At 69.3% G+C, this 55746-nt stretch carries 57 protein-coding genes; 28 read left to right on the top strand and 29 right to left on the bottom strand.

The window, feature by feature from the left end; all coding sequences use genetic code 11:
- The first annotated feature begins 26 nt into the window (after positions 1–26).
- The gene (locus tag ON38_RS14000; protein WP_039825230.1) at positions 27–803 is read left to right on the top strand and encodes a DUF4333 domain-containing protein; all 777 of its coding nucleotides are present in this window, start codon (positions 27–29) and stop codon (positions 801–803) included.
- A gap of 63 nt (positions 804–866) precedes the next feature.
- Here ON38_RS14000 and ON38_RS13995 read toward each other — a convergent pair whose 3' ends face one another.
- Positions 867–1835, bottom strand: a complete 969-nt coding sequence (locus ON38_RS13995) for a 5'-3' exonuclease (protein ID WP_039825212.1) — start codon at positions 1833–1835, stop codon at positions 867–869.
- Between the two features lie 71 nt (positions 1836–1906).
- On the opposite strand from ON38_RS13995, the gene ON38_RS13990 reads away from it, so the two are divergent.
- A complete protein-coding gene (locus ON38_RS13990; RefSeq protein ID WP_039825211.1) occupies positions 1907–3046 on the top strand; it encodes a M24 family metallopeptidase in 1140 nt (379 codons plus the stop codon).
- 11 nt (positions 3047–3057) lie between these two features.
- On the opposite strand, the gene ON38_RS13985 is transcribed toward ON38_RS13990, so the two are convergent.
- Positions 3058–3462: a pyridoxamine 5'-phosphate oxidase family protein gene (locus ON38_RS13985; RefSeq protein ID WP_039825210.1), complete on the bottom strand. Its 405-nt coding sequence runs from the start codon at positions 3460–3462 to the stop codon at positions 3058–3060.
- Between the two features lie 84 nt (positions 3463–3546).
- Between ON38_RS13985 and dprE2 the strand changes: the two genes are divergently transcribed.
- From dprE2 to ON38_RS13965, 4 genes are all read left to right on the top strand, one after another.
- Positions 3547–4311, top strand: coding sequence for a decaprenylphospho-beta-D-erythro-pentofuranosid-2-ulose 2-reductase (dprE2, locus tag ON38_RS13980; protein WP_039825209.1), 765 nt, complete (start codon positions 3547–3549; stop codon positions 4309–4311).
- Entirely contained in the window at positions 4308–5576 is a 1269-nt protein-coding gene (locus tag ON38_RS13975) for a bifunctional cobalt-precorrin-7 (C(5))-methyltransferase/cobalt-precorrin-6B (C(15))-methyltransferase (protein WP_039825208.1), read from the top strand. Before dprE2 ends, ON38_RS13975 begins: the two co-directional genes overlap by 4 nt.
- A 92-nt stretch (positions 5577–5668) precedes the next feature.
- The gene (locus ON38_RS13970) at positions 5669–6292 is read left to right on the top strand and encodes a DUF8020 domain-containing protein (protein WP_039825207.1); all 624 of its coding nucleotides are present in this window, start codon (positions 5669–5671) and stop codon (positions 6290–6292) included.
- The gene (locus ON38_RS13965) at positions 6289–7053 is read left to right on the top strand and encodes a cobalt-precorrin-6A reductase (protein WP_039825229.1); all 765 of its coding nucleotides are present in this window, start codon (positions 6289–6291) and stop codon (positions 7051–7053) included. The genes ON38_RS13970 and ON38_RS13965 overlap by 4 nt, the downstream gene beginning before the upstream one ends.
- A 210-nt stretch (positions 7054–7263) precedes the next feature.
- Here ON38_RS13965 and ON38_RS13960 read toward each other — a convergent pair whose 3' ends face one another.
- The 3 genes from ON38_RS13960 to ON38_RS13950 form a co-directional block, all read right to left on the bottom strand.
- Positions 7264–7716: a PadR family transcriptional regulator gene (locus ON38_RS13960; RefSeq protein ID WP_083872674.1), complete on the bottom strand. Its 453-nt coding sequence runs from the start codon at positions 7714–7716 to the stop codon at positions 7264–7266.
- 128 nt (positions 7717–7844) lie between these two features.
- Positions 7845–9416, bottom strand: a complete 1572-nt coding sequence (locus ON38_RS13955) for a precorrin-2 C(20)-methyltransferase (protein ID WP_039825206.1) — start codon at positions 9414–9416, stop codon at positions 7845–7847.
- Positions 9413–10048: a precorrin-8X methylmutase gene (locus tag ON38_RS13950; RefSeq protein ID WP_039825205.1), complete on the bottom strand. Its 636-nt coding sequence runs from the start codon at positions 10046–10048 to the stop codon at positions 9413–9415. Before ON38_RS13950 ends, ON38_RS13955 begins: the two co-directional genes overlap by 4 nt.
- A gap of 614 nt (positions 10049–10662) precedes the next feature.
- On the opposite strand from ON38_RS13950, the gene ON38_RS13945 reads away from it, so the two are divergent.
- Both ON38_RS13945 and ON38_RS13940 read left to right on the top strand, forming a co-directional pair.
- Positions 10663–12315, top strand: coding sequence for a TlrC/CarA/OleB/SrmB family ABC-F type ribosomal protection protein (locus ON38_RS13945; protein ID WP_039825204.1), 1653 nt, complete (start codon positions 10663–10665; stop codon positions 12313–12315).
- A gap of 176 nt (positions 12316–12491) precedes the next feature.
- Positions 12492–12737, top strand: a complete 246-nt coding sequence (locus ON38_RS13940; protein ID WP_039825203.1) for a hypothetical protein — start codon at positions 12492–12494, stop codon at positions 12735–12737.
- 117 nt (positions 12738–12854) lie between these two features.
- On the opposite strand, the gene ON38_RS13935 is transcribed toward ON38_RS13940, so the two are convergent.
- Positions 12855–13679 carry a helix-turn-helix domain-containing protein gene (locus ON38_RS13935; RefSeq protein ID WP_039825202.1) on the bottom strand — a complete coding sequence of 275 codons (825 nt, stop codon included), beginning with the start codon at positions 13677–13679 and terminating at the stop codon, positions 12855–12857.
- Positions 13680–13847: 168 nt separating this feature from the next.
- On the opposite strand from ON38_RS13935, the gene ON38_RS13930 reads away from it, so the two are divergent.
- On the top strand, positions 13848–14636 hold the full coding sequence (locus ON38_RS13930) for an alpha/beta fold hydrolase (protein ID WP_245564036.1): 789 nt from the start codon (positions 13848–13850) through the stop codon (positions 14634–14636).
- A gap of 158 nt (positions 14637–14794) precedes the next feature.
- Here ON38_RS13930 and ON38_RS37910 read toward each other — a convergent pair whose 3' ends face one another.
- Both ON38_RS37910 and ON38_RS34165 read right to left on the bottom strand, forming a co-directional pair.
- Complete coding sequence (locus tag ON38_RS37910; protein WP_281004614.1) at positions 14795–14920, bottom strand: hypothetical protein; 126 nt, start codon at positions 14918–14920, stop codon at positions 14795–14797.
- A gap of 123 nt (positions 14921–15043) precedes the next feature.
- Complete coding sequence (locus ON38_RS34165; protein WP_051164723.1) at positions 15044–15499, bottom strand: nucleotidyltransferase domain-containing protein; 456 nt, start codon at positions 15497–15499, stop codon at positions 15044–15046.
- A 409-nt stretch (positions 15500–15908) separates the two neighbouring features.
- On the opposite strand from ON38_RS34165, the gene ON38_RS13920 reads away from it, so the two are divergent.
- The 3 genes from ON38_RS13920 (at position 15909) to ON38_RS34160 (ending at position 17858) form a co-directional block, all read left to right on the top strand.
- A complete protein-coding gene (locus tag ON38_RS13920) occupies positions 15909–16631 on the top strand; it encodes an alpha/beta fold hydrolase (RefSeq protein ID WP_051164722.1) in 723 nt (240 codons plus the stop codon).
- A 55-nt stretch (positions 16632–16686) separates the two neighbouring features.
- On the top strand, positions 16687–17247 hold the full coding sequence (locus ON38_RS13915; RefSeq protein WP_051164721.1) for a TetR/AcrR family transcriptional regulator: 561 nt from the start codon (positions 16687–16689) through the stop codon (positions 17245–17247).
- Positions 17248–17534: 287 nt separating this feature from the next.
- Positions 17535–17858 carry a hypothetical protein gene (locus ON38_RS34160; protein WP_157181770.1) on the top strand — a complete coding sequence of 108 codons (324 nt, stop codon included), beginning with the start codon at positions 17535–17537 and terminating at the stop codon, positions 17856–17858.
- Between the two features lie 261 nt (positions 17859–18119).
- Here ON38_RS34160 and ON38_RS13905 read toward each other — a convergent pair whose 3' ends face one another.
- The 8 genes from ON38_RS13905 to ON38_RS13870 form a co-directional block, all read right to left on the bottom strand.
- A complete protein-coding gene (locus ON38_RS13905; RefSeq protein WP_039825225.1) occupies positions 18120–18767 on the bottom strand; it encodes an enoyl-CoA hydratase/isomerase family protein in 648 nt (215 codons plus the stop codon).
- A gap of 11 nt (positions 18768–18778) precedes the next feature.
- Positions 18779–19417, bottom strand: a complete 639-nt coding sequence (locus tag ON38_RS13900) for a TetR/AcrR family transcriptional regulator (RefSeq protein WP_039825199.1) — start codon at positions 19415–19417, stop codon at positions 18779–18781.
- An 834-nt stretch (positions 19418–20251) separates the two neighbouring features.
- Positions 20252–20557 carry a hypothetical protein gene (locus tag ON38_RS13895; RefSeq protein WP_157181769.1) on the bottom strand — a complete coding sequence of 102 codons (306 nt, stop codon included), beginning with the start codon at positions 20555–20557 and terminating at the stop codon, positions 20252–20254.
- Positions 20558–20715: 158 nt separating this feature from the next.
- Positions 20716–21825 carry a 4Fe-4S binding protein gene (locus ON38_RS13890; RefSeq protein ID WP_051164719.1) on the bottom strand — a complete coding sequence of 370 codons (1110 nt, stop codon included), beginning with the start codon at positions 21823–21825 and terminating at the stop codon, positions 20716–20718.
- 125 nt (positions 21826–21950) lie between these two features.
- Positions 21951–22913 carry an SDR family NAD(P)-dependent oxidoreductase gene (locus tag ON38_RS13885; RefSeq protein WP_039825197.1) on the bottom strand — a complete coding sequence of 321 codons (963 nt, stop codon included), beginning with the start codon at positions 22911–22913 and terminating at the stop codon, positions 21951–21953.
- A 4-nt stretch (positions 22914–22917) separates the two neighbouring features.
- Positions 22918–23289: a class I SAM-dependent methyltransferase gene (locus ON38_RS13880; protein ID WP_157181768.1), complete on the bottom strand. Its 372-nt coding sequence runs from the start codon at positions 23287–23289 to the stop codon at positions 22918–22920.
- A 175-nt stretch (positions 23290–23464) separates the two neighbouring features.
- On the bottom strand, positions 23465–24307 hold the full coding sequence (locus tag ON38_RS13875) for a MerR family transcriptional regulator (RefSeq protein ID WP_039825195.1): 843 nt from the start codon (positions 24305–24307) through the stop codon (positions 23465–23467).
- Positions 24308–24388: 81 nt separating this feature from the next.
- Positions 24389–24754, bottom strand: coding sequence for a hypothetical protein (locus tag ON38_RS13870; protein WP_157181767.1), 366 nt, complete (start codon positions 24752–24754; stop codon positions 24389–24391).
- 87 nt (positions 24755–24841) lie between these two features.
- Between ON38_RS13870 and ON38_RS13865 the strand changes: the two genes are divergently transcribed.
- Positions 24842–25456, top strand: coding sequence for a lipocalin family protein (locus ON38_RS13865; protein WP_039825193.1), 615 nt, complete (start codon positions 24842–24844; stop codon positions 25454–25456).
- Between the two features lie 76 nt (positions 25457–25532).
- On the opposite strand, the gene ON38_RS13860 is transcribed toward ON38_RS13865, so the two are convergent.
- Positions 25533–25688 (bottom strand): hypothetical protein, encoded by a 156-nt coding sequence (locus ON38_RS13860; RefSeq protein ID WP_157181766.1) that lies wholly within the window; start codon positions 25686–25688, stop codon positions 25533–25535.
- A gap of 88 nt (positions 25689–25776) precedes the next feature.
- On the opposite strand from ON38_RS13860, the gene ON38_RS13855 reads away from it, so the two are divergent.
- Entirely contained in the window at positions 25777–26202 is a 426-nt protein-coding gene (locus tag ON38_RS13855) for a nitroreductase family deazaflavin-dependent oxidoreductase (RefSeq protein WP_039825223.1), read from the top strand.
- 3 nt (positions 26203–26205) lie between these two features.
- Here the strand turns inward: ON38_RS13855 and ON38_RS13850 are convergent, their stop codons facing one another.
- Together ON38_RS13850 and ON38_RS13845 are read right to left on the bottom strand one after the other, a co-directional pair.
- Entirely contained in the window at positions 26206–27285 is a 1080-nt protein-coding gene (locus tag ON38_RS13850) for an NAD(P)H-dependent amine dehydrogenase family protein (protein WP_039825191.1), read from the bottom strand.
- A gap of 59 nt (positions 27286–27344) precedes the next feature.
- Complete coding sequence (locus tag ON38_RS13845; RefSeq protein WP_039825190.1) at positions 27345–28472, bottom strand: NDMA-dependent alcohol dehydrogenase; 1128 nt, start codon at positions 28470–28472, stop codon at positions 27345–27347.
- A gap of 224 nt (positions 28473–28696) precedes the next feature.
- Here ON38_RS13845 and ON38_RS13840 point away from each other — a divergent pair, with 224 nt between their 5' ends.
- Positions 28697–29548 carry an oxygenase MpaB family protein gene (locus ON38_RS13840; RefSeq protein ID WP_245564035.1) on the top strand — a complete coding sequence of 284 codons (852 nt, stop codon included), beginning with the start codon at positions 28697–28699 and terminating at the stop codon, positions 29546–29548.
- A gap of 347 nt (positions 29549–29895) precedes the next feature.
- Positions 29896–30069: a hypothetical protein gene (locus ON38_RS36045; RefSeq protein ID WP_157181765.1), complete on the top strand. Its 174-nt coding sequence runs from the start codon at positions 29896–29898 to the stop codon at positions 30067–30069.
- 45 nt (positions 30070–30114) lie between these two features.
- On the opposite strand, the gene cobG is transcribed toward ON38_RS36045, so the two are convergent.
- Positions 30115–31299 carry a precorrin-3B synthase gene (gene cobG, locus ON38_RS13835; RefSeq protein WP_039825189.1) on the bottom strand — a complete coding sequence of 395 codons (1185 nt, stop codon included), beginning with the start codon at positions 31297–31299 and terminating at the stop codon, positions 30115–30117.
- A gap of 37 nt (positions 31300–31336) precedes the next feature.
- Positions 31337–31738, bottom strand: a complete 402-nt coding sequence (locus ON38_RS13830; protein WP_039825188.1) for a PaaI family thioesterase — start codon at positions 31736–31738, stop codon at positions 31337–31339.
- A gap of 347 nt (positions 31739–32085) precedes the next feature.
- On the opposite strand from ON38_RS13830, the gene cobN reads away from it, so the two are divergent.
- Positions 32086–35718, top strand: a complete 3633-nt coding sequence (gene cobN / locus ON38_RS13825; protein ID WP_039825187.1) for a cobaltochelatase subunit CobN — start codon at positions 32086–32088, stop codon at positions 35716–35718.
- A gap of 7 nt (positions 35719–35725) precedes the next feature.
- On the opposite strand, the gene ON38_RS13820 is transcribed toward cobN, so the two are convergent.
- The 4 genes from ON38_RS13820 to ON38_RS13805 all read right to left on the bottom strand — a co-directional run bounded on the left by ON38_RS13820 (position 35726) and on the right by ON38_RS13805 (position 39126).
- Positions 35726–36217, bottom strand: a complete 492-nt coding sequence (locus ON38_RS13820) for a hypothetical protein (RefSeq protein ID WP_039825186.1) — start codon at positions 36215–36217, stop codon at positions 35726–35728.
- Positions 36218–36480: 263 nt separating this feature from the next.
- Positions 36481–37257 carry a nucleotidyltransferase domain-containing protein gene (locus ON38_RS13815; protein ID WP_218000779.1) on the bottom strand — a complete coding sequence of 259 codons (777 nt, stop codon included), beginning with the start codon at positions 37255–37257 and terminating at the stop codon, positions 36481–36483.
- Positions 37258–37427: 170 nt separating this feature from the next.
- A complete protein-coding gene (locus ON38_RS13810) occupies positions 37428–38195 on the bottom strand; it encodes an SDR family oxidoreductase (protein ID WP_039825184.1) in 768 nt (255 codons plus the stop codon).
- 184 nt (positions 38196–38379) lie between these two features.
- On the bottom strand, positions 38380–39126 hold the full coding sequence (locus ON38_RS13805) for a TetR/AcrR family transcriptional regulator (protein WP_051164718.1): 747 nt from the start codon (positions 39124–39126) through the stop codon (positions 38380–38382).
- 54 nt (positions 39127–39180) lie between these two features.
- Between ON38_RS13805 and ON38_RS13800 the strand changes: the two genes are divergently transcribed.
- From ON38_RS13800 to ON38_RS13790, 3 genes are all read left to right on the top strand, one after another.
- Positions 39181–40650, top strand: coding sequence for an MFS transporter (locus ON38_RS13800; RefSeq protein ID WP_039825183.1), 1470 nt, complete (start codon positions 39181–39183; stop codon positions 40648–40650).
- Between the two features lie 31 nt (positions 40651–40681).
- A complete protein-coding gene (locus tag ON38_RS13795; protein ID WP_039825182.1) occupies positions 40682–41059 on the top strand; it encodes a PPOX class F420-dependent oxidoreductase in 378 nt (125 codons plus the stop codon).
- Between the two features lie 170 nt (positions 41060–41229).
- Complete coding sequence (locus ON38_RS13790; RefSeq protein ID WP_039825181.1) at positions 41230–41634, top strand: nuclear transport factor 2 family protein; 405 nt, start codon at positions 41230–41232, stop codon at positions 41632–41634.
- A gap of 81 nt (positions 41635–41715) precedes the next feature.
- Here the strand turns inward: ON38_RS13790 and ON38_RS13785 are convergent, their stop codons facing one another.
- Entirely contained in the window at positions 41716–42069 is a 354-nt protein-coding gene (locus ON38_RS13785; RefSeq protein ID WP_039825180.1) for a 4Fe-4S dicluster domain-containing protein, read from the bottom strand.
- Positions 42066–43655 (bottom strand): FAD-dependent oxidoreductase, encoded by a 1590-nt coding sequence (locus ON38_RS13780; RefSeq protein WP_039825179.1) that lies wholly within the window; start codon positions 43653–43655, stop codon positions 42066–42068. Before ON38_RS13780 ends, ON38_RS13785 begins: the two co-directional genes overlap by 4 nt.
- Positions 43656–43809: 154 nt before the next feature.
- Here ON38_RS13780 and ON38_RS13775 point away from each other — a divergent pair, with 154 nt between their 5' ends.
- The 5 genes from ON38_RS13775 (at position 43810) to ON38_RS13755 (ending at position 50164) form a co-directional block, all read left to right on the top strand.
- Positions 43810–44868, top strand: a complete 1059-nt coding sequence (locus ON38_RS13775; protein ID WP_039825178.1) for an ABC transporter substrate-binding protein — start codon at positions 43810–43812, stop codon at positions 44866–44868.
- 18 nt (positions 44869–44886) lie between these two features.
- On the top strand, positions 44887–46092 hold the full coding sequence (locus tag ON38_RS13770) for an MFS transporter (protein WP_039825177.1): 1206 nt from the start codon (positions 44887–44889) through the stop codon (positions 46090–46092).
- 140 nt (positions 46093–46232) lie between these two features.
- The gene (locus ON38_RS13765; protein WP_039825176.1) at positions 46233–46562 is read left to right on the top strand and encodes an ArsR/SmtB family transcription factor; all 330 of its coding nucleotides are present in this window, start codon (positions 46233–46235) and stop codon (positions 46560–46562) included.
- Between the two features lie 126 nt (positions 46563–46688).
- Positions 46689–48533: a phosphoenolpyruvate carboxykinase (GTP) gene (locus ON38_RS13760; protein WP_039825220.1), complete on the top strand. Its 1845-nt coding sequence runs from the start codon at positions 46689–46691 to the stop codon at positions 48531–48533.
- Positions 48527–50164, top strand: a complete 1638-nt coding sequence (locus ON38_RS13755; RefSeq protein ID WP_051164717.1) for a SulP family inorganic anion transporter — start codon at positions 48527–48529, stop codon at positions 50162–50164. Before ON38_RS13760 ends, ON38_RS13755 begins: the two co-directional genes overlap by 7 nt.
- Before the next feature lie 27 nt (positions 50165–50191).
- Here ON38_RS13755 and ON38_RS13750 read toward each other — a convergent pair whose 3' ends face one another.
- On the bottom strand, positions 50192–51430 hold the full coding sequence (locus ON38_RS13750) for a cytochrome P450 family protein (RefSeq protein ID WP_039825175.1): 1239 nt from the start codon (positions 51428–51430) through the stop codon (positions 50192–50194).
- A 237-nt stretch (positions 51431–51667) separates the two neighbouring features.
- Between ON38_RS13750 and ON38_RS13745 the strand changes: the two genes are divergently transcribed.
- The 3 genes from ON38_RS13745 to ON38_RS13735 all read left to right on the top strand — a co-directional run bounded on the left by ON38_RS13745 (position 51668) and on the right by ON38_RS13735 (position 54031).
- Positions 51668–52495 (top strand): mycofactocin-coupled SDR family oxidoreductase, encoded by an 828-nt coding sequence (locus ON38_RS13745; RefSeq protein WP_039825218.1) that lies wholly within the window; start codon positions 51668–51670, stop codon positions 52493–52495.
- A 299-nt stretch (positions 52496–52794) separates the two neighbouring features.
- Positions 52795–53742 (top strand): endonuclease/exonuclease/phosphatase family protein, encoded by a 948-nt coding sequence (locus tag ON38_RS13740; RefSeq protein ID WP_039825174.1) that lies wholly within the window; start codon positions 52795–52797, stop codon positions 53740–53742.
- A gap of 46 nt (positions 53743–53788) precedes the next feature.
- Entirely contained in the window at positions 53789–54031 is a 243-nt protein-coding gene (locus tag ON38_RS13735; RefSeq protein ID WP_051164716.1) for a hypothetical protein, read from the top strand.
- A gap of 76 nt (positions 54032–54107) precedes the next feature.
- On the opposite strand, the gene ampC is transcribed toward ON38_RS13735, so the two are convergent.
- Entirely contained in the window at positions 54108–55376 is a 1269-nt protein-coding gene (gene ampC / locus ON38_RS13730; protein ID WP_083872667.1) for a class C beta-lactamase, read from the bottom strand.
- Between the last annotated feature and the right edge of the window lie 370 nt (positions 55377–55746).

Raw genomic sequence — 55746 nt, 5'->3', positions numbered from 1 at the left:
TGGACAATGCGAGTGGAGGCAACCAGATGAGCGGGCCGTACGGACCGAACGACGCCCCGGGCACCGGGGAGGGACGTAACGATCCCACCCAGGTCTGGGGTGGGCAGCAGCCGCCCGGTGCGGCGCCGCAGTGGGGGAACCAGCCGCCCGCGCAGCCTCCGGTGCCCGACCCGCAGCAGGCGCAGCCCACCCAGCAGTGGGGCAGTGATCAGGGTGGTCAGCAGTGGCAGCCCGCCCCGCAGCAACAGCAGCAGTGGAGCCAGCCGCAGCCCCAGCCGCAGCAGCCCCAGCCGCAGCAGTGGAACGACCCCAATCAGCAGCAGTGGGGCCAGCAGCCCCAGCCGCCGCAGCAGCAGTGGGGCGACCCGAATCAGCAGCAGCCGCAGTGGAGTGATCCGAACCAGCAGCAGTGGGGGCAGCAGCAGCCCCAGCAGCAGTGGGGCCAGCCGAATCAGCAGCAGTGGGGCCAGCAGCCGCAGCCCTCGGGTGGCGGGAAGAAGACCGGCCTCATCATCGGCGTGGCGCTGCTGGCGGTGGTGCTCGTGGTGGGTGCGGTTGTCGGCATCCTGACCCTCACCGCCAAGGACCAGCTGGACCAGGCCGCCGTGCAGACGGGCGTGGCGAAAGTTCTCGCGGATTCCTACGGCATCGATGATGTCAAGGATGTCCAGTGCCCCGCGGGCCAGGAGGTCGCGGTGGACGCCACGTTCACCTGTGATCTGAAGGTCGGTGGCGAGGCCAAGAAGGTCAACGTCAAGATCACCAAGGACGACGGCACCTACGAAGTGGGCCGCCCGAGCTGATCTCGTCCCCGGACGAACCCGCCGGATGCTGCCCTCCGGCGGGTTTTCGCTGTCGCGGCGCGGTCAGGCGCAGTTCGCCAGTGCGGTGATCAACCGCTCGACCGGGCTCTCCGCGTTGTAGGCGCGGGCGAGTTCGCGCAGCGCGTCGGTATCGGCCGGGATGGGGTGGAGGGTGTCGGGCCGGGACAGGATCACATCGGCGTCGCGCACCACTCGCACCACCGGCGCCGCCGCGTCGAGATAGTCGGCGGCCGTGCGCAGTTTGGTCCGGATTCCCTGGGCGAGGTCGGCGCCGGGATCGTCGACCGCCGCCCGCAGCGCCTCGAGCGAACCGAACCTGCTGATCAGGGTGGCGGCGGTCTTCTCGCCGATCCCCGCGGCGCCCGGGAGCCCGTCCGACGAATCCCCACGCAGTGTCGCCATATCCGCGTAGGCCGGGCCCGCGTTCTGCTGCGGGACCCCGTATTTCGCCGCGACCTCGGCCGGCCCGAACAATTCGGCCTTGGCCAGTCCGCGGCCCGCGTACAACACCCGCACCGGCGGTTCGGGAGTATCGCGGACCAGCTGCAACAGATCCCGGTCGCCGCTCACCACGATCACCGGGTCGGTGAGCTCGGTGGAGGCCAGGGTGCCCAGCACATCGTCGGCCTCCAGACCCTCCGCACCGCCCGTGGCGATACCGGCGGCGGCCAGCACCTCGAGGATCATGTCGACCTGCGGGGTGAGCCGGTCCGGTACCTCCTCTGTTCCCGGTTCGGCCGTGGCGGAGGTGTCGAGCCGATGGGCCTTGTAGGTGGGCACCAGATCCACTCTGAACTTCGGCCGCCAGTCCAGGTCCAGGCATACCACGAGCCGGGCGGGGCGATGCCGGGTGACGAGGGAGGCGACCATATCGGTGAACCCGCGCAGGGCGTTCACCGACCGGCCGTCGGACGCGGTGAGCTTGTCCGGGATCGCGTAGAAGGCCCGGAACCACAGACTCGCGCCGTCCAGCAGCAGCAGGGGACGCGGCGTGGATTCGGTCGTAGTCACCCGGTGAATCTACAAGGACCCACCGACGTATCCGATGTGCCGCCCCCCGGGTGCGAGGTAGGTTCGAGGTCATGAGCGCGCACACGGAGTCACGGTTCGCGGCGGAGGTCTACGGGCAGCGATTGGAGCGGGCGGTCCAGTTGATCCGCGACGCCCATCTCGATGCCCTGCTCATCACCCCCGGCCCGGATCTGCGGTACCTCATCGGATCGGCGGCCCAGTCGTTCGAACGGCTGACCTGTCTGGTGATCACCTCCGACAAGGCCACCCCCTCGGTGGTGATCCCGAAACTCGAGGTGTCGGGGCTGGCGGAGTCCGCCGTGGACGAACTGGGCCTGCGGGTGCTGGACTGGGTGGACGGGGTGGACCCGTACCAGTTGGTGCAGTCGGCCCTGCACATCGGCTCCCGGGTCGCGGTGGCCGATTCCATGCCCGCGCTGCATCTGCTGCCGCTGGCGCACAGTTTCAGCGGGCTCCCGGTCTCGGCGACGCCGGTACTGCGGGAACTACGCATGATCAAGGACGATGCCGAGATCGCGGCGCTGCGCCGGGCGGGTGCGGCCATCGACCGGGTGCACGCCCGGATGGGTGAGTTCCTGCGGGCCGGGCGGACCGAGGCCGAGGTCGGCAAGGACATCACCGACGCCATCGTGGCCGAGGGCCATACCGAGGCCGCGTTCGTGATCGTGGGCAGCGGACCCAACGGCGCCAATCCGCACCACGAGGTGTCGCAGCGCCGGATCGAGGCCGGTGACGTGGTGGTGATCGATATCGGCGGCCCGGTGGAGCCCGGTTACTACTCCGACTCCACCCGGACCTACGTGCTGGGTGAACCCGATCCGGAGATCGCGGCGCGCTGCGCCGAACTGGAACGCGCCCAGGCCGCCGCGGTGGCCGCCGTCCGGCCCGGTGTCCGTGCCGAAGCCGTGGACGCGGCCGCTCGCGAACCGCTGGAAGCAGCCGGTTTCGGGCACGCGTTCGTCCATCGGACCGGGCACGGTATCGGCCTGTCGGTACACGAGGAGCCGTATATCGTCGCGGGCAATGATCTGGAACTGCGGCCGGGTATGGCGTTCAGTATCGAACCCGGGATCTACTTCCCGGGCGAATGGGGCGCCCGGATCGAGGACATCGTGGTCGTCACCGAGGACGGTTGCGTGGCGATGAACGAACGCCCGCACGGACTGACCGTCCTTCCGGCCGACAGCTAGCCGGCCGGCGGTCAGGCCTCGCGCAACCGGACCCCGCACAGCACCCGCTGGACCTCGATGGCCAGCACCACCCGGGTCGGGTTCTCCCGGGGTACCCGGTAGCGCTCGGTATAGCGCCGTTCGGCTTCCCGGACCTCGGCCGGATCATCGAGGACGACCGCCGGGCCCTCCAGGGTCAGCCAGCGTGCACCGTCGACCTGGCCGACGGCGGCGTAACCCGACCGCCGCACGTTACGCGCCTTCACCGAGGCGCCGTCGGTGATCACCCGGGCCAGCCCGGCCACGGGATCCCAGGTGAAACCCACGGGCACCATGTGCGGGGTGCCGTCCGCCCGCAGAGTCGTGAGGGTCGCCAGATGCCGTTCGGTGAGGAACTCGACGGCCGCCGGAGACAATTCGGCAGTACGTAGCGTCATGGATCGACCGTAGCGGGTCGCCGCGCCCACCCGGCACGTCTCCCGGTTCCGCACCCCGCCGCGTACGGATGACAGACTGAGCGCATGGTTGTGCGTCGAACACGAGGGATCGACCCGGGCACGGTGCTGGTGCTGGGTGGACGCAGTGAGATCGGTCTGCAGGTGGCGCTGCGGCTCGCGCCCGGGCGGGCGGTGGTGCTGGCCGCACGGCGCTGCGAGGATCTGGACGCCGAAACGGCGGCACTCACCGCCGCCGGCGCGACCGCGGTGCATCCGGTCGAATTCGACGCCGACGATACCGCGAGCCATCCCGCCCTGCTCGGCAAGATCGCCGCCGACTACGGGCCGATCGGCGTCGCGGTACTGGCGTTCGGGGTGCTGGGCGAACAGTCCCGCGCCGAGGCCGACCCCGCCCACGCGCTGGCGGTCGTACACACCGACTACACCGCGCAGATCAGTGTGCTGACCGTCCTGGCCAACGAGATGCGCGCCCGGGGCAGCGGCCAGCTGGTGGTGTTCGGCTCGGTGGCCGGGGTCCGGGTGCGGCGCGCCAACTATGTCTACGGGTCGGCCAAGGCCGGATTGGACGGTTTCGCCTCCGGTCTGGCAGACGCGCTGCACGGCACCGGGGTCCACCTGCTGCTGGCGCGGCCGGGCTTCGTGGTGGGCAAGATGACCGAGGGCATGACCCCGGCCCCGTTCTCCAGCACGCCGGACCAGGTGGCCGCCGCGGTGGTGACCGCGCTGGGCCGCCGTTCGGCGCGGGTCTGGATCCCGGGAATCCTGCGCCCGGTGTTCTTCGGGATGCGCCTGCTGCCGCAGGCCGTCTGGCGGCGGCTGCCCCGGTGACCGCCGACCCCGCGCTCTCCTGGGCGGGGCCCCCGATTTCGGTGGTGGGTATCGGCGCCGACGGCTGGGTGGGGCTGCCCGACCGGTCCCGGCAGGTCCTGCGCGACTGCGCGGTGCTCTTCGGTTCGGCCCGGCAGCTGGCGCTGCTCCCCGGCGAGGTGACCGCGCGGCAGGAACCGTGGCCGTCGCCGCTGGTCCCCGCGCTGCCCGAACTGCTGGCCGAGTATCGCGACACCCGCGTCGGGGTCCTCGCCAGCGGTGATCCGATGTTCTACGGGATCGGTGTCACTCTCGCCCGCCTGCTCGGGCCCGGCGCGCTGCGGGTTTTCCCGCAGCCCTCGGCGGCCGCGCTGGCCTGTGCCCGGCTGGGCTGGCCGGTGGCCGAGGTGGGGATCGTCAGCGCGGTCGGCCGGCCGCTGGAACGGCTGTTGCCGGAATTGTCCGACGGGCGGCGGTTACTCGTACTCAGCGCCGATGCCGCGACGCCCGGGCAGCTCGCGGACCTCTTGCGACGCAACGGTTTCGGTCCCTCCACGCTGACCGTACTGGAGCAGCTGGGCGGGCCCGCCGAACGCCTGGTGTCCGGAATCGCCGCCACCTGGCGGGAGCCCGCGGGCGACCCCCTCAATATCGTCGCCGTCACCGCGGCGGGCGAACCCGGGCGTACCCGCCTCACCCGGCTCCCCGGCCTGCCCGACAGTGCCTACGGCGGAGACGGGCAGCTCACCAAAACCGAGATCCGGGCGCTCACCCTCGCGGCGCTCGCCCCCGGGCCGGGGGAGACGCTGTGGGATATCGGTGGCGGTTCGGGCAGTATCGCCATCGAATGGTGCCGCACCGATCCATCCTGCCGGGCGGTCGCATTCGAGATCCTGGCACGGCGCCGGGCGCAGATCGCCGCCAATGCCGCTGCTCTCGGCGTACCCGGTATCGAGGTGCGCGGCGAGGTGGTGGCCGAACTCGCCGGGGACGCGGTGGCCGGCACTCCCGATGCGCTCTTCCTCGGCGGCGGACTCACCACGCCCGCGCTGTTCGAGCACTGCTGGTCCCGATTGCCCGTCGGAGGCCGGCTGGTGGCGAACGCGGTCACCGCGGAATCGGAGGCGCTGCTGCTGGACTGGTCCGCGGCGCACGGCGGCGAGCTGCGCCGCTTCCAGGTCTACCGCGGCGAACCGCTGGGCCGCTTCACCACGTGGCGACCCCAGCTCCCGGTGACCCAATGGTCGGTGGTGAAGGCCCGTACCGACAGGACTTCCCGTATGTGACAACACGAATGGACGAATCGGGCATCGGGAGTAAGGTCACGGGGGTTCCTAGCGTGGGTCACGCGGATTCGCGCGCGACGGGGAGATCGATAGTGAAATACAAGAAGTTCGCCGCTACAGCGATCATGGCGGCCGCGGCCACCGGTATCGCCGCGGGCACGGGCTACGCGGCTCCCGCTCCGGCGGCGCCCGCTGTCGAGCAGCAGCAGAACGCGGTTCCGGAGGTCACCGGCCACGACCGCGGTGTCGACTACACCCTGGCCTTGGCCGAGGCCGGAAAGTCGCTGGTCACCACGGTTTCCGGGGGTGCGTTCAGTCTCGACGCCGCGAACGACGCGGTGGTGCTGAGCAATGCCGCCGGGGAGCGCCTGACCAGTATCCCGCTGACCCAGGCCACCAACGGCCAGGTCGTCGCGGTCGCCGCCACCATCGACGAGGGCAACAGCCGGCTGACGCTGACCCCGCGGGCCACTCCGGTCGCGGGCGCGCCGTCGCAGGCCCAGTTCATCGGGGCCCAGCAGTGGTTCATGAGCGAACTGCAGGCGGCGTCGCTGGGTGCGGCCGTGGGTGCGGCGATCGGCGCCGCCATCGGCTTCCTGTTCCTGGGGGTCGGTTTCATCCCGGGCGCCATCATCGGCGCGGGTATCGGCCTCGCGGTCGCCGGCGGCCCGCCGCTGCTGGATTCGGCCATCGCCTACTTCAGCGGCCAGCCCTGAGAATTCTGCTGCTGGGCGGTACCGGGGAAGCCCGGGAACTCGCCCGGCTGCTCACCGGCGAGCGAGAACACGAGATCGTGTCCTCGCTCGCCGGTCGGGTTTCCGAGCCCATCCGGCCCGCGGGTGAGGTGCGGATCGGCGGATTCGGCGGGGTGGACGGGTTGCGCGCGTGGCTGGCGGATCACCGGATCGAACTCGTTGTCGATGCCACCCATCCCTTCGCCGAGGTGATCACCGCCAATGCCGCGCAGGCCACCGCGCGACTCGGACTGCCCATGATCCGATTGAGCCGTCCGGGCTGGACCGCGGTCCCCGGTGACCGCTGGTACCGGGTGCCCGATCTGGCCACCGCCGCGGATACCGCCGCCGCCTCGGGGAATCGAATCCTGCTCACCATCGGCCGTCAGGGGGTGGCGGCCTTCGCCGGCCACACCGGGCCCTGGTACCTGATCCGCGCCATCGACGCGCCCACGGGCGCTCTCCCGCCTCGGCACGAGATCCTGCTGGCCCGAGGGCCCTTCACGGTCGCGGAAGAATCGGAACTGCTGGCCCGGCACCGTATCGATGTCGTGGTCACCAAGGACAGCGGGGGTACGGCGACCGCCGCGAAACTCACCGCCGCGCGCGCTGCCGGGCTTCCGGTGGTGGTTGTGGACCGGCCGCCCGTGCCGCCGGGCGTCACGGTGGTGGCCACGGTCGAGGACGCGCGAGCGGTGCTGTCCGGGTGGCGCGACCAGGAGTCCGGTGGCCGACCGACCTGAAAGCCGGTGAGGCGACTCCGGGGCGCGTCGGAACACGGAGTGGGGTTCGCCGCGGCGAGCGGAGCGGTCGTCCGGGACAGAGAACGGGCGCCGTCCGCCGGACCGATATCCCTGGATCGGGGTCGGCGGAGCCGCCGGTCGGTGATCCGCGGTGGGCCCGTTACACTGTCGAATCGGCGGCCGGGCCGGCAGTGGACCGCCGCCGATTATTCACCCGAGGAGTTCGGGCAGCCGGTCGAACCAGTCCAGGACAGCGCGCTCGTATCCGATCCCGAATTCCAGTGTCGCCCGGCTGTGCGGAGACAGATCGGGGCCCGATTCCTCGGCACGGTAGCGGTCCAGTCGTTCCTGATGGACCTTGCGGGCGTTGTCGATGATCGAGGCCAGGTGGGCCGGCTCGAGGTGGCCGCCGAAATGCAGGGTGAGCAGCAGCGGGAACCGGATGGTCTCCGGGCTCGGGTCGCGCGCGATCCACTCGGCGAATTCGGCGCGGCCGGCCTCGGTGATCCGGTACGGAGTGCGTTCGCGGGCCCCGGTTTCCCCCTTGACCACCAGGCCCGCCGAGTCCATGGCGGCGAGTTCCCGATAGACCTGGCTCTGTGTGATGGTCCAGAAATCGCCGATCCGGTCCTGGGCCAGGGTCACCAGATCCCAGCCCGACATCGGCCCCTCGTGCAGAAAACCCAGGAGTGAGGCGGCCGTGGAGTTCAGCGGCCGCTTCTGTTTGCCGTTCACCACATATCCTTCCACCGGCGTTATTCCATAGTGGAATGCTATCGGATGGGGTGGGCTCAGGCGTGGTAGCGCCGCGCGGTGTAGACCCGGGGCACCCCGGCGCCGTCGACGACCGCGGTGGTGGAGGCGCCGATGATCAGCAGGGTCCGCATATCGACCTCGGCCGGTTCCAGTTCGCCCAGCGTCACCACCCGCACCGATTCACCCGGACCGCCCACATCGCGGCCGAGAACCACCGGGGTGTCCGGCGCGCGGTGCGCGAGCAGGATGCCCTTCATCGCGCCCACCTGCCAGGTGCGTTTACTCGAGGCGGGGTTGTAGACGGCGATGGCCATATCGGCCGCGGCCACCGCCGCCAGCCGCCCGGCCACCACGTCCCACGGCTTGAGCCGGTCGGACAGCGAGATCGTGGCGTAGTCGTGTCCGAGCGGGGCGCCGACGCGGCTGGCCACCGCGTTCGCCGCCGTCATCCCGGGCAGGACCCGTACCGGCACCCCGGCCCACTGCGGGTCCGCGGATTCCTCCAGGACGGCGGCGGCCATCGCGAAGACCCCCGGATCGCCCGAGGACACCACCGCGACCCGGGCGCCGCGGCGGGCGAGATCCAGGGCCATGGCGGCGCGTTCGGATTCGACCCGGTTGTCGCTGCTGTGCCGTCGCTGGCCGGGCCGGACCGGGACGCGATCGATATAGGTGGTGTAACCGACGAGGTCGGTGGCGGCGGCGAGCGCGGCGGAGACCTCCGGGGTGGTCCATCGCGTATCGCCCGGACCCAGGCCCACGACCACCACCTCCCCGGAGGTGGGCGTGGCCGCGGGCGCGGCGATCTCGGCCGCCGGGCTGCTCGCCGTGCGGGCCGGCCCGGCGATCACCGGCTCCCGGCGGGCGGGGAGCGGGGTGGTCGGTTCGGGGCCCGGGACGATGGTGATCGCGAAATACGGGACCTGGGCGTCGTCCACTTCTCCGGCGGGGAGCACCCGTTCGCGTCCGGTGCTGGCCCGTTCGACGTAGTAGGCGCGGTCGAGACGGCCGGAGTCCGCGAGGGCTTTGCGGACGGCCGGGTAGGTGCGGCCGAGTTTCATGATGGCGGCCGCCTCGCTGTCGGCGAGGCGGCGGGTCAGTTCATCGGCGGGCAGGGTCGCGGGCAGCACCGTCAGTACCTGCTCGCCCTCCACCAGAGGTGTGGCCAGGGCCGCCGAAGCGGCGCTCACCGAGGTGATCCCGGGGACGATCTCCGCCTCGAACCGGTCGGCCAGGCGCCGGTGCATATGCATATAGGAGCTGTAGAACAGCGGGTCACCGGCGGCCAGCAGTGCCACCGACCGGCCGGCGGCCAGATGCGCGGCCAGCCGGTCGGCCGCCGCCGCGTAGAACTCGTCGATCGCGCCCTGGTACCCGCCGGGATGATCGGTGGTCTCGGTGGTGACCGGATAGATCAGGTGTTCCTCGAGCTGGCCCGGCCGCATATAGGGCTCGGCGATACCGCGCGAGATGCTGCGGCCGTGCCGGGCACTGTGGAACGCGATCACATCGGCCTCGGCGATCACGCGGGCCGCTTTCACCGTCACAAGCTCCGGATCGCCCGGACCCAGACCGACCCCCCACAACTTTCCGGTACCCACCGTCATTCCGCTTCGCTCGCAATCGCATTGAGGGCGGAGGCGGTGATGGCGCTCCCGCCGCGCCGCCCGCGTACCGTCAGATATTCCAGGCCCGTACTCGCGGCGAGCGCGTCCTTCGATTCGGCCGCGCCGACGAAGCCCACCGGGATACCGAGCACAGCGGCCGGTTTCGGGGCACCCGCGGCGATCATGTCCAGCAGGTGGAACAGCGCGGTCGGTGCATTGCCGACGGCCACCACCGCGCCGCCGAGCCGCTCCCGCCACAACTCCAGCGCCGCCGCCGACCGGGTCGTCCCGAGTTCGGCGGCCAGATCCGGTACCCGCGGGTCACGTAGCAGGCACAGCACCTCGTTGTCCGCGGGCAGCCGGGTGCGGGTGACGCCCGAGACGACCATGTTCGCGTCGCACAGAATCGGCGCGCCGGCCCGCAGCGCGGTCCGCGCCGCGGCCACCACTCCCGGCGTGAACAGCACGTCACCGGCCAGGTCGACCTGGCCGCAGCCGTGGATCATCCGCACGACGACCTGTGCGATATCTGCGGGGAAGCGGTCCAGCTCGGCTTCGGCTCGGATGATCGCGAACGACCGGCGGTAGATCTCGGCCGCGTCGGTGACGTAGCTGGTGCGCGTGTCGGGCATGCCGACACCCTATGCCGGGCCGGGCGCACCGGACCGGTGCGGGTGGGCCTCGGTCACCGATATACCCGGGTCACCGCGGGGCCGCCGCCCACCACTGATAGACGATGTCGCGCCCGGTGTGGCGGCAGGGGCCTGCGGTGTCGGATCGGGCTGTTGGTTCGGGGGATGACGAGGCCTGCGGCGGGTGCGCCGCCGCCCGGGGCTTGGCAGGTGGCCGGCCGGCGGTTGCTGTCGAGATTCACGGACGTCGAATCGGGCGAGGTCGGAATCCGCGACCGAGATGGTGCCGAGATTCGCGATCATGCGGCGTCCTCTCGGCGCGGTCGTCATGACGTGATGTCACGTAATCGTGGCATCACGTCGATGCCGGGACGAGTGGATTTCGGTAGGGCGGTTTGCCGGTGCGGGATTGACAGCCCAGTGGCGTATCGATAGGGTCGATCTCCTCATGGGTACTTTGTTGTTCTTCCTGTAATCACGCCCCGCGCGTCGAGTACCGCTCATCAGGGAGCGGGTCTCCGCGTTCTTCACCCACGACGCTCTCCGGTTTCGTCCGGCTGCTCGGCGCGTGGGTTCTGTGATCCCGGCCGCGCGCCGAGAACAGGAGGATATTCATGCCTACCGCTGCTCAACTCACTCTCTCCGACATCACCCGACGCTTCGGTGACCGCACCGTTCTCGACCGCGTCTCATTCTCGATTCGGCCCGGTGAGACGGTCGGCGTCGTTGGCGACAACGGCTCCGGCAAGTCGACTCTGCTGAAATTGCTGGTCGGGCAGGAGTCGCCGGACAACGGGGAAGTGCGTATCTCCGCGCCCGGCGGGATCGGTTACCTTCCCCAATCACTCGACCTGCCGGAGACCGCGACTGTCGCCGAGGCGATCGATCTGGCATTGGCCGATATCCGCGAGCTGGAGAACCGGTTACGCGAAACGGAAAACGAACTGGGCGCCGGCGAGTTGCTGCGACCGCTGCTGGACCGGTACTCCGAGTTGCTGGAGCGGTTCGAGACGCGCGGTGGGTATCAGGCCGACCAGCGTGTAGATACCGCACTGGCCGGGCTCGGGCTCCCGGATCTGGCGCGCGACCGCACTCTGGGCTCTCTGTCGGGTGGACAGCGGTCCAGACTCATGCTGGCGGCCACCTTGGCCGCGGCGCCGGAGGTGCTGTTGCTCGACGAACCCACCAACGATCTCGACGATGCGGCGGTGGGCTGGCTCGAACAGCATCTGCGCGGTCACCGCGGCACTATTGTCGCGGTGACCCACGATCGGGTTTTTCTCGAACGGATCACCACCGTGATACTGGAGGTCGCCGACGGCGGGGTTTCCCGGTTCGGTGACGGATACGACGGCTACCTGCGCGCCAAGGCGGCGCAACGGCAGCGGTTGGCCGAGGAGCACCAGCGCTGGAAGCAGGAACTGGACCGTAACCGTCGGCTGGCGGAATCGAATGTGGCCCGGCTGGAAGCTATTCCGCGCAAGCTGCCACTCGCGGTATTCGCCGCCGGTCCGTTCCGACCGCGTGGGCGCGATCACGGAGCCCGCGCGCGGATCCGCAACGCCAAGGAACGCCTGCAACGGCTTTCCGGCAACCCGGTGGCCGCACCCCCGGAACCGCTGCACTTCACCCCGGAGCTGAACTCCCCGACGCCGATAGCGGGCGGGTCGGTGGCCCATATGGTCGGCGTGCGGGTAACCGGCCGGCTGGAATCGGGCGATGTGACCCTGGCTGCCGGGGAGCGACTGCTGGTCACCGGCGCCAACGGCGCCGGCAAGACCACGCTGTTGCGGTTGCTGGCCGGGGAGCTGGACCCCGATGCCGGTTCGGTGCGGGTGCAGGGTCATGTGGGCTACCTACGACAGGAAGAGGTTCACCGACCTGCCGAGATGACCGTGCTGCACGCTTTCGCGCAGGACCGTCCGTGGCATCCGCAGGAGTACGCCGACGAGCTACTGCGCATGGGATTGTTCCACCCCGATGATCTGGGCCTTCGCGTCGGCGACCTCTCCTACGGCCAACGCAGACGCATCGAACTGGCCCGGCTCGTCAGCGAACCGGTGGACCTGCTGCTGCTCGACGAGCCGACCAACCATCTGTCCCCGGAGCTGGTGGAACAACTCGAGCAGGCGTTGACCGGATATCGGGGCGCGCTGGTGATGGTCACCCACGACCGGCGGATCCGCGAACGCTTCACCGGCGCCCGGGTCGAGATCCGCGACGGGGTGTGCTCGTATACGGGCACGGCGATAGCGCGGACGGCATGAACCGGTCCGGCCCGGCGATAGGTTCACCGCGAGGAGCATCGGTGTGGTCGACGTCGACGCGGGTGGGCCTGGACGCGCTGATGCATGGCCGGCCGAGCCCACCGCATCCTGTATGGCGCGCACGCGCCATACAGGCATCGCGCGGGACACGACGGGGAGGATGCGAGAATCGCCCGATGGATGACTACACCGCTCACAAGCAGCGCGCCGAGGCGTTACTCGATGGTCTCACCACCGGGGAAGCGGTCAGCGAAGCGGAGCGGCGCAATGTGATCGCGCAGGCGCAGGCACATGCTGCCCTCGCGCAGGCGCAAGCCCAGCGGGAGACCGCGGAAGCCATACGTGCGCTCGAGGCGGTATCGCGACGAACGCGCATTCCGAACGAAGCGGACCGGTCCGCAACGCCGACCGCGACCCAGTAGTTCCGGCGGAACAGGACTTCGGCCGCACAGGACCGGACGTTGGAGCGTGATCCGGGTACTGACCCCGTACTCATATACTCGGCGGACAGGCCGTCGAGGTTCGTCCGGACGCGGAGATCAGGTTGTCGACCAGGCGGCGTCGTCGATCGCCAGCCATGGCGCCTCCGCGACGAGGGTGGGAGTCATGTCGGTGATCGCCTTGGTTCGACGGTGAAGATGGGATTGGTCGACGTAGCCGGCCTCGGCGGCGGCGTCCGCAGGTGAGCGCCCTGCGGCCAGAAGATGGGCGGCACGGTCGAAGCGGACCAGTTCGGACGCATGCTTGGGTGAAATTCCGAGATGGGTACGGAAGCGGGACCAGAGCCGCTGCCGGGTCCAACCGGTCTCTGCGGCAAGGGTTTCGACTCGGAGCAGGCCTTTGGTGCCGACGGTCCGGTCCCAGGCGTACGCGATCTCTGGTGCCACACCGTATCCGCGAGGTAGCCGGCTTCGAAGGAACGCGGCTGCGAGTGCGAACCGTTCGTCCCACGACGGCGTCGAACGGAGTCGCTCGGTCAAGATGCCGACGCAGCTACCCCACAGCTCCCGCAGCGATATCACGGTGCCGCCGATGATGTCGGCGTCTCGGAGAATCGCCGCGGCGACAACAGGGGACATTCGGATCTGCAGGACCTCACCGGCTTCCGCACCGGTGATCCGTAAGGCACCGGCCCGGAGGCCGACGATCACGTTCCCCGTGACCAGGCGCCCGAGCACGTCGTAGACGACGCCGGCCTCGCTGAGATCGAGCAGCAGCGTGACCGAAGGATGCGGGATCATCGTGATATCGACGGATGCGACGTCGCGGTAACGGAAACCCGCCATCCGGACCCCCGGAGCCGGTAACCGGACCGGGACGGTCAGGTCCACCCGGTTCCAGTCCCATGTGCCCGTTGTGGTCATAGGGCCCAGACTAACGGGAACGGAATAGCGTGACATTCATCCAATACGGCGCCAGGAGCCGGTGACGAAGCTGTCGGTATGAGTGAATCGAGTCCTGCCCGGACAGGCAACAACATGACAGTCCACGGATTGCGCGTCGTTATCCACGGGGATCCGGCGGCGCCGCCCTTGCTGCTCATCCACGGCTCGGGCGCGACCGGTTCGACGTGGGAGCCGGTGGTGCCCGCGCTCGCCACCGAGTATCGGGTGATCACGATCGACCTTCCGGGCTGCGGCCGGTCCGAACCGGTGCCGACCTACGCCGTACCGCAGCAGGCGGAGCGGGTGGCGACGGTATTGGATGAGCTGGGCGCCAGAAACTCGACGGTTGTCGGTCACTCCAGCGGAGGGTACGTCGCTACCGCTCTCGTGGAGCACCGGCCCGACCTGGTCGGCGAGCTCGTCCTGGTCAGCACGGGGCCGAGTCCCGCGGCGCTTCGCCCTGAGCCGGCGATCATCCGGATGCTCGCCTCGCCGCCCTTCGGTCCGCTCGTGTGGGCTATCCGTACCGACTCGCTGATCCGCCGCGGCCTGGTGGCGACTGCGGCGGCCCCGATCACGGTGCCGGACGCGACCCTGGCCGACTTGCGAAGAACCTCCTATCGAGCGTTCCGCGCGATTCTGGCCGCCAACATGGACTACATCACCACGCGGACCGTGCCCCAGCGACTCGTCGATTGCGGAAAGCCCCTCCTCGTGATCTTCGGAGAATCCGATCCGCGTTGGGACCCGGCATCAGCGCACCAGTACGAGGCGGTGCCGAATGCCGAGCTGGAATACCTTCGCGGAGTCGGGCATCTCGCGATGCTCGAGGACGGCGACGCCCTGACCCGCTCGATCCTCCGTCGCGCACCAGACCGTCCCGGACGTCTCGCCCCGAAGAAGCACCCGACCTCGCGCAGTCGAGCGGGCCGGTAGTAGGGGGTCGGGGCAGCGGCCGGTGCAGAGTACCGAACTGACGCATGCTTGCCATCCCTGCTCCAGGGTCGGCCTCCACGGCAACTCCAACACTGCCGGCTCCACCCGCGCGACCACACCATGATGCTGCCATCGAGGTAATGGGCCCACAGTAGGGCTCAGTCGGGTCCCTGGGCGGTGAATCCGTCGAAGAATCGGCCACCGAAGATGTTCAGCGCCTGGGTGACGGTCTCGACGATCGGCGTCGTGTTTCCCTGAGCCGCCGAGCGAACACCGTGGGCCAATGCGTTCGCGTACTCCGTGCCGGCATCGTGGTCGAAGGCGGCCGGCTCCCGGTGTAACCATTTGCCGGTACCTGTCAGTGGCCGTGTCCGGTGAGCAGCAGGTCGGCGGTGGCCCGCCACAGGTCAGGAGTCGTTCGTCGTCGTCCGTGCAGCCCACGAGATCGTCGAGCCGGTCGGTGATCCCGTAGCGAGCCGACCGTAGTTCCGCCGCGGTGAGCGGGCCCGCGGCCAGCTGTGCCGCACACTTTCCCGTAGATATTCTCCGCTGCCGTCGTTGTCGAGCAGGGCCAGGGAGCGGCCGATCAGGCGCAGGGTCGCCGGCCGCCGGGCCTTGCGGTCCTTTGCCAAGGAGTGCTGCATCGCTTCGTCGGTGTGCACGAACAACTCGACCGGCCACCCGTGATATCGCAGCGATTGGCGGTAAGGGGCGGGCGGGCCATCGAGGAGCACGCTGATGTCCAGATCCGACGTGGGCGTAGCCATTCCGAGTACGGTGCTGCCACCCGGCCACGCTGCCCGCGCTCCGGGGAAGCCTTCACAGACCAGACTCCGCGCGATATCGAACCCGTCGATGCTCATCCCCCCTATCGGACCCCGGCTCCGTGCGGCGGGGGCAACGGTCGCCGGCCATTGCCCCCGCCGGCGTGAAGCCTCCGGGAAACTCCCATGACACGCGATGCAGCTTCAACTCACTGTCCAAAACTGACGCACTGTCGGGCGCATGCTGCCGGAATCATCGCGGCACCGGCAGCAGTGGACCAGAAGGCGTAGTCGCGTTGCCCAGGACTCGAGAAGGCCAATCGCGCCTCGACCGGCCTGGTGGGTCGGAATTCGCCATAGGTTGTGATGCGCACCACTCGACTGGACAACAATGGCTAATGGTATTAGCTTTACAGCTATCGCAGATAGCTAAGGAGATCGGCATCACCTCCCGCTTCCCGGCGGCACCATCGCCTATGAGCTCACCGGCCCCTCCGCTGGGCCTCTGGTGGTGTGCGTCCCCGGCGTCGGCGTCAACCGTGCCGATTTCCGGTTCGTGGCCCCGATGCTGGCCGAAGCCGGAAACCGGCTGGCCGTCATGGATATTCGTGGTCACGGTGACTCCAGCGCCGACTGGCCGCAGTACGATCCCACCGCCGTCGGCCACGACATCGCCGCCGTGATTCGTCATCTCGGTGGGCCGGCCGTGATCGTCGGCCACTCGTTCGCGGCGAAGTCTGCCGGGCAGGTCGCCGTCCGCGAACCCGAGTTGGTGCGCGGCCTGGTGCTCGTAGGTGCCGCGGTGCGGCATGAGAAGCCCGGCTTCCTCATGGGGCTGGCCGCCAAACTCGTCACCAATAATGCTTCGCTGTGGACGATGTTCCTCAAGACGCTGTACCCGGGCACCAAGCCCGCCGACTTCGCCGACTATCTCGCCGCGAACAAGGCGATGCTGCGCCGTAAGGGACACCTCGCAGCCTTGAGCGCCCTGACCGATTCGCTGCCCGCCGACCCTGCCCTGGACCTGTCGGACATCACCGCTCCGACCTTGATCGTCATGGGCACCGAGGACGGCGACCTCGCCGACCCGGCCGCCGAGGCGCAACGGATCGCGAACGAGGTCTCCGGGCCGTCCCAGGTGGCTATGGCGGACGGCTCGGGGCACTACCCGCACGCCGATAACCCGGAATTCTTCGCGCACACTGTCGCGACGTTCCTGAAGGCGCTGTGATGCCACACATGGGGCGCCTCCCCGTCGCCTCGACCTCCGTCGCGAAGGATTCGTGATGCCCCGCGCCGGACTATCTCCCACCGCGGTGGTGGACGTCGCCGTCGCCGTCGTCGACGAAGGCGGGCCCCGCGCGCTGACCCTCGCCGCGGTGGCCACCCGCGCCGATGTGGCCACACCGTCGCTGTACAAGCACGTCAAGAACCTGGACGAACTGGTGGACCTCGTCGGCGTGCGCGTCCTCGACGAGCTCACCGAACGGGTGACCCGCTCAGTGATCGGGCTCGGCGGCCCCGAAGCGGTGGGCGCTCTGTTGCGCGCCTACCGCGACTACGCCGTGGAACACCCCCACCGCTACGCGATGCTGCCCCAGAACCCGCGCGAGACACCGGGCTGGGACACCGCCAGCCACCGCCTGATGGACACCATCTCCGCTGTCCTGACCGGATGCGGCGTCACCGGCGCGGAGGCTGTGCACATCACCCGCTGCATCCGCGCCTCCGGGCACGGCTTCGCCACCCTGGAATCCCAAGGAGGCTTCCAGCTCGCCGAAGACATCGAGACGTCCTTCGCCACTCTGACCCGCATGGTGCTCAGCGCGCTACCGTCATCACGGTGAATCCGAAACTGTGGCGCTTCTGGCCGGCACGAAGGTTGCAGCGGTCCGGTCAGGGGGCTTATCCCGCCGGAAAGTGCGGTGGAAGATCGCCGAACGCGAATCGGGCGTGAGGTCACGATCGTAGAGGTGAGGAGCCCCCGATCGAAACATCAAGTGTGCAGTTCGGGCATACCGAGGTCGAACGTGGCACTGCGACCGCCCCGGGCTCGGTGGTCTCGGCGGGGACAGCTCTCGGTGTTGCGGTTCTGAGGTGCGTCCACCTCGACTGGGCTCCGTTCGTTCAGAATGTGACCGGGCCCGATCAGCTTGTTGCCCTGTTGGCCAGCGGGCTTCTGCTGGGTGTTTCCCTGCTGGTGTGGGCGATCAAGACGTTGTATCTGCTCGGCGGAGAGCGTCGATGGTCCTGGAAGATCGCCGTGGTGCCGGTGATCGTGCTGGCGGGGCTGGCCGCCGGTTCGGTCTTTCAGCCGGCGGGCTTCGACTTCGCACGCGCGGAGAGGGACAAGGTCGCGACCGAGATGTTGCGCGAGGATAGGCCGCATCCCGACAGTGCTGCTTTTGTGGGCATTCTCGTCACACTCGGTTCGTCGGCTCGGGGCGACGTATCGTAGGGGTGATGTAGTCGCACGCGCCGCTCGGCAGGATTACAGGGCCGGAGCCGGGCTTCTGACCGAGCAATACCTTGGATGGCGTTCACCGCGCCCGACGGCCTCACCCTCTCCATCGAAAGCTGGGGCCGAGCCCCGATATCAGTACGCAGCGGACAGTCCGGCAACGCGACAACGCGACGCCTGGCCTCGGATGGCCGGGCGGTGACGAAGGCTTTGTCGTCGGCGTCGAAGACATGACGGTCTTCCTGGGTTCGACCGGTGTCAGCGCAGCGCCGCGGTGACGGCGCTGTACATGGTGGTCTTGATGGCGGCGAGGGTGGCGGGGTTCTTGCCGAGGATGGGGGTGAGCCGCGTTATGGCGGTGGTGAGGACCTCGGCGTCGGTGGCGGTGGCGTCGACGAGCCCGGCGGCCAGGGCGTCCGGACCATTGAAGCGGTGGCCGGTGGTCATCGCTGTCACGGCGGTCTGGGGGCTGAGTTTGGCCTGGATGAGCGCGGCCATGCCGGGGGTGAAGGGAATGTTGATGTCGACCTCGGGGAAGCAGTAGTAGCCGCGGTCTTCGCGCATGACGCGGTAGTCGTGGGCGATGGCCAGCATGGCGCCGGCGCCGAAGGCGTGGCCGTTCACCGCCGCGATGGTGGGTAGCGGGAAGGTGAGGATGCGGGCTAAGAGTTCCTGGACGCGGCCGACGTACCAGTCGGTGCGGTCGCTGTTGGCCATGATCCAGTCCAGGTCGAGACCGTTGGAATAGAACTTGCCGCCGCCGGTGGTGACCAGCCCTTGCGCGTCGCGCTCGACGGCGTCGAGGTGGGTGTTGACGGTGTCGAGCCAGTCGGGGGAGAACCGGTTTTCGTCGTCGCCGAGGTCCAGCACGGCGATCTTGTCGTGGTAGTGCAGGTTCGCGGTCATGGTATTGCCTTTCACTTCGTTGTGGTCGAGGCGGCGCTCGGAAGGGGTACGGCCAGCACCGCGCGGACCGCGGCGGCGAGGCGTTGACGCACCGTGGGATCGGGGTTTCGGCGGCCGCGCAGCAGCAGAGCGGTGGGTAGTTGCACCACGCAGTCGCGGATGACGGCGACGGCCTCGCGGTCGGCGCGGTCGAACACGCTGCGCGACAGGTTCACGAACAGCTCGGTCAGGGTCTGATCGAGTTGGCGTAGTTGCTCGGCGATGTCGTCGGGGATCTCGCTGGAACCGAGAAGTTCCCGGCGGGGCACGGTCAGCAGGAAACGTCCCGAGGTCGGCTGCTGGAGGAGGAATTCGGCGGGGGTATCGGCAGCGACGACGACGGCCTCGATCGCGTCTGCGTGGGAGTTGCCGGCGGCCAGCGCGCGGTCGACCGCCTGGTGCTGCAGCGCCAGAAATCGCTGCGCGGCACGCAGCCAGACCTGCCCCATCAGCCCGGCGCGGGAGCCGAAGGCGTGGTAGATCGCGCCATTGGACACCGAGGTGGCCTCCGAGAGGGCACGGACGGTGACCGCGGCGGGCCCGGAATCGATGGCGAGCCGTTCGGCGGCATCCATGAGCGGATCCAGGGCATGTACGCGAGGGCGAGGCATGCCCGAAGCGTAACAGAGCAAACGCTCTACAATCGTCCAGCCGACGCCTCCGGGTGGCATTTTCCCAGTTCAACGCCTCGCGCTGTGCGCGACCGAGGTCGATATCGACGCCGAGTCGATGCACTCGCCCCGACCAGGTACCGGGCGCTACCAGTACATGACGCACGCCGTGGACTGCCCACCTCGTCTTGGGGGGCTCGGTGACCGCCTGCTCGGGTCTCTCGGCCCGTAGCTGCTCAGCGGCGAGGGGCCTGGGCGCGGACCGTCTGGCGTGGTCGATTTCCCGGGCAGTCACCCGGTGGCCATGCCGGCCTGGTACGGATGAGTGGCCGGGCATAGGCCTGCCCGCGGATCGCCCCCCGTAGGCCGCAGGCAGGTGATGACCGGGTGGGTTGGGCCGGGTACCGGCAGGTCGCGCCGGGGTGGGTCTCCACTCGGCTACGGCGCCCGGCCGGTCATGGTCTTGTCCCTTGCGCGTCGGACCGTGAAGCCGCAATGGGGCTGCGGGTCCACAAGCGTAGCGACCTATGCGCGAGGACGCGAAACCCGGCGATCGGGTCGGAGCCGACGGGCAGCGCTCCGGAAGGACGCGCCGCCCGCGGCCTCCTTCGCCGGGACGGCGGGGGCCGGGTTGGGAAGCCGTCTCGGCAGTGGGTGGGGCCGATGGTCAGCCGATACCGAAGTCGAGTCCGAAGGACCCGGTCGCTCTCACCTCCTTCCGGGACCGAGCTGTTCACCGATTCCCCTGGCACAGATATATCGCTGGTCACAGCGTCTCCGCTACACATCAGGGCGGGCCGGTTCCTGCCGGAGAGCAAATCGGTGAGCCGGGCGCTACTCGCTGATCCGCCCCACCCGCAGCCCCAGGCGTGTGGCGAGCACACCGAGTAACACCCCGGCGAGGGTGGGCGCCGCGACGACACCGATCCATACCCAGCGTGCTGGCCACATCATCGCCGCCATCCCCGCGAACGCCGTATCGTCGCCCGGCTCGTAGCCGGCGTAATAGCAGCTCACCGAGTGCGGTCCGACCTTCCACCACCACGCGAACACCACCAACGCCGCCATCCCGCACACCAGCCGGGACAAGGTCCCCGCAATGACAGTCGATTTCACGGTTCCGGCAAGGTGTTTCGTCATAGCCAGAGTCTCACAGCCGCCGCTCGCCCTTGCCGAAGCCGCTGCCCTGCCCGCTCCGCGGCCGAGCCCGGCTGTGGGCGGTGTCGACGCCGACCAGGGTGGTCACCGGCTCGAGCGGGCCGGTGGAGGGGACGTCTCACCGGGGGAGCGGACCAGGTCTACGCCGTCCCGCCGGCGCTGCCCCGCGGGCGCGGTCCGATCTGGTCGAGCAGATCGTTGACCTCGTCCGGGAAACCATTGGTGACCTGCTGCGGGGTCTTGTTCGGGAAGCGGCGCGCCACATGCTCTTCGGCCGCCGAACCGGGGAGCACGTATACGGGTTCGCTCTTGCTCTGCAGCGGGCGGACCACCTCGTCGAGGTGTGCCCGGCGGTCGTCGAGGTAGGCGCCGATCACATCCTCGCCGGCCGGGCACACGGCCATGCAGTAGCCGGCCTTGTAGTTCGGTTTGAATGACAGGCTCTGCCACATGGAGAACGATTCGCCCGTACCGACCCGCCGCCGGTAATCGTCGCGGTCGGTACTGTCGGCGATCGTTTCGGCCCAATCGGTGAAGCCGCCCATGAATTCCCGGTAGTTGTGCGTGTAACAGGCCTGGAAATCGAAACCCCCGCCCGGGGTGATCGCGCCGATCGGGCAGGCGGAGACACACAGTTTGCATTCGAGGCAGGGATTGAAATCCAGGGCGGCGCTCGGAGTGTCGATCACCGCGTCGGTGACCACCGTGCCGAGCAGGATGAAATTACCGAACCGGGGGTGGATCACATTGCGATGGATGCCCATGACGCCCAGACCGGCGGCCTCGGCCACCACCTTGTGCGCGATCACCCAGATACGCCCGGGAAACTGCTGCACCTCCATCGGATATCCCGGCGCGGGATAGACCGCTCGATAACCGGCATCCTGAAGCGCCCGGGTGATCCGGCGGGATACCGCATTGGTCTCGTCGTCCGCGTGATTGAACTCGGTGTTGGCGAGACTGCGCTGCGGACTGCGCAGATTGTCCCGGTTCATCCGCACACAGAACGAGACGAAGGTGCGCGCGGTGGGCAGGATGGCCCGGGCGTGCTCGAGTTCGTCGGCCACCCGCGGGTCCTCGACGGCGACGAACCCCACATCGTCGGCGCCCGCGTCCAGGCAGATCTCGCGGAGCCGGTCGGCGGCGAGGACCGGATCGGGTTTCGCGCGCTCCCGGCCGGCCATCCGCTGGACGGTCGGATGCTGGCTCAGCCGCCGTGGGGCGGCCGGGTCGTGGTCGGTATCCGGCATCGAAAGACTCCTTCTCGCACGAGATCCACGCGGGCTCACTGTGAACGACGGCGTGGGCGAGCGGAATTAATCGGTCGCCGGCTCCGGACCCGCCGGCGAGTCCGGGCGCCGGGGCGGATCGGGGGTCAGTGCGGGTGCAACGGCACGTCCGCCGCGTCGAGGCAGTATTCCCACAGAGATAGCAGATGGGTTTCCGGATAACGGGTGTGGCGCAGATAGTGCTCGCCGCGGATGCGCCGGTCGTGCCAGAAATGACCGGACAGCGGCGCCGGGGTGGTGGTGGCCAGCCAGACCGCGGTATCGGCGCCCTCGGCGGCGGTGCGCATCGCCGGGCGCAGCGCGGAACTGAAACGAGGGAGAGCGGCGGTGACGCCCGGGGTGGCGACCCAGCCCGGATGCATACTGTGCACGCTGACGCCGTGGTCGGCGAGACGTCCGTCCAGTAGCGGACCGAATGCCACCTGCATCCGCTTGGTGCGGGCATAGGCGGTGGCGCCGCGGTATTCACCGCTGCGGTATTCCGGATCTCGGACCGGCAGTGCCTGGGTGTACATCCCGCCGGAGGCCACGAAGATGATCCGGGCGTCGCCGGCGGCGAGTTGCGGAGAGAGCCGGTCGGTGAGGCGCAGGGGACCGAGCACATGGGTGGCGAGGCTCAGCTCGTGCCCGGCGGAGTTCTCGGTGCGGCCGCTGGGGAGTACGCCCGCATTGTGCACGAGTACGTCCACCGCCTTGTGCCGTTGGCCCAGGGCCCGCGCGCAGGCGTCGACGCTGCCGGGTTCGGCGATATCGCACAATGCGAGTTCCACCTGCGCGGTGGGAACGGCGTCGAGGATCTCCCGGCGGGCCCGCTCGCCGCGGCCCGGGTCCCGGACCGCGAGCACGGTGTGTGCGCCCAGGCCCGCGAGGCGAGTGGCGATCGATTTCCCGATTCCCGAGTTCGCGCCGGTGACCAGGGCGGTTTTTCCGCGCAGGGCGCCGGTGGGCGGATCGTCCCGGGTCCAGGAGACCTTGCGCAGGTGGTAGCCGAGGCGGGTGTAGCCGGGCACTATCGTCCGGTCGAGTAGAGCGTCGACTGTACGGATCATCGGATCACACCTCGCCTCGTCTCATCAGCACGAATCGCTCGACATCCAGGTAGCCGCTGCGGAAGCCCGCCCCGGCACAGTCCGGATAGAACCGCCCACATGCGCTGGAACACGGATCGAAGCCGAGCGCGCTCGTCCGGTCGGTATACCCATCGAAACGTTCTTGCCACAGGCGCGGCGTGTGCGCGTAGTGCCCGCCCATCGAGAATCGCTCGGTGACCCGCAGTCCGGTGCCGGTGGCCACGGTGTCGGCGAACAGCCGAGCGGAGGGCCGCGCTGAGCCGTCGAGCACCCAGGCGACCGTGAGGCCGGTCACTCCGCTGCCCACCACCGCGACCCGGCGCCCGGTCCGGTCCGGTTTGCCCTGATCGACCATCACACTCCTCCGCTCGGCGACCATCGGCCGCTTCTCTGCATCGAGTATGCATCGTTTTGTGGTCTAAGGCGACCCGGGTGCCGGTACACAGGGCCCTCGGGTCATACGGCCGCGAGGTGGTTCGCCGTATCCGGTGCGCCGGATGGGTGTGGTGAGTGAGCGGGTAGGACCGGGCTCAGCCGAGTCGCCGGACCGCCTCGGGCAGGCTCGCCAGGCGTTCGACCGTCGGCGGGAGGATGACCGCCTCCCAGCCCGGGCCGCCGACGAAGACCTGCGCGCCGGCATCGGTGCCGGCGCGCACGCTGGAGGTCAGGGCGGTCGACTCGTGCTGTGACCACAGCACCAGTTCGGCCGGCCGGTCCAGCCGCGCGAGGGTGTCGGCGAGGGCGGTGGTGGGCACATCGGCCCCGAGCATCTGCGCGCCGATCTCGCGTTCGGCCAAGGCGGCCCGCAGTACTTCGAGGGGAAGCGCGTGGGCTTCGCCGCCGGTGCAGGCCAGCACGATGGGCCGCGGGCGCAGCCGCTCCGGCGGATTGTTGCGGTGCAGCGCCGAGGTGATGCACCACGAGAGCAGATGCTCGACATCGATGCATCCCTCGCCGCCCAGCTGGCGGGCGACGATCTCGGCGAAAGCGGGGCGGCACAGGCGTTCCCAGGTGTCGGCCACGCCATAGGCCCGCAGGGCGGCGGCCAATTGCGCTGTCAGCGAGCGGTAGTCGAGGGCGAAGGCGGCGGCCAGCAGCGAGGACAGATCACCCGGGGCGACGGCCGGCGTGCGGACCGAGGCCGCCGCGCCCGCCGGGGTGGCGCCCCCGCGAATGAGTTCCAGCATCCGATCGAGCTGGGCGATATCGGCTTCGGTGTACAGCCGGTGGGTGCCCGGCCGGTGGCCGGTGGGACCGATCTCGTAGCGACGGTTCCAGCTACGCAGGGTGGCGGTCGGGATACCGAGCCGCTCGGCGACCGCGCGGACGGTGTAACCGGCCGCGTCGGAGGCGGAGGCGGAACCGTCGGGCATCGTCTTATTCTGCCTGTCCCGCTTCGCCGTCGCCGGTGGACCCGGGACTTCGGCGTGGGCGCGGGGGTTGCCCGATGGAGTTCACCGTGTCCTCGTCGCGGTCAGGCCCGCCGCGCCGCACGGCAGGCCCCGGCCGGCGGCCACCGCTACGGCCTCGGTCCGTTGCGGCCGACCGCGCAGCGCCGCGGCGAGGACCCCGGCGTCGGACAGATCGGCGAGCACCCGGCAGTCCGTGGCCATCCGCAGGGCGGCCGGTGTCGGGGCGAGTGTCATGCCGAGGCCCGAGGCGATATCCCGGTACGCGGTCGTCCGGGCCGGCGCGCGGCGGGCGGGATCCTCGTCGTCCCGGCCGCACGGGCCCAGTGGCACCGCCGGGCGGACCGCCACGGCCGGTCCGTAACACGCCGTGGCCGCTCCCATCGCTCGGGCGCGACCCATAGCTACCATCTATCCTCCTGCATCGATAGGGTATGCATCGATTATGCATCTATATGGGTTAAAGTGGTCGCACACCGCCGAACGCGAGGAGTTTTCGTGACAGCACATCGCGCAGTTCGCCGCATCGCCGGCCTCGTGGCCGCTCTGACGTCACTCGGTACCCTCGCCGCCGGTGGCGCGGCCGCCCAGCCGCCATTGCCCTCCGGCCCCGCGCCGGTTCCCGCATTGGACCTGAACCGCTACCTCGGCGACTGGAACCAGCTCGCCGCGGTGCCCCAGCCGTTCAATCTCGACTGCGCGCGCGACACCCGCGCGCAGTACACGCTCGACCCGCAGGGCGACGTCGCCGTCCACAATTCCTGTACGACCTGGTCCGGAGGTCGTAACGAGATCCGCGGTACGGCGAGGGTGAACGACCCGGTGACCGGCGCCCAACTGCACGTCGGCTTCCCCGGAGTGCCGGGTCAGGACTCGCTCGACGGCCCGACGAACTACATCGTCACCGCGCTGGCCCCCGACTACTCCTGGGCGCTGGTGACCGATCCGAGCCGCCTGTCGGGTTTCGTACTGGCGCGCTCGGCCGCGCTCGACGCGCCGACCTGGGACCGGGTGAAGGCCGCCATCACCGCGGCGGGGCAGACGCCGTGCATGTATCTGAGCTCCCCCACCACCGGCGGCCGCTCCGATATCACGCCGCTGTGCCTCCGGTGACCGCCGCGCCGCGGTAACCGGCGCCACGGCCGCAGAAGGTTCCCCCGGGTCCGGCCTCCGCGCGGGCCGGCGCTGTTCACCGCCGGAGCAGGGGCAGGTCGCCCGCCAGTTCGATTTCCAGGCAGACCGGCCGGCCGCCGTGGCGACGGAAACGGCCGGCCAGGGTGACGAGGGCGAAGAAGGTGCGCAGCGCGAAGAACCGGTCGCCGTCGGGGTCGTCGGTGAACGCCATGATCCGTAGTGTGACAGCCGCCCGGCGATGACCCGCCGCGCGGCCGGGAGTGCGGACCCGGCCGGTGCGCGGTTGCATAATGCCGGGTATGGCAGACGACTGGAACGACCGGATCATCGCGGAATTCCGGGCCAACGAGGGGCGGGTCGGCGGCTTCTTCGAGGGGGCCCCGATGGCCCTGGTGCACCATCGCGGCCGACGCACCGGTCGGGAATCGGTGACCCCGATGATGTATCTGGCCGATGAGCAGGACCCCGACGGCCTCGTCTACGTGTTCGCCAGCAAGGCGGGCGCGCCGACGAATCCGGACTGGTACCACAACCTGACCGCGGCCGGGGAGGCCACAGTGGAGCGGGGTACCGAGACCTACCCCGTGACCGTCACAGAGGTGACCGGCGCGGAGCGCGACCGCATCTTCGGCGAACAGGCCCGCCGCTATCCCGGTTTCGCCGAATACGAGCAGAAGGCGGCCGGTTTCCGCACCATTCCGGTCCTGGCGTTGCGGCGCGCCTAGCGGTCAGCCCTGCGGCGGGCGGACCCCGGTCGTGAACCGCGGATGGGCCCGACCCGCCACCATCGGTAGTTCGACCGAGGTGCGGATACCGGGTTCGGCCGCGCAGACGTACGGGACGGCGTTGACACAGTGCGCGGCGGTGGCGGCGATCCCCGGGTTCTCGGCCTCCGGCGGGTCGCCGGGTTGGGATTGCCACCCGCGGATGGTGACGAAAGTGCCCGGATCACCGTCGATCTCGATCTCGAACCGCTCGCCGTCGGCGCCGAGTGTCCAGGGCGGGTCGAGATGCTGCTGGCCCATCAGCCAGTTGACCCCGATGCGTACGACGGTTTCGCCGCCGGTCACCGCCTCCCAATGGAAGCGCTGGCCGGCCACCTGCCCGGGTTCGATGGTGCCGATGGGTGATTCGATCGGTGCGGTCGCGACTGCCGTCTCGTGCACCGTGCGGATCTCCGGCGTCCCGGCGAAACCCAGGGTATCCAGGATCATCCGGACCGATTGACGGAAGCCGCCGTCGAGCAACCGGGCCATCGGGCCCGCGGCGGCTTCGGCGGGGGAGGCGCCGAAGCGCATGATGTGGCGCACCACATCGGGCGCGCCGTAGCCGCGGATATCGGAGAATTCCTCGCCGCGTACGAAGGTGACCGCCGCCGACATGGCCGATAGCATCAGCGGAAAAACCTCGGTGACGCCGCCGGGGTCGATTCCGGTGCCGTGCAGCGTGGTCCCGCCCGCCAGGCAGGCCTGCCGGACCTGGTCGTCCTGCTCGTCGGTGGGATAGAACCAGCCGACCGGCGTCACCACGTTCTTCCCCGACCGCAGCAGTGCCGCCACCTCGTCCGCGCGCGGCAGCAGGGGCGCGTAGACCACCGCGTCGGCGGGCAACGCGAGGATCTCGTCGAGGCTGTCGGTCGCCGTCACCCCGAGGGGCGACCGGCCGAGGATCTCGCCCACATCGCGACCGCGCTTGTCCGGCGAGTGGACCCAGCATCCCGCCAGTTCCAGTTCGGGGTGATCGATGATGCCTCGCAGCGCGGCCCGGCCGACCGATCCGGTGGCCCACTGCACAACCCGGTAGCTCACATGTCCTCCTCGTCCCTGTCCGGGCGCGCGGCGGCCCGGCGCCGGTGATCCGGGCTTGCTCAGCGGTCCGCGTCGGTGTAGCGGATGATGCCGCGGATATTGCGACCGGCGAGCATGTCCTGATAGCCGTCGTTGATGTCCTCGAGCCGGTACTGCCGGGTGACCATATCGTCGAGGTTCAATTTGCCGACCTGGTACATCGACAGCAGGTGCGGGATGTCGTAGTGCGGGTTGCCGCCACCGAAGATGGTGCCCTGCAGGTTCTTCTGCAGCAGCGAGAGCATGGCGAGGTTCAGGGTCGTCTTGTTCTCGGTCAGGCTGCCCATGGCGGTGAGGACGCAGGTGCCGGCCTTGGCGGTGATGCCCATCCAGCTGTCGACGTCTTCGCCGTGTACCTCGCCGACGGTCACGATCACCTTCTTGGCCATTCCGCCCCAGGTGACCTCCGCGCAGCCGGCGGTCGCCTCCTCGATGGTGGCGTAGGCGTGGGTGGCCCCGAATTTCAGGGCCTGTTCGCGTTTCCACGGCACCGGGTCGACCGCGAAGATGTAGCGGGCGCCCGCATGCACCGCGCCCTGCAACGCGGAGATGCCCACACCGCCGAGGCCGATGATCGCGACATCCTCGCCCGGCCGGATATCGGCGGTGCGGACGGCCGACCCGTACCCGGTGGTGACACCGCAGCCGACCAGGCAGGCGACCTCGAAGGGGATCGACGGATCGATCTTCACCACCGAGCTCTGGTGCACCACCATGTACGGGGAGAAGGTGCCCAGCAGGGCCATCGGGTAGACGTCCCGGCCGCGGGCCTGGATCCGGAACGATCCGTCGGTCACCGAAGTACCCGCGAGCAGAAGCGCGCCGAGATCGCACAGATTGCGCAGACCCGCCTGACAGGATTTGCATTTCCCGCACGACGGGATGAACGACAGGACGACGTGGTCTCCGACCGCCAGATCCTCCACGCCCTCGCCGACCTCGGTCACGATGCCGGCGCCCTCGTGCCCGCCGAGTACCGGGAATCCCATCATCGGGATGCCGCCGGTGACCAGGTGGTGGTCGGAGTGGCACATTCCGGCCGCTTCCAGCTGGACTTTGACCTCGTGTTTGCGGGGATCGCCGAGCTCGATCTCCTCGATCTGCCACGGCTGGTCGAATTCCCAGATGAGAGCGCCTTTGGTCTTCATCGGTGAACCTGCTTTCTCCTACCGTTCCGGCTCCGCGCGAGAGCCGGGCCCGGCTGTATGCACAAGTGTATGGACAATAGTCCAGACGACCATACGACACGAGTGCGCCGAGCGTCGCGGAATTCTCCGGCGAGATGGTCTCCGCCCCTCGATGGTCGAGAAACTGAGATGATGACCTAATATCCGTCTCAGTGTTTCGCGCCGTTCGACAAGGAGGTCAGATCGTGGGTGCTCCGGATACCACCGCCACATCCCGTCTCGTGGGGGCACCGATCGGACCCGGGTCGCTGACCTGGGAGTACGCCGGAGATCTGCGGAACATGCTGTTCCTCGGCCGCACCGGCATCCTGCAGAACATGCATCCGGCGGTAGGTGCCGCCCTGCAGGACCATTCGAACTTCTTCAGCGACCCCTGGGACCGCCTCATCCGCTCCCTGCCGCAGATCCAGGGCATGATCTACGACGCCGACAACGAAGCGCAGGCGGCCCGGGTGCGTGACTACCATCGCCCGCTCAAGGGCACCGACTCCCGCGGCGAGCGCTACCACGCGCTCAATCCCGACGTGTACTGGTGGACCCACGCGACCTTCGTCGAACTGACCATCGCCCTCAACGAGCATTTCGGGACTCCGCTCACCCCCGCGCAGAAGGATCAGTTGATCGCCGAGGGCATCACCTGGTGGCGGATGTACGGACTGTCCGATCGGGTGCTGGTGGCGAATTACGCCGAATTCGAGGAGTACTGGCACCACACCATCGATCAGGTGCTCGAGGCCAACGCCACCACCGATTTCGCGCTCCGGCTCGGAAGTACCCGGATCCCGGCGCTGCCCGGTATTCCGGAACCGGTGTGGTCGGTGATCTGGCGGCCGGTGATGGCGTTCAATGTCTGGCTCGCGAACGCCCTCATGCCCGAACGTGCCCGCGAGATCCTCGATCTGCGGTGGACGGCGGTGGACCAGAAGCTGTTCGGGGTGTTCGCGGCGGCTGTTCGCACGGTCTGGCCGCTGCTACCGGATCGTCTGCGGTATGCCCCGCGCGCCTACGCGGGTGTGCGCCGCGTCCGGGCCGGTTGATCTATGGTTTACGACACAGAGTGGGGTGGGGGCAAGCAGCGTACCGTACGTCACAACCGTCTCGATTTGCCTTGTGGGCCTGCCGATCCCGACTCCAGGCCGCTGACCGGCGGCTATGTGTCCTGGACCACCCTCGCATTAATTCGATGTTAATTTCCCATTAGCGGGAAATTTCCGGCTGCCCGTCGGACGAACGTCGATACGATTTCTGCATGCTCACAGTTCAGGCCCGCCAAGGTAGTTCGTCGTTCGTCACCGGAAGTACGGATCGGTCGAACGGATGCCCGGCAGCCGGGACGCGACCCGAGTACCACGCAGTCGGATCCATCCCACAGTTGCCGGAAGAGATGTCAGTGCGCGAGGAAACCGAACAGCTGCGCAAGCCGTCGGCTTCGCTGGCCGTGGCGGCGGTGATGGGGCTGTTGATCGTCGTGCTGCTGGTGGCCAGCCATGGCAAACAGGACGACGGGGACCGGCGCTCCCGGCCCATCGAGAAGTCCTCGACCTCGCAGCCGCAGTAGGACCCCGCGACCCGCCCGCTCGAAGAGGACGGTGGCGGCGCCGGCTCAATCGCGCGGCGGTGTCACCCGGTAACCCGCCTCGGTGGCAGTGACCTCGGTGGCTGCCCGAGCGGGCCGGCCGCAGCGCCGTTCGCACCCGGACCAGTGCTGCCGCCCCGCCGTGGTGATATCGGCGGCCTCGACCGGAGTGGCCGACCCGCCTGCCCCGGGGACCTCCGTCCGGCCCGATTCGACAGCGGCCGCGGCGTCGGCCCGGACGTCGGTATGCGATTTCGCGCACCCGGGCGCCCCCGCGCAGGCGGTGATCCGCAGCCACGGTGAGGCGGCGTCGAAGATGAGGCCCATCGGCGCCAGCACCCGGACGACCTGTTCGGCGGGCCACTCCTCCAGATCGGTGAGGATCAGGCTCCGCCACGGAGTCAGGAGGATCGGGCGTTCTACGGCGGCGAGGAATTCGGCGGTACGGGCGGGCAGCGAGCCCAGCCGGACACCCGCGCCCAGCGCGACGAGACCGTCGCGCTGGGGCAGCCAGCCGATCGGCGGGTCGGCGGGGCCGGCGAATTCCAACCGGTCCGGCCCGGGTTCGAGTCCCAGCAGCGCGGCCAGCCGGGTGGGGCCGTCGGCGATTTCGTGCAGGCGCCACTGTCCGTCGGCAAGTGTCAGGAATCCGTGCGCGGCCGCCAGCAGCACCTCGGGCGCTTCGGTGGTGGTCACGCGGATACCGCTGTCCCGCCCGGCGAGCAGGAGGGCGGACCGGTCGCCGTCGAGCAGGTGCAGGCCGATATCGGGGCCGAGCGGGGTCACATCACCGCGGCCGTCGTCGAGGGTGAACAATACCCGGCCCGGCAGCTCGGCCAGCCGCGGCGCGCCCAGCAGTCCCCGGTCCAGCGCGTGTACCAGCGGCCGAAGATCGGGATGGTCACCGACGCGGCCGGACAGCGGCGAGGCGATGATATTACGGACCCGCTCATGGGTCCGGCTGGGCAGCAGTCCGGCGCCGGCCAGCCGTGCGGCGAGCGCGTCCGCGTCGCGCACCCGGCGCAATTGCACATTGCCGCGCGAGGTCAGTTCGATATTCCCGTCGCCGAGCTCCTCGGCGGCCGCGGCGAGTGTCTGCAACTGCTCCGGCGCGAGCGTTCCCCCCGGCACCCGGATCCGGGCCAGTGGGCCGTCGGCGGCCTCGTGCAGGCGCAGGACACCGGGGCAGGAGTCGGGATCGGTACGAGCCATGATCCGACCAGCTTACGGGCGGCGGAGCGGGCCGGTTTCAGCGCACCGCCTGGGTCTGGGTCACCTTCGCGACCAGCTTGCCCGCGTCGTCGCGGACCTCGGTCTCGACCACGATGAACGACCGCCCGGCGTGCAGCGGACGCGACGACGCCTCGGCATGGCCCGACCGCACGGCGCGCAGGAAATTGGTCTTCGATTCGACGGTGGTGGTCGCCTGGGCGCCCTCGGGCAGATTGAGGAACGCGCAAACCGCCGCGGTGGAGTCCGCCAGCGCCATCAGCACTCCGCCGTGCAGCGCACCGCCCAGTGTGCACAGTGTCTCGTCCCAGGCGATGCGGCTGCGGACCAGCTCGGGGCCGTGTTCGAGCACCTCGATGCCGAGGCGTTCGGTGAAGGGCATGGATCGGTGGAACAGCTGGGTACCCGCGTCATCGGCCATGACAGAAGCAAACCCGGAACGAGGGGTGGTCGGCAAGCGCGTACACGCGGGCGCCGCCCGGTGGTCTCCCGGCACGGTCGTGTCCGCGGCCGGGAGATCCCGCGGACTTCCGGCCCCTGGATCGGGCTCTCCGCGAGGCCGGCCGGGGACGGCCCGGAGTTCCGCCGGCGGTGCCGCGCGCCGGTGTGGTGACCGGCGCCTGCGGCGGTCGCGGTAGCATCCGGGGGCTCGACGGGTGACGAGGAAACCGGTGGAACTCCGGTGCGGTCGCGCCACTGACACAGCCAGACCCTCTCCGGCGAGCACACAACCCCCCACGGGCGCGTCACCCCAGGAAGGTCATCGCTGTGATTCTGCTGCTGTCCACCTCCGATACGGATCTGCTGAGCGCGCGCGCCAGCGGCGCCGAGTACCGGTGGGCCAATCCGGCCCGATTGCTGGTGGAGGATCTGCCCGGCCTGCTCGCGGGCACCGACCTGGTGATCGTCCGGATCCTCGGCGGCAAGCGGGCCTGGGAGGACGGCCTGGCCACGGTGCGGGCGAGCGGGGTGCCGGTGGTGGCGGTGGGCGGCGAGATGGCCCCCGACGCCGAACTCATGGAGTGCTCGACCGTGCCGGTCGGTGTGGCCGCCGACGCGCACAACTACCTGGCGGCCGGCGGACCGCGGAATCTGCGCCAGCTGCACAACTTCCTCTCCGATACCGTCCTGCTCACCGGGCACGGGTTCGAACCGCCGGTGCAGTTGCCCGCCTGGGGCCGGCTCGAACGCGTCGCGCGGCGTCCCGAACCGGTGGCCGGGAAGCCCACGGTCGGCGTCGTCTACTACCGGGCCCAGCATCTGGCCGGGAACACCGGCTATATCGACGCGCTGTGCGGCGCGATCGAGGAAGCCGGCGCGGTGCCGCTGCCCGTCTACTGCGCCTCCCTGCGCACCGCCGAACCCGACCTGCTGGCCACCCTCCGGCAGGCCGACGCGCTGGTGGTCACCGTGCTGGCGGCCGGCGGCAGCAAACCAGCGCTGGCCACGGCGGGCGGCGACGACGAGGCCTGGGATATCGGCGCACTGGCCGAACTGGATGTACCGATCCTGCAGGGCCTGTGCCTGACCGGCGGCCGCGCGCAGTGGGAGGCCAACGACGACGGGCTGTCGCCGCTGGACGTGGCGACCCAGGTGGCGGTCCCGGAGTTCGACGGCCGGATCATCACGGTGCCGTTCTCCTTCAAGGAGTTCGACGAGGACGGACTGTCCACCTACGTGCCCGACGCCGAACGCGCCGCCCGGGTGGCCGGGATCGCGGTGCGGCACGCGCGGCTGCGGCATATCCCCGCCGACCGCAAACGCCTGGCGCTCATGCTGTCGGCCTATCCGACCAAACACGCCCGCATCGGTAACGCCGTCGGACTCGATACGCCGGCCAGCGCCATCGCGCTGCTCACCGAATTGCGCTCCGCCGGATACGATCTCGGCGCCGCGGGCGAGGTGCCGGGCCTGGAAGAACGCGACGGGGACGCGCTGATGCACGCGCTGATCGCCGCCGGCGGGCAGGATCCCGACTGGCTCACCGCCGACCAGCTCGAGGGCAACCCGGTGCGGATCGGCGCCGACGTCTACACCGCCTGGTTCGAGACTCTGCCGCAGGAGCTGCGCACCGCGGTCGTCGAGGCGTGGGGACCACCGCCGGGTGAGCTCTATGTCGACCGTTTCACCGATCCGCGCGGTGAGATAGTCATCGCCGCACTGCGATTCGGCAATGTGGTGCTCATGGTGCAGCCGCCGCGTGGTTTCGGCGAGAACCCGGTCGCCATCTACCACGACCCCGATCTCCCGCCCAGCCACCACTATCTCGCCGCCTACCGGTGGCTTTCCGCCGATGCCGAGGCCGGCGGTTTCGGCGCGGACGCGATGGTGCACCTGGGTAAGCACGGCAATCTGGAATGGCTGCCCGGTAAGACCCTGGGCATGTCCGCGGCGTGCGGTACCGACGCCGCCCTGGGTGACCTGCCGCTGATCTACCCGTTCCTGGTGAACGATCCGGGGGAGGGCACCCAGGCCAAACGCCGCGCCCACGCCACCCTGGTGGATCATCTGATCCCGCCGATGGCGCGTGCCGAGAGTTACGGCGATATCTCCCGTCTCGAGCAACTGCTCGACGAGCACGCGAACATCTCCGCGTTGGACCCGGCCAAACTGCCCGCCATCCGGCAGCAGATCTGGACGCTCATGCGCGCCGCGAAGATGGACCACGATCTGGGGCTGGCCGAACGCCCGGACGAGGAATCCTTCGACGATATGCTGCTGCACGTCGACGGCTGGCTGTGCGAGATCAAAGATGTCCAGATCCGCGACGGCCTGCACATTCTCGGCCGCGCCCCGGCCGGTGACGGCGAGGTCGACCTGGTCCTGGCCATGCTGCGCGCCCGGCAGTTGTGGGGTGGGGAGCAGTCGGTGCCGGGGCTGCGGGAGGCGCTGGGGCTCAGCGAATCCGGTGGGGAGGCGCGGGAGCGGGTCGATACGGTCGAGGCGCGTGCCCGGGAACTGATCGTCGCGCTGCAGGCCGCCGGGTGGGCGCCCGAGGCCGTGGACCGGCTCGTCGACGAGCACGCGAACGAACTGTTCGAAACGGCCGGCGGCGATCGCGCGGCGGTCGCCGCAGTGCTGCGTTTCGCCGCGACCGAGGTGGTCCCGCGGCTGCGCGGGACCGGCGTCGAGATCGACCGGGTACTGCATGCGCTGAACGGCGGTTTCATCCCCGCCGGCCCGAGTGGTTCGCCGCTGCGCGGTCTGATCAATGTGCTGCCGACCGGCCGTAACTTCTACTCCGTGGACCCCAAGGCCGTACCGTCGCGGCTGGCCTGGGAAACCGGGCAGGCCATGGCCGAATCACTGCTCGAACGCTATCGGGCCGACCACGGCGAGTACCCGCGCTCGGTGGGCCTGTCGGTCTGGGGCACCTCGGCCATGCGCACCTCCGGCGACGATATCGCCGAGGTACTCGCCCTGCTCGGCGTGCGCCCGGTCTGGGACGAGGCCAGCCGCCGGGTCACCACCCTGGAGGTGATCGACCCCGCGGAACTGGGCCGGCCGCGCGTGGACGTGACGGTACGGATCAGCGGATTCTTCCGCGACGCCTTCCCGCATGTTCTGGCGCTGCTCGACGACGCGGTCCGGCTCGTGGCCGATCTCGACGAACCCGCGGAGACCAACTACGTCCGCGCCCACACCCGCGCCGATCTCGCCGAACACGGTGACGAGCGCCGGGCCACCACCCGTATCTTCGGGTCGAAACCGGGCACCTACGGCGCCGGACTGCTCCAGCTGATCGATTCCAAGAGCTGGCGCACCGACGATGATCTCGCGCAGGTATACACCACGTGGGGCGGCTACGCCTACGGGCGCGATCTCGACGGCGCTCCGGCGGCCGACGATATGCGTACCGCGTACCGGCGGATCGCGGTGGCCGCGAAGAACACCGATACCCGCGAGCACGATATCGCCGACTCCGACGACTACTTCCAGTACCACGGCGGGATGGTCGCCACGGTGCGCGCGCTGACGGGGAAGAGCCCGGAGGCCTATATCGGCGACAGCACCCGCCCGGACGCGGTCCGCACCCGCACGCTGTCGGAGGAGACCACGCGCGTCTTCCGGGCCCGGGTGGTCAATCCGCGCTGGCTGGAGGCCATGCGCCGGCACGGTTACAAGGGCGCTTTCGAGATGGCGGCCACCGTGGACTACCTGTTCGGCTACGACGCGACCACCGATGTGATCGCCGACTGGATGTACGAGAAGCTCTCCGAGAGCTATGTGTTCGACGAGACGAACCGCAAATTCATGGAACGGTCCAACCCGTGGGCGTTGCACGGTATCGCCGAACGGCTGCTCGAGGCGGCCGAACGGGGGATGTGGGCGAGTCCGGAGCCCGACACGCTGGACCGGCTGCGCCAGGTGTACCTGGAGACCGAGGGCGAGCTGGAATAGGCCGGCGTCAGAGGGTCCAGCTGCTCTGCACGAAATAGTCGCTGGTGGCGAAGATGATCTGCGCCGGTGTCTGCTGCTGGTCGATGCCGAACGCGACCAACCCGTGGCGGGGCTGCCCCGGCTCGAGGAACCCGGCCGGGAATTCGCCGGGAACGTCGGTCAGCGGATACACCGTCGTACCCTCGGCGGTCACCATGCGCAGGTCGAGGGTCGGCAGGAAGTAGGGGTTGCCCGCGGTCTGCTCGGCGGTCACGTGGTAGACCAGCACGCGCTGTCCGTCGGCGCGCGGTTCGACCACCGCGTCGGCGGGGTCGATCGTCACGGCCATATCGCCGCCGGTGTGGACCGGGAAGGTGGTACCCAGCGGTCCGGAGGGCACCGAATCCTGTTCGGCCGCCACCGGCGGTTCGGGGATCACCGGTCTCGGTTCGGCGCCGGCTGTGGTCGCGGAGACCAGCGGGAGAACGACGGCAGCGGCGGCGAGCACGGTCTTTTTCACGGTGGGTCCTTCGGGGTCGTCGGCGCCCGGGGCGCGGTATCGGTGCCGGCACGCCGTTGGCCGGTCGGGCGGTCGGCGTCGCTGGACGCCGTGTCCGGGCGGGCCGCAGCCGTTGGTCACGGGGGGGCGGCGGCCCTTCGCGAGCCTAGAAGCCCCGCGGCCGCCGACACACCCGGGGAAACCGATCTTGCCGAACATGTGATGTTCGATCTTGCCGAGACCGCATCGTGACCCGGGGCGAGCGAGCGACGCGCAACGACAGATCACACGGTGTTTCCGCCGGTCGGCGTGGTGTCGTCGAACAGATCCCCGGCAGCCGCCACCGCCCGGGCGAGTACCGCCGGGTCGGTCGCCAGTCCGCCCACGATCTCGTCGACGGCCCGTAGCCCCGCGCGGTCCAGTAGTCGCTTCTCGTTGGTGACCCACTCCCCGCGAGCCGCCAGCACGGCGTGTGCTGTCTGCGCGGCGGCGGTGGCCAGCGCGCCGGCGACTTCTGTCGCCTGCCCGCGCCGGACGTAGGCGTCGCGGGCGTAGCGCAGTGTCATGGTCGCGCGGTCGCGCCATATCGGCGGTGCCGTGCGGCGTAACGCGGCCGGGTAGACGGGACGGGGCAGAGCGCCGTGCAGAACCTGGTTGACGGCGAGTTCGGCGACCACGAGATAACTGGGGATCCCCGCGAGGTGGAACATGAGCGGTTCCCAGTGGAAGCGACCCTGCCGGGACTCGCCGAGTTCGTATTCGACGACGTCGAGGTCACGATAGTGAACGTCCACGTGCCGGTCGTCGATCACGAGCCAGGCTCCGCCGTTGAACACGCCTCCGCCCCAGCCACCGACCTCGGAGACCTCACCCGCCCAGCCGACAGCGCGCAGATCCGCCGGGTCGAAATCGCCCCGGTAGTAGACCGCGAAGTCCCAGTCGCTGTCCGGGGTATGGGTGCCCTGCGCGCGCGAGCCGCCGAGGGTGACGGCGTGCACCGCCGGCAGGGCCGCCAACCGGTCGGCGACATGGGCGAGGAACTTTTCGTCGGTCACAGATATCCGTTCATGGCATGGGGGATTCGGTGGTCGCCGGTCGGCATCGCCGGACCGGACTCGCTGCCGTTCGCCGGGATCGCGGGCCGAAAAGTTCACGGCCGCAGACCCGGGAGGTCACCGGAATGGTATCGAGAGCCCGCACTGTGCGGGCGCCCGATACCGGCGATCCCTCGTCACCAGGGCACGGGGCCGTCCTCGCCGAACATGCCCGCCGTGGGGCCGTCGGCGCCGAGGGTGGCCAGGCGCACCAGCACCGCGGCGCCTTGCGCGACCGTGAGGAAGCCGGTGTGGTTGTTGCTGTCCGTGTCGACGTAGCCCGGGCAGGCGGCATTGACGAGAAAGCCGTCCTTGCGCAGTTCGTTGGCGTAGTTCACGGTCAGCGCCGCCAGCGCGGACTTGGAAGGGTTGTAGGCGGCCGAGGGCAACAATCCCGCGAAAGGCCCGTCCGGGTCGCTGATCAGGGTCAGCGACGCGGCATGACTGCTCACATTCACGATGCGCGGCGCCGTTGACCGCCGCAACAGCGGCAACATCGCGTTGGTCACCGCGATAACCCCGAACACATTGGTCTCGAACACCGCGCGGACCATCCGCAGATCGACAGTGCTGGGCACCTGATCGTAGGCGTCCTGCGGCGAGATCTGCCCGGAGCCGGTGATTCCGGCATTGTTGATCAGCACATCGAGACGGCCGAAACGCTCCTCGATCTGTTTCGCCGCCTCCGCGACTCCGGCCGGGTCCGTGACATCCAGGACAACAGCATGTACGTCGCCACCCGCCGCGCGCAGCGTCGCCGCGGCCTCCTCTCCCCGCTGCGGATCTCTGGCGCCGAGCACCACGGTCGTACCCAGCGCGGCGAGTTGTTCGGCGGCCCCGCGCCCGATCCCCTTGTTCGCTCCGGTGATCAGCGCGACTTTCCTGCCGGTGTTCTGCTCGCTCATGGTCGGACTCCTTGCTTCGTCGTGTATCGAACGAACACAAGACGCCGACCGGCCGAACTCCATAACAGAGCGGCTGTATGTCGTAGGTCACCGATCGACGGATTCGGTCGATCTCCGCGCGGGCACCTCGGCCCCCCGGATGAGGTGCGCTCGGGCCGGGCCGCTGGTTGCGGCTCGTCGGCCGTCAGCGACGGTGGTGGGATTCGTCCACATCCGGGGGTGGCGCGGGTTGCTGGGCGCGTAGCCGGGCTTCCAACCCGTCCAGCAGGCACAGCAGCCCGAAATCGAAGCCGAGCGCATTGCCGACCGCGGAATCCTCGGGCTTGAGCGTCCGGTAATCGGCGCGCATCTCCGGATAGTCCGCGCTGAGTTCGTCCAGCATCCGCATCACCTGGCCACTGTCCACGGGGCCACCGTGGGCCTTCTCCATCGCGATCAGCGGCACGACCTGGCCGAGTACGAAACTGGTGACGGTGCCACTGGCCAGGTAGACGTCGAAGCCCCGGAAACCCGCTTCGGTGAAGGCTCGGCGCAGCCGCTCGGTCAGCCGGAAGGCCTGCGGGCCGACACTCGGTATCTGGAAAATGAGCGTCGCCGCCCATGGATGCGACAGCAACGCACCGCGGAAGTTGTAGGCGAAGGTGCTGAGCAGTCCGCGCAGGCCGGAGGCGGATTCCAGCCCGCCCTCGTCGATCGAACCCCAGATCTCGTCCAAGGCCAGTTCGAGAAGTTCATTCTTGTTCGCCACATGCCAGTACAGGCTGGTGGCGCCCGCCCCGAGTTCGGCGCCGAGTCTGCGCATGCTGAGCCCCTCGAGACCCTCTTTGTCCAGGACTGCCAGTGCGGCGCGCACGATCTGGTCCCGGCTCAGGCCCGAGGTCCTGGTCCGGCGGGGTGCACGGGTCCACACACTTCTGAACTGCTCGGTCACCCCTTGATCTTAAACGCACTCGCACAGCGTTCGATACTGTCGTACAGTGTGCGAGTGAACTCGAACACTGTACGAGATCCCCGCCGCTGGCTGATTCTCGCCGCGCTGTGTCTCGCTCTGCTGGTGCTCATGATCGACAGCACCGTGCTCACCATCGCGATCCCCTCACTGATCCGGGAACTCGACGCGACCCCCTCCGATATCCAGTGGATTCTGGATTCCTATGTGCTGGTCTTCGCCGGGCTGCTGCTCACCGCGGGCAGCCTGTCCGACCGGTTCGGCCGCCGGCTGATGCTGATCCTCGGCCTGATCGTGCTGGGGGTGGGTTCACTGGGCGCGGTCCTGGCCACCGAACCCTGGCAGGTCGTCGCCGGCCGGGCCGTCATGGGTGTGGGCGGCGCCCTGCTGATGCCCTCGACGCTGTCGATCCTGATGACCACCTTCGACGAGAGCGAACGCCGGATGGCGCTGGCCGCCTGGTCCGCGGTGTCGATCCTCGGTATCGTCGCCGGTCCGACGCTGGGCGGTCTGCTGCTGCAGCACTACTGGTGGGGCTCGGTCTTCCTGCTGAACATCCCCGTGGCCGTCCTCGCCATCGCGGCCGCTCTGGTGCTGATGCCGGAGACCACCGGCGAACAGCGTCCGATCGATGCGGTGGGCGTGGTGCTGTCGATCCTCACGCTCGCCTCGACCGTGTACCTGATCATCGAGCGCGAGTGGAACCTCGCGGTGCTGATCCTTGCGGTCGTCTCCGCCGCCGCGTTCGTCCTGTGGGAACGCCGGCAGGAGCATCCGATGCTGCCCCTGGGGCTGTTCGCGAACCGCGATTTCACCGGTACCTGCGCCACCGTGCTGCTGATGGTGTTCGGTATGGGCGCGGTCATGCTGATGCTCACCCAGTACCTGCAGTTCGTCCTCGGGTACGGGCCGATGAAAGCAGGTCTGGCCCTGCTGCCCTACGCGCTGGCCGGCGCGGTATGCAACGGGCTCGGCGCCACCCTCGGCAAGAACCTCGCTAACAAGACGCTGATCGTGGCGGGATTGTCGGTTATGGCCGCCGCCTTCGCGATACTGGCCGCCGGTACCGGCTATCTGTGGGTCCTGGCCGCCATGCTGGTCATGGGTATCGGCGGCGGTCTTGCCGGCCCGGCCGCCTACACCGCCATCATGAACGCCATTCCGCTGCGGCACGCGGGCGTCGGCTCGGCCCTGAACGACACCCTGCAGCAGGTGGGCATGGCGTTGAGTATCGCCATCCTGGGCAGCGTACTGGCCGGCGTCTTCACCGCGCGGATGCCCGCCGACGCGCCCGGGGCCGCCCGGGAATCCATCGGCGCGGCATTCGAACTCGGGTACGCCGACGCCGCGAAGACAGCGTTCACCGACGCGGTGTCGGTGGGGGCATGGGTGGGTGCCGGGTTCACCGTGGCGGCCGCCCTGCTCGGGGCGCTCATCCTGCGGGCCCGCCCACAGCCGGCCGGGAGCGAAGAACCGGCCGTGGAAATCCCGGTACGCAATCCGTGACGCGCGACCACGGTCGGCCTACCGTGTAGCAATGAGCTGGGACCAGCTGGCGCAGGCCAAATATGTTTCGCTGACCACCTACAAGAAGGACGGCTCGCCCGTCGGGACGCCGGTCTGGGTGGCCCCCGACGGCGACCGCCTCCTGGTGTGGACGAACCCGACCTCCTGGAAGGTCAAGCGGATCCGCCGCAACCCCGAGGTGACCCTGCAGGTCTCGGACAGCAGGGGTCGCACGAAGGGTGGGGAGGTACTGCCCGGCGCCGCCGAGATCCTGGACGCCGCGGGTACCGAGCGCACCCGGGAGGTGGTCGGCCGGAAATACGGCCTGATCGGCAAGCTCATGATCCGCGGTCACAAACTGCTGCGCGGGGCGGACGGGTCGGTCGGGGTCGCGATCACCCAGCGATAGACCTCGGCGGCCGAGCGTGCCGGGGCCCGGGTTCGCTCGGCGCCACGGCTCGAGGCGATCGGGTCACGGCGGACATGGTGAATCGTGGACAACAATCCCGGACCTGGCTAGCGTGCGCGAGGGACCGGCCGGGGCAGACCCGGCCGGCGCATCGAGTAGCGAGGTTCCGGATGCACCCGTTCCGCAAGGCCGTGGAGGAGCGCGATACCGCCGCCATCGAAGCATTGCTGGCCGACAATGTGGTGTTCACCAGCCCGGTGGCGTTCAAGCCGTACCCGGGTAAACCCATCACCGCGGCCATTCTGCGCGGTGTGCTGCGGGTGTTCGAGGATTTCCGCTACATCCGGGAGATCGCCGATCCCGGCGGCCGCGACCACGCGTTGGTATTCGAAGCGACGGTCGCCGGTAAGCGGCTCACCGGGTGCGATTTCCTGCACTTCGACGAAAACGGCAAAATCGACGATTTCATGGTGATGGTGCGTCCACTCTCGGCGGCGTCCGCGTTGGCCGAGGCCATGGGCGCGCAGTTCGACCGGATCCAGAGCGAGGCGATCGCCGCGAGTACGGAGTCGTAGTAGCGCACCGGTACGGGGACATGGAGGGCGCCGCCGGGCAGGAACCCGTAGGCACCGCACCTGCCCGGTAGGTCCGGTCGATCAGCTGGTGAGCGGCGACCCGTTGGGCTGCAGCGCGGGCCCGACCGCCCGCAGCGTGCCGGGTTTGCGGCCCTTGCCCCAGCCGATCTGCGCGCGATAGCTGCCCAGCAGCCCGTTGCGGGCCAGCTCCTCCTGGTCACCGGCCATCGAGGATTCCGGTTCCGGGGTGGTGCGTGGGGAGACGAACAAGGCGTCGGCCGGGCAGTTCGCCTCGCACTGGAAACAGGTCTGGCAGTCGCTGTGCCGGCTGATCACCGGGATGCCGTCGACACCGCGGTCGAACACATTGGTGGGGCACACGGCGATGCACTTGTCGCAGGCGATGCAGCGCTGCGCGGACACGAGTTCGATCACGACGCCACCGCCGCGGGGATCGCCACCTGTTCCGGCCGCACCCAGATCCGGTCCAGCCCGCCGGTGATCAGCCGATGATGCAGACCGGGGTCCTGGTCGGGGAAATCCAGCCGTTTCGCCATGCCCCGGGTTTCGGTGCGGGCCAGCGCCGCCCGGTACATCCAGCGGGCGTGCGCGGTCATCGCCGCGGCCTGCCGGGTGCGCACCCGCTCCGCGCCGTCGCCGCCGAGGGATTCGCGGATCTCCGACCAGAGCGCGTCCAGGACGGTCAGCGATTCGGTGAGTACGCTGCCGCGCCGCAGATAGTTCTTGTCGTAGGGCAGTACCTCGCGCTGGACGGCAGCCACCACCTGCCGCGGATCGTAATCGATCCGGCGGCCTTCGGGCCGGGCACCCGCCTCGCCGATTCCGGTCACCCGGCGCCCTGCCGCACCGGCCCCGAGCGACAGGGCGTACCGGGCGGCGCCGCCACCCGCCCAGGTACCCGAGGAGATCGCCCAGGCGGCATTGTGACTGCCGCCGCCGGTGAAACCGCCGCAGATCAGTTCACGGGTCGCGGCGTCGCCGGCCGCGTAGAGGCCCGGCACACTGGTACCGCATTCGTCGGTGACGAGCCGGATACCGCCGGTGCCGCGGACGGTGCCCTCGGCGATCAGGGTGATCGGGAATTTTTCCGTGAACGGGTCGATGCCGAGCCGGTCGAAGGTGAGGAAGAAGTTCGGCTGGGCCCGCCGCATGGCGGCCCGGGCCGGTTCGTCGGCCTGATCCAGGCGGCAGTAGACCTTGTCGCGCAACAGTTCCGCCGCGATGGGGGAGCGGTTGCGGCCGCCGGCGCCCTCGAGCACACTGCCGTCGGCGCGGTAGAAGGTGGCGAAATGATAGAACGCCGTCTTGGTCACCGAGGTGCCCTCGGGCGCGATGCCATAGGCGTTCGAGAATTCCATCCCGGACAGTTCGGCCCCGGCCTCGACCGCGAACAGCGCGCCGTCACCGGTGTTCACATCGCAGCCCAGCGCCTTGGATTGGAAAGCGCACCCGCCGGTCGCCAGCACCACCGCACCGGCCCGGACCCGGTAACTTTCGCCGGCCTGGCGCCGGTAGCCCGCGGCCCCGGCGACCGCGCCCGCCGTGTCGACCAGGAGTTCGGTGACCGGGCTGTGGTCGAGGATCCGCACACCGGCCCGGCGTACCCGGATCCGCATCCGCCGCATGTACTCCGGCCCCTGCAGTCCATTGCGCAATTGCTTTCCGTCCGGCCCCACGGGGAAGGGAAACCGCGCCTGGTCGGCGAGTTCGTTCAGCCGCTCGTAGGTTTCGTCGAGAACCCGCTCCGACCAGCGCCGGTCGGCCAGATAGCCGCCCAGGTCCGCGCGGCTCGCGATCGCGGCCTCGCGGGCGACCGGGTCCGGCGGGACGTACCACACGCCGGTGCCGGCCGAAGCGGTGGCGCCGCTGGTCCCGCAGTAGCCCTTGTCGGCGAGCATCACGTCCGCGCCGGCGCGTGCCGCACGCAGCGCCGCCCAGGTGGCGGCGGGGCCACCACCGATCACGAGTACATCGGTGCTCAGCTCGTGCACATCCGTCATTCGAATCCCTCGTTCGGCGACCGCGTCCACCTCGGCGCAGCGCGGGTCACAGTGACGAATGCCAGGCTGCACCCGGGCCATCCGGCGGACAACGATTGGAATCGCGGGTAGTGCAAATCTCGTCGCCGACGGCCGGCGTCGTCATGATCACGCCATGCGTAAACGTGTGCCGGCCTTGCTCTTCGCGCTGCTCGCGGCCGTCTCTCTGGTGTCGGCATGCGGCACCTCGTCGGAAGCCCGGACGACCGAGGACGGCCGGACCCTCATCCGGTACCAGGGCTGGGCCGGCCAGGTGACCTATCCCGAGCTCGCCGCCGATCTGGGCTATTTCGACAAGGTGGCGCTGGACTGGGTCGGCAATACGACCAGCGGCCCGCAGGACATCCAATCCGCGGCCACCGGCGCCACCGATATCGGCGGAGCGTTCAACGGCGCCGTCGTGAAACTCGCCGCCGCGGGTTCTCCGATCACCTCGGTGATCAGCTACTACGGCTCGGACAAGGAAAACTTCACCGGGTACTACGTACTGGACAACAGCCCGATCCGCAGTGCCCGCGATCTGATCGGCAAGAAGTTCGGGGTGAACACCCTCGGCGCACACCACGAATTCGTGGCCCGTGAGTGGCTGGCCCGGCAGGGGCTGTCCAACGACGAGATCGACCGGGTCGAATTGACCGTGGTACCGCCGGTCAATGCGGAACAGGCGCTGCGGCAGGGCCAGATCGATGCGGTCGCGCTGTTCGATATCTGGCGGGACGAGGCGGTGGCCCGGGGCGGGGTCCGGCCGCTGTTCACCGACGGCGACCTGTTCGGTGCGTTCAGCTACGGCACCTATATCGTTCGCGACGATTTCCTGGCCCGTAACCGCGACGCGGTCGCGGATCTGACCCAGGGCACCGCCCGCGCGATCCGCTGGGCCCAGACCACCCCGCGTGATCAGGTGATCGCGAAGTTCAAGGACATCATCACCCGCCGCGGACGTGAGGGCGAGAGCCCCGACAAAGCGAACTACTGGAAGAGCACCGGTGTCGCCGGGCCCGGCGGTGTCACGCGGGAGCAGGAGATCCAGCTGTGGATCGACTGGCTGGTCCGCAACGGTGAGCTGGAGAGCGGGAAGCCGTCCGCGAAGGACCTCTACACCAACGAGTTCAATCCCTATGCCAACGGCACCTATCCGGAGAACGCCGGACCGGACGGCAAGGTGGTCGGGTAGCGCGGCCGACCCGAACGTATGACATCCACCTGGATAAGGCTGCGTCCGCTGCTGCCCACAGTTTTCCTCCCGTCCGCGGTGTTCGGTATCGGCCAGGGCGCCGGTTCCCCCGTGATCGCCCTGACCGCCCGGGATCTCGGCGCCTCGGTGGGCGTGGCCGGGGTGATCGTGGCCCTCGTCGGGCTCGGCGCGGTACTGGGCGATCTTCCGGCCGGGCGGGTCGTGGCCCGGTTCGGCGAGCGGCGGTCGATCATCGCCGGATCGCTGATCGGCAGCACCGGGGTACTGCTGTCGCTGCTGGCCTGGACGCCCGCGGTGCTGGCGGTCGGCGCAGTGCTCACCGGGGTCTCCAACGCGGTGTGGGGGCTGGCGCGGCAGAGCTATCTCGCCGAGGTGGTCCCGGTCGAGATGCGGGCCCGGGCCATGGCGACCTTCGCGCTGATGTGGCGGCTGGGCTTTCTCATCGGCCCCTTCGCGGGGGCGCTGGTGATCCTCGGGGTGGGGACCCGTGGCGGATTCGCAGTACAGCTGGCCGGCGTGATCGTCTCCGGTTATCTGATGTCGCGGGTGCCCGATCCGCCGCGCGCCCACGACGCCCCGGCCGGCGGAGTGTCGCTGGGCACGATCCTGCGCCGGCACCGGCGGCTGTTGGCGACACTGGGCACCGGATCACTGCTCATGGGCGCGGCCCGCGCTTCCCGGGAGGCGGCGCTTCCGCTGTGGGCCGACCATATCGGCCTGGACGCCGCGTCGGCGTCGCTGGTGTTCGGTCTCGGCGCCGCGTTCGATCTGCTGTGTTCGTATCCGGCCGGGCAGCTGATGGACCGTTACGGCCGCCGGTTCATCGCGGTACCGTCGCTGCTGATCATCGCGCTGTCCTATTTCCTGCTGCCGCTGGCCGGCGATGTGTGGACCATCGGTGCGGTGGCCGTGATCATGGGGATCGGCAACGGTTTCGGTAACGGCGTGATCATGACCCTGGGCGCCGATGTGGCCCCGGCCGCCACCCGCGCGGAATTCCTGGCGGCCTGGCGGCTCACCCATGATTTCGGGATGTTCCTCGGGCCGTTGGCCGCCGGGGCCGCGGCCACCGTGGTCGCGCTGGGTGTCGCGGTGGCGGCTCTGGGTGTGGTCTCGGTGACCGGCGCCGCGGTGATGTTCCGCTACATCCCGCGATTCGTTCCGGCTCCCGGTCGTTGCGCACCCGATCTGGTCGCGCGATAGCCCGCGCTTCCGGCCAGGGCGCACCACCACGTCGGCTCCGGCCATGAGGTAGCGGTGGGCGGCGATACGAACCCCGCGGACACGCGAATTTTCTGCTTGCTAATCTGTGCAAATAGCAGGGCGACCGGAAGGCGGGAGCGATGCCGGGTTCGAGTAGGCCTCTCTATCAGATGAAAGCGGAGTTCTTCAAGACACTGGGGCATCCGGTGCGAATCCGGGTGCTGGAGTTGCTCAGTCGGCGTGAGCACGCGGTATCGGAGATGCTGAACGATATCGATGTCGAGGCGGCGAACTTGTCCCAGCAGCTGGCCGTGTTGCGGCGGGCGGGTCTGATCACCAGCCGCCGGGAGGGTTTGTCGGTGATCTACGAGCTGACCTCGCCGCAGGTGGCACAGTTGCTGACCACTGCGCGGGCCATCTTGACCGGGGTGGTGGCGGGCCAGGCGGAGGTTCTGGAACAGCCCGCCTGACAGCCGGTCGTCCGAGGCCCCCACGGCAGATGCCGGGTCGCCGGCGATATCATCCTGCTTGATTGCATAATTTCCTACATAGTCATCTAGTTGTTCACGGAGGAGATGGTGGTGGAGACCGATCACATGCTCGGGACAGCAGCGGTGGCCGCGCCCACCGGTCATGCGCAGATCCTGGCCTGGGTGGCCGAGGTGGTGGATCTGACGGCACCGGAGGATGTCGTGTGGTGCGACGGGACCCGGCAGGAGTGGGATCGGTTGACCGCGCGCCTGGTGGACAAGGGCGCCTTCGTGGCATTGTCGGCGAAGCCGAACTCGTTCTGGTGTGTCTCCGATCCCGAAGACGTGGCGCGGGTGGAGGACCGCACGTTCATCTGCTCACGGGATCGCCGCGACGCGGGGCCGACGAACAATTGGGTGGATCCGGTCGATATGCGCACGGTGATGACCGAGCACTATCGCGGCGCGATGGCCGGGCGCACCATGTATGTGATCGCGTTCTGCATGGGTCCACTCGACGCCGGGGACCCGAAATACGGTGTGCAGATCACCGATTCGGAATACGTCGCGGTCTCGATGCAGATCATGGCCCGCTCCGGGACACCGGTGTGGAACAAGCTCGGCGAGACAGCGGAGTTCGTCAAATGCCTGCACTCGGTCGGCGCGCCCCTGGGCCCGCGGCAACCGGATGTGGCGTGGCCGTGCGACCACACGAAGTACATCGCACACTTCCCCGAGGATCGCACCATCTGGAGTTACGGCTCCGGCTACGGTGGCAACGCCCTGCTGGGCAAGAAGTGCTTCGCGCTGCGGATCGCCTCGGTTCTGGCCCGCGACGAGGGGTGGCTGGCCGAGCATATGCTGATTCTCAAACTCACCTCACCGCAAGGCCGTACCCATTATGTGGCGGCGGCGTTCCCGTCCTCGTGCGGTAAGACCAACCTCGCCATGCTCGAACCCGCGCTCGATGGATGGAAGGCCGAAACGGTCGGCGACGATATCGCCTGGCTGCGGTTCGGCGCCGACGGGCGCTTGTACGCGGTGAACCCGGAGGCCGGGTTCTTCGGTGTAGCGCCGGGCACCGGCGCGAAGACCAACCCGAACGCGATCGTCACCATCGAGCACGGCAATTCGATTTTCACCAACACCGCCCTCACCGACGACGGTGACGTGTGGTGGGAAGGACTCACCGACACTCCGCCGTGGCATCTGACCGATTGGCGCGGCAACGACTGGACCCCCGAGTCGGCGACCGGTCCGGCCGCGCACCCGAACTCGCGGTATTGCACCCCGATCGAACAGTGTCCGTCGGTGGCCCCGGAATGGGACGACCCCACCGGGGTCCCGCTTTCGGCGATCTTCTTCGGTGGCCGCCGCGCCACCACGATCCCCTTGATCGCCGAATCCTTCGACTGGACTCACGGAGTGTTCACCGCCTCGGTGCTGTCCTCGGAGACAACCGCTGCGGCCGCGGGACAGGTCGGTGTGGTGCGGCGGGATCCGATGGCAATGCTGCCTTTTCTCGGTTACCACGTCGGTGACTACTTTGCGCACTGGCTGCGCCTGGGCGACACGGCGGACCCGGCGAAGCTTCCGAAGATATTCCAGGTCAACTGGTTCCGCCGCGATACGGACGGTCGGTTCCTGTGGCCCGGATTCGGGGACAACATCCGGGTGCTCGAATGGGCGCTGGAACGGATCGAAGGCACCGCCGCCGCGGACTGTACCGCTGTCGGCTACGTCCCGCTGCCGCACTCACTGGACCTGTCCGGGTTCTCCGATACCGAAAAACGCCGAGTCTACGCCGCGCTGGAGGTCCACCACGACGAATGGGCCGACGAGGTCGCCTCGATCGAGGACTGGTACGCGAGCATCGGCTCCGACACCCTGCCCGCACCACTGTGTGACCAACTCGCGGCGCTGAAGAACCGTCTGGCCCACATTCCGGCGCGGGCCGCCGGGGCATCGTGACCCGGCGCGCGCTACTGCCCACCCCGGCGGACTGGACACCCGCGCTGCGTAGCCCCGGCCCGGATCTGCTGGCCGGTGTCATCGTCGCCCTGGTCGCCCTGCCGCTGGCCCTGGGTTTCGGGATCAGCTCCGGGCTCGGCGCTGCCGCGGGGCTGGCCACCGCGATCATCGCCGGCGTCGTGGCCGCTGTCTTCGGTGGCTCCCGCTTCCAGGTCTCCGGCCCCACCGGCGCCATGACGGTCGTGCTGCTGCCCATCGTGGCCGAACACGGCGGCCCCGGTGTCCTCGCCGTCGGATTGATGGCCGGTGTCATGCTGGTCGTTCTCGCGCTGGCCGGAGTCGGTCGCGCGGTCCGTTACATGCCTGCCCCGGTAATCGAGGGATTCACCGCGGGCATCGCCGTGGTGATCGCCTTGCAGCAGGTCCCGCCGGCCCTCGGAATCGCCGACGCCGAGGGCGAAAAGATGTGGCAGCTGGCCTCCGACGCCATCTCCCACTATCTCGATCATCCCGACCCCGTCCCACCGGTGACCGCCCTGCTGGTCGCCGCCGCCGTCCTGGTCGGCGGACGTTACCTGCCAAAACTGCCCTTTGCGCTCGTCGCGATCGTGGTCGCCACCGTCGTCGCCGGAGCGGCCGGGCTCGACCTCATCCGCATCGGGGCACTGCCCGCCGGGTTACCCGCTCCATCCCTCGGGTTCCTCGACCCCACCCGGCTCGGGTCGCTCATCGCGCCCGCGCTGGCCGTCGCTGCGCTCGCCGCCCTGGAATCACTGCTGTCGGCCACCGCCGCGGACTCGATGTCGGTGGGTACCCGCCACGATCCCGACCGCGAACTGTTCGGCCAAGGCCTGGCCAATATCGCCGCACCACTGTTCGGTGGTGTCCCCGCCACCGGCGCGATCGCCCGCACCGCGGTCAACGTCCGCTCCGGCGCGCGCACCCGCCTCGCCGCCCTCACCCACGCGGTCGTCCTTGCCGCCCTGCTCTACCTCGCCGCCCCCCTGGTCGCCCACATCCCGCTGGCCGCTCTCGCCGGTGTGCTATTGGCCACCACGGTGCGGATGGTCGAAACCGCGTCCTTGGCCGCGATCGCTCGCACCTCCCGCGGTGACACCGCGATCATGGTGATCACCTTCGCCGCCACCGTCGCCTTCGACCTCGTCACCGCCGTCGCCGTCGGTGTCGGGATCGCGGTCCTGATCGCCCTGCGCACGGTCGCTCGCGAAGCACGCCTGCGCCGACTTCCCCTGGACGAGAGCGACCACCTCACCGAAGAACATGACCTGCTCCGCGACCACATCGTCGCCTACCGCCTCGACGGCCCCCTGTTCTTCGCGGCCGCCCATCGCTTCCTGTTCGAACTCGCCCACGTCTCCGACGTCCGCGTCGTCATCTTGCGCATGTCGCACCTCACCGCCCTCGACACCACCGGAATTCTCGCCCTCGAGGACGCCATCATCGAACTCCGGCGCCGCGGTATCACTGTGCTCATGTCCGGTCTGCGCGCCGAGCACCACCACCGCCTCGCCGCCTTCGGCGCCCTCCCCGGCCCCGACCACCTGTTCACCCACACCGACGACGCGGTCGCCTACGCCCGCGGCCACCTACCCGACGCTGTGGGCCGATGAGCCCTCCCGGCTGCTCGTCGAACCCGCTCAGCCCACCGGCAGCGGTGGTGCGGGCGGGAAGGTGACGGGGAGCGCGGCGAGGGTGCGGTGCAGCGCGCCCGGTCGCCAGACCAGTTCCGCCACCGGGACCGCGAGCCGCAGTTCGGGCAGCGCGTCGAGCAACTGGTCGATGGCCTCCTGCGCGATCAGATAGGCGGTCGGCTGGGCGGGGCAGGCGTGCGGTCCGGCACCCCAGGCCAGATGCGACCGGTTGCCGGCGTGGTGACCGGTCCCGATCTCCGGATCCTTGTTGCATCCCGCGAGACCGATCACCACCGGCTGATGGGCGGGCAACCAGACGTTGTCGACCAGAGTGGGCTGCCGCGGATAGGTGACACTGGCATTGGGTAGCGGCGGATCGTCGAACAGCACGTCGTCGAGCGCGTCCCGGGTCGCCAGCGCGCCGCCGAGCATCTCGTCGGCGAACCTGTCGTCGGTGAGGATCAGGCACAGGGTGTTGATGATCAGGCTCTGCATCGGCCCCATGCCGACGCCGTAGAGGGCGACCACCTGATGGGTCATCTCGGTCGCGTCGAGCGCCGCGGAGTGGTGCAGCAGCCGGGTGGTGACATCGTCGCCCGGTGCGGTGCGTTTGGCGTCCACCAGTTCCTGCACCGCCTCGCCGAACAACAGGTTCCCTTTCTCCGCGTCGACGCCGTCGAAGATGGCGGCGGTCGCGGCGGCGGCGCGATCGCTGATCTCGGGTGGGCAGCCGAGCATTGCGTTGATGACCTCGAAGGTCAGCGGGAAGGCGTACTGGGCGACCAGATCGGCCGAACCGGACTCGCAGAACCTGTTGATCAGGGGTGCCGCGCAGCGTTCGACGGTCTCACGCAGCCGGTGTAGATCCACTCCGGCCAGCGCCGCGGTGACGGCGCGCCGGTAGCGCGTGTGCTCGGCGCCGGCACTGCGCGGTGCGTTCGGCCGGTACTGCAGTACCGGCAGCACCGGGCAGTCGGCGGGGACGGTCTTCTCCCAGTGGCGGGGATCGGCGGGAAACCGGTCCGGGTCGTTGAGAATGCGGAGCGCCGCTCGGTATCCGATCACCAGGGTGGCGGGGACGCCGGGCGCCAGCTCCACCGGCACCAGGGTGCCGTGGCGTTCCCGCATCTCCTGGTAGGCGCGGTGCGGGTCGGCGGTGAATTCGGCGCAGTACAGCGGGTATCGCTCTTCATCGCCTCGACCGGGGCCCAGAGGTGACGGCACGGGGTCGGGCGGCGTGTTCATGGCGTGCTCCAAGCATATCGGCAGCCAACGCCAGAGCGAGGCAGAGACGTTGGCCCGGGGAACTGTTTCGGCCGGTCCGCTGCGCTGCGGGCACCAAGATCATAGGTCACTTCCCGCGTGGAAGGTTGCGCCCGGGTTGCCGTAGGTGGGCACAATGCCCATCGACTTTCGACAGTCGGTGTCATATTGTCGATCTACGGCAAAGGTGCAGATACGGCGCGTGATACGGAGTATCCCATGGGCAAATTGGATGGCAGGACAGCATTCGTCACAGGTGCCGCGCGGGGCCAGGGGCGCTCGCACGCAGTACGTTTTGCGCAGGAGGGCGCCGATATCATCGCCGTCGACACCACGGCCGAGGTCGCCAGCGTCCCGTATCCGCTGGCCGATGCCGCCGACCTCGCGGAGACCGTCCGCCTGGTAGAGGCCGCCGGTCGCCGCATCGTCGCCCGCGACGCCGATGTCCGTGATCTCGCCGCGCTGACCGCGGCGGTCTCCGCGGGAGTGGCGGAATTCGGTCGGCTCGATATCGTCGTCGCCAATGCCGGTATCTCCAGTCCGGCACCGACGCTGGAGATGAGCGAAGACGTCTGGCAGGACATGATCGATATCAACCTCACCGGGGTGTGGAAATCGCTCAAGGCCGCCGTTCCGCACATCATCGAGGGCGGCCGGGGCGGCTCGGTGGTGATCACGAGTTCGCTGGCCGCATACCACGCCAACGAGAACACCGCCCACTATGCGGCGTCCAAGGCCGGCCTGGTGATGCTGATGAAGGTGCTCGCCAAAGAGCTGGCCCCGCACGATATCCGGGTGAACACCGTGCACCCGACGACCGTCGCCACCCCCATGATCCTCAACGACGCCACCTATCGCCTGTTCCGGCCGGATCTGCCGAACCCGGACCGCGCCGATTTCGAAGAGGCGGCCCGCGCCCTGAACCGGCTCCCGGTGGTTGCCCTGGAGCCGGAGGACATCACCGCCACGGTCCTGCATCTGGTCTCCGACGACGCCCGCTACATCACCGGGACCACTCAGCAGATCGATGCCGGTGGGGCCCTCTGAACGCCGAGCGCGGATAGCCGTCCCGTTCGTTTCCGTTGCCCCCGCGCACCGGTTCCGCAACCATGGTCTCGGGTACGGTTCGAGCGCCGGAGTGCCGCGTAACCGGGCGCGGTGCCGGCGCCGCAGTCGGGTCGGTCGCCTGCCGGGATATATGAGCCATTCACCGTGCGGATCGTCAGAAACGGGCCACCAGGCGTGATCCGCCTTCCGCACACCGAACTGCCGGAGCGGGGGCCGGGCGGCCGCCGCCGCAAGGACTTCGCAAGGTTTTCTCGAGCGCGCCCGATAGGTTTGCGGATATGAGGCACGGAGTTGTCCGCCGGGTGCTGCTCGGCGCGGGGTGGTGTGCGCTGCTGGCCGGAACCTTCGGCCTGGCCCTCTATCTCGGGGGCTGGCAGCGGCGGGAACTGATCCTGCTGGCGGCGGGAGCGACGTATCTGATGCTGGGCGCCGTGGCGGCCCTGCTGCTGTTCCTGGCCGCGCGCGGATGGCGCAGCGCCGCGGCGGCGGTCGTCGTGCTCGCCGGGGTGCTGTGGACCCAGCTGCCGCTGTTCGTTCCGGACAGTCGGGCCGCGGCCGGCGCCGAACTGACCGTGCTCCAATCGAATCTCCTGTTCGGTGGGGCGGATACGACCGCGCTCGTGACCGCCGTCCGGGAGCGCGGTGTCGATGTGCTCACCGTGGACGAGCTCACCCCCGAGGCGGTCGACGCGCTGAGCGCGGCAGGTCTGGGCACGCTGCTCCCGCACAGCTACCTGGATTCCGGGCCCGGGGGCGGCGGCACCGGTATCTACAGCCGGTACCCGCTGTCGGATCCGGTGCGGCATCAGGGGTTCGTTCTCGGCAACCTGTCCGTGACGCTCATCCATCCCGCTCTCGGACCTGTCGCAGTGCACGCCTTCCACCCGCTCCCGCCGACCGCCGACGCCGCCGTCTGGGCGAAGGAGATGAGTGCCGTCGACGCCGTTCTGCGCGAATCACCGGGCCCGGCGGTGGTCGGCGCCGATTTCAACGCGACCAGCGACCACGCGGCCTTCCGCCGCCTGGTGAGCGGCGATTTCGCCGCCGCCGCGGAACAGGCCGGCGCGGGACGGCTGCTCACCTATCCGGCCGACCGAACCTGGGGTCCGCTGATCGGAATCGATCATATTCTGGTATCCGGCGGCACCACCGAGCACATCAGTACATTCACCCTCGCGGGTACGGACCACCGCGCCGTCGTGGCCCGCCTCCGGCTCACCCCCTGATCCGCCACCGCGCGGTCTCCCTTCCCTCGTAGATCCAGGAGAGAGCATGTATTCCGGCACCCGTCTGCGTACTGTCACCGGCACCGTGGTGATCGCCCTCGCGGCCGGCCTCGGTTCGGTCGCCTGCAGCAGCGACCGGTGGTGCGAATTCGACGCCACCGATACCAAGGTCGCCGATTCCTATTGCGAGAAAGGAACTCCCGGCTATGAATGGGAGCCCGACAGCGACGGCAAGAACAACAGCAAGAAGAAACCCAGCAAACCCACCACCTCCAAACGCAAGCACTGAGTGTTCGCGGCCGGCCCGTGCCCCTGAAAACCGGTGTCCCGGTCGCGAGTCGGTGAGTGCCCACCACAGGCGGTCGCTACCGGGAGTCGAGCGCTTCGATCACCCGGTGGGTGGCGGCGACCCGGGCGGGTATCGGGATGTTCCGGTTCATCAGCACGACGACGGCAATGGAACGATCGGGTACGAAAGCGACGTAGGCACCGAATCCGCCGGTGGACCCGGTCTTGTCGAACAATACCGGGCCGGCGGGTCCCCCGGCCGGTGTCACCGGCTGCGGCCGGTTGACGATCTCGGCCGAGTTACCGGCCTGTAGCGTCTCGGGCGAGGTGGGGTAGTCGAAGCGTTCCCACCCCAGCGCCTGTGTCATCGGGCCCACCCGGTAGTAGCCGTGCCGGGTCGCGTTCAGTGACCCGCGCATGCCGAGCGGAGCTCGCCGGTGGTCCATATTCGCCGCGACGAAGGACAGCAGGTCGGCAGCGGTCGTCTTCAGACCGTAGGCCTCGGTATCCCCGGGGCCGGGAGATACCCGCACCGGAGCACCCGATTGCGCATTCCCCCAGGCGTAGTCGTCCTGGCGCGGTGCCGGCACATCGAAGTAGGTGTGCCGGAGGCCGAGCGGTTCGAGCACCTCGCTGCGCATCGCGTCCTCGAACGACCGGCCGAGTGCCGCGCCGGTCACCTGTCCCAGCAGGGCCATGCCCGGGTTTCCGTAGAGACGCGTGGTACCCGGCCGGTAGGTCGGGTGCCACTGCTGGAAGTAGTGCCACATCTCGGCTTCTGTGGTCACCTCGGCTGGGAACTGCTGCGGCAGACCACCCGCGGTGTAGGTCGCGAGATCTCTGATCCGCGCGCTGTCGATCGGGCGATCGCGGAGCTGCGGCAGGTACCGGCCGGGAGTGGCGTCGAGGTCGAGGCGCTGCCGGGCCGCGGCGGAACCGGCCAGCAATGTGGTGAACAACTTGCTGATCGAGCCGACCTCGAAGATCGTGTGCTCGGTGACCGGGCGGTCACCGCCGGGTGCGGTGGTGCCGAATCCGAAGAGCCGCGTCCGGTCCCCGTGGATCACCCCCACGGCGATACCGGGAATCCCGTGGGCCTCGCGCAAAGCCGTGAAGGTCTCGTGCACGATGGTGTCCAGCGGATCGGCGGCTGCCGCCGGGGCGGGTGATTCCCCGGTGCACGCGGCCATGAGTAGGCCTGCGAGCAGGACGGCTGCCGCCCGGACCCACCGCGCGCCATCGGACACCCACGCCCCATCGGCGCGGCCCGGGCGCGGATGCCCGGCGCGATGCCCCGGCCTGCGCCCGCCGGATTCGTACGCTGCCTCGATATCTCGAAACCCCATGGGTGGCACGGTAGGCGAACGGCCCCGCGCCACCGGCTCGAGCACCGCGGTGAGGTCTTCCCGGTTGCCTGATCCGGCACCGGCCCGTACCTGAGCACTGCGGGCGCCGAGCGGTGCTTTTCTTCTGTTGTCGGCTGCTTCTACCGGTATCGATAGCCGGTGAACATCGATTGGACGCCGTAAAATAGAATGACCGGCGTTTCTGATTTCTGAGAGGTTGCCGGTGTCGCGGGTCCCGCACGAGTACGTCGCCTTCGCGAACCGTCTGTCCGGCTATGTCCAGACCTACGTCCAGAAGGTCCGGGCCGAAGTCGACGGTCTGATCGGTACCGGCACCGGGACCGGACCGGAGAAGCTGGTGGCCGGGGAC

The sequence above is a fragment of the Nocardia testacea NBRC 100365 genome (assembly GCF_000308775.1).
Classification (GTDB): Bacteria; Actinomycetota; Actinomycetes; order Mycobacteriales; family Mycobacteriaceae; genus Nocardia; species Nocardia testacea.
The sequence above is the reverse complement of the archived record's forward strand: the minus strand, read 5'-3'. Positions and strand labels throughout refer to the sequence as shown.

Excerpts from the sequence above, each read along its gene's own strand:
- ON38_RS14000 (WP_039825230.1), top strand. The coding sequence starts at position 27 with ATGAGCGGGCCGTACGGACCGAACGACGCCCCGGGCACCGGGGAGGGA.
- ON38_RS13990 (WP_039825211.1), top strand. The coding sequence starts at position 1,907 with ATGAGCGCGCACACGGAGTCACGGTTCGCGGCGGAGGTCTACGGGCAG.
- ON38_RS13985 (WP_039825210.1), bottom strand. The coding sequence starts at position 3,462 with ATGACGCTACGTACTGCCGAATTGTCTCCGGCGGCCGTCGAGTTCCTC.
- dprE2 (WP_039825209.1), top strand. The coding sequence starts at position 3,547 with ATGGTTGTGCGTCGAACACGAGGGATCGACCCGGGCACGGTGCTGGTG.
- ON38_RS13960 (WP_083872674.1), bottom strand. The coding sequence starts at position 7,716 with ATGTCGGGCTGGGATCTGGTGACCCTGGCCCAGGACCGGATCGGCGAT.
- ON38_RS13955 (WP_039825206.1), bottom strand. The coding sequence starts at position 9,416 with ATGACGGTGGGTACCGGAAAGTTGTGGGGGGTCGGTCTGGGTCCGGGC.
- ON38_RS13950 (WP_039825205.1), bottom strand. The coding sequence starts at position 10,048 with ATGCCCGACACGCGCACCAGCTACGTCACCGACGCGGCCGAGATCTAC.
- ON38_RS13945 (WP_039825204.1), top strand. The coding sequence starts at position 10,663 with ATGCCTACCGCTGCTCAACTCACTCTCTCCGACATCACCCGACGCTTC.
- ON38_RS13940 (WP_039825203.1), top strand. The coding sequence starts at position 12,492 with ATGGATGACTACACCGCTCACAAGCAGCGCGCCGAGGCGTTACTCGAT.
- ON38_RS13935 (WP_039825202.1), bottom strand. The coding sequence starts at position 13,679 with ATGACCACAACGGGCACATGGGACTGGAACCGGGTGGACCTGACCGTC.
- ON38_RS34165 (WP_051164723.1), bottom strand. The coding sequence starts at position 15,499 with ATGAGCATCGACGGGTTCGATATCGCGCGGAGTCTGGTCTGTGAAGGC.
- ON38_RS13915 (WP_051164721.1), top strand. The coding sequence starts at position 16,687 with ATGCCCCGCGCCGGACTATCTCCCACCGCGGTGGTGGACGTCGCCGTC.
- ON38_RS13905 (WP_039825225.1), bottom strand. The coding sequence starts at position 18,767 with ATGACCGCGAACCTGCACTACCACGACAAGATCGCCGTGCTGGACCTC.
- ON38_RS13900 (WP_039825199.1), bottom strand. The coding sequence starts at position 19,417 with ATGCCTCGCCCTCGCGTACATGCCCTGGATCCGCTCATGGATGCCGCC.
- ON38_RS13895 (WP_157181769.1), bottom strand. The coding sequence starts at position 20,557 with ATGACGAAACACCTTGCCGGAACCGTGAAATCGACTGTCATTGCGGGG.
- ON38_RS13890 (WP_051164719.1), bottom strand. The coding sequence starts at position 21,825 with ATGCCGGATACCGACCACGACCCGGCCGCCCCACGGCGGCTGAGCCAG.
- ON38_RS13885 (WP_039825197.1), bottom strand. The coding sequence starts at position 22,913 with ATGATCCGTACAGTCGACGCTCTACTCGACCGGACGATAGTGCCCGGC.
- ON38_RS13880 (WP_157181768.1), bottom strand. The coding sequence starts at position 23,289 with ATGGTCGATCAGGGCAAACCGGACCGGACCGGGCGCCGGGTCGCGGTG.
- ON38_RS13875 (WP_039825195.1), bottom strand. The coding sequence starts at position 24,307 with ATGCCCGACGGTTCCGCCTCCGCCTCCGACGCGGCCGGTTACACCGTC.
- ON38_RS13870 (WP_157181767.1), bottom strand. The coding sequence starts at position 24,754 with ATGGTAGCTATGGGTCGCGCCCGAGCGATGGGAGCGGCCACGGCGTGT.
- ON38_RS13860 (WP_157181766.1), bottom strand. The coding sequence starts at position 25,688 with ATGGCGTTCACCGACGACCCCGACGGCGACCGGTTCTTCGCGCTGCGC.
- ON38_RS13855 (WP_039825223.1), top strand. The coding sequence starts at position 25,777 with ATGGCAGACGACTGGAACGACCGGATCATCGCGGAATTCCGGGCCAAC.
- ON38_RS13845 (WP_039825190.1), bottom strand. The coding sequence starts at position 28,472 with ATGAAGACCAAAGGCGCTCTCATCTGGGAATTCGACCAGCCGTGGCAG.
- ON38_RS36045 (WP_157181765.1), top strand. The coding sequence starts at position 29,896 with ATGTCAGTGCGCGAGGAAACCGAACAGCTGCGCAAGCCGTCGGCTTCG.
- cobG (WP_039825189.1), bottom strand. The coding sequence starts at position 31,299 with ATGGCTCGTACCGATCCCGACTCCTGCCCCGGTGTCCTGCGCCTGCAC.
- ON38_RS13830 (WP_039825188.1), bottom strand. The coding sequence starts at position 31,738 with ATGGCCGATGACGCGGGTACCCAGCTGTTCCACCGATCCATGCCCTTC.
- ON38_RS13810 (WP_039825184.1), bottom strand. The coding sequence starts at position 38,195 with ATGAGCGAGCAGAACACCGGCAGGAAAGTCGCGCTGATCACCGGAGCG.
- ON38_RS13795 (WP_039825182.1), top strand. The coding sequence starts at position 40,682 with ATGAGCTGGGACCAGCTGGCGCAGGCCAAATATGTTTCGCTGACCACC.
- ON38_RS13790 (WP_039825181.1), top strand. The coding sequence starts at position 41,230 with ATGCACCCGTTCCGCAAGGCCGTGGAGGAGCGCGATACCGCCGCCATC.
- ON38_RS13780 (WP_039825179.1), bottom strand. The coding sequence starts at position 43,655 with ATGACGGATGTGCACGAGCTGAGCACCGATGTACTCGTGATCGGTGGT.
- ON38_RS13775 (WP_039825178.1), top strand. The coding sequence starts at position 43,810 with ATGCGTAAACGTGTGCCGGCCTTGCTCTTCGCGCTGCTCGCGGCCGTC.
- ON38_RS13770 (WP_039825177.1), top strand. The coding sequence starts at position 44,887 with ATGACATCCACCTGGATAAGGCTGCGTCCGCTGCTGCCCACAGTTTTC.
- ON38_RS13765 (WP_039825176.1), top strand. The coding sequence starts at position 46,233 with ATGCCGGGTTCGAGTAGGCCTCTCTATCAGATGAAAGCGGAGTTCTTC.
- ON38_RS13760 (WP_039825220.1), top strand. The coding sequence starts at position 46,689 with ATGCTCGGGACAGCAGCGGTGGCCGCGCCCACCGGTCATGCGCAGATC.
- ON38_RS13750 (WP_039825175.1), bottom strand. The coding sequence starts at position 51,430 with ATGAACACGCCGCCCGACCCCGTGCCGTCACCTCTGGGCCCCGGTCGA.
- ON38_RS13745 (WP_039825218.1), top strand. The coding sequence starts at position 51,668 with ATGGGCAAATTGGATGGCAGGACAGCATTCGTCACAGGTGCCGCGCGG.
- ON38_RS13740 (WP_039825174.1), top strand. The coding sequence starts at position 52,795 with ATGAGGCACGGAGTTGTCCGCCGGGTGCTGCTCGGCGCGGGGTGGTGT.
- ON38_RS13735 (WP_051164716.1), top strand. The coding sequence starts at position 53,789 with ATGTATTCCGGCACCCGTCTGCGTACTGTCACCGGCACCGTGGTGATC.
- ampC (WP_083872667.1), bottom strand. The coding sequence starts at position 55,376 with ATGGGGTTTCGAGATATCGAGGCAGCGTACGAATCCGGCGGGCGCAGG.